The organism is Peribacillus frigoritolerans, from assembly GCF_040250305.1.
GTDB lineage: Bacteria > Bacillota > Bacilli > Bacillales > DSM-1321 > Peribacillus.
On the sequence record NZ_CP158190.1, the window covers coordinates 32,501 to 90,171 of the forward strand.

Here is a 57,671-nt window from a genome sequence, read left to right on the forward strand (position 1 = left end):
CCTATACATCGTTTGAACGATGGGGGGACGCAGAAGGATAGGGTAAGCGCGCTGTTGGATATGCGCGTCCAAGCAGTTAGGCCGGAAACGAGGCAAATCCCGTTTCCATTAAGGCGGAGCTGTGATGGCGAGGGAAATATAGTACCGAAGTTCCTGATTCCACGCTGCCAAGAAAAGCCTCTAGTGAGATGTAAGGTGCCCGTACCGCAAACCGACACAGGTAGGCGAGGAGAGAATCCTAAGGTGTGCGAGAGAACTCTCGTTAAGGAACTCGGCAAAATGACCCCGTAACTTCGGGAGAAGGGGTGCTTTTTAGGGTGAATAGCCCAGAAAAGCCGCAGTGAATAGGCCCAGGCGACTGTTTAGCAAAAACACAGGTCTCTGCGAAGCCGCAAGGCGAAGTATAGGGGCTGACACCTGCCCGGTGCTGGAAGGTTAAGGGGAGAGGTTAGCGCAAGCGAAGCTTTGAACCGAAGCCCCAGTAAACGGCGGCCGTAACTATAACGGTCCTAAGGTAGCGAAATTCCTTGTCGGGTAAGTTCCGACCCGCACGAAAGGTGTAACGATCTGGGCACTGTCTCAACGAGAGACTCGGTGAAATTATAGTACCTGTGAAGATGCAGGTTACCCGCGACAGGACGGAAAGACCCCGTGGAGCTTTACTGCAGCCTGATATTGAATTTTGGTACAGCTTGTACAGGATAGGTAGGAGCCTGAGAAGCCGGAGCGCCAGCTTCGGTGGAGGCGTTGGTGGGATACTACCCTGGCTGTATTGAAATTCTAACCCGCGCCCCTTATCGGGGTGGGAGACAGTGTCAGGTGGGCAGTTTGACTGGGGCGGTCGCCTCCTAAAGAGTAACGGAGGCGCCCAAAGGTTCCCTCAGAATGGTTGGAAATCATTCGTAGAGTGTAAAGGCACAAGGGAGCTTGACTGCGAGACCTACAAGTCGAGCAGGGACGAAAGTCGGGCTTAGTGATCCGGTGGTTCCGCATGGAAGGGCCATCGCTCAACGGATAAAAGCTACCCCGGGGATAACAGGCTTATCTCCCCCAAGAGTCCACATCGACGGGGAGGTTTGGCACCTCGATGTCGGCTCATCGCATCCTGGGGCTGTAGTCGGTCCCAAGGGTTGGGCTGTTCGCCCATTAAAGCGGTACGCGAGCTGGGTTCAGAACGTCGTGAGACAGTTCGGTCCCTATCCGTCGCGGGCGCAGGAAATTTGAGAGGAGCTGTCCTTAGTACGAGAGGACCGGGATGGACGCACCGCTGGTGTACCAGTTGTCTTGCCAAAGGCATAGCTGGGTAGCTACGTGCGGACGGGATAAGTGCTGAAAGCATCTAAGCATGAAGCCCCCCTCAAGATGAGATTTCCCATGGCGCAAGCTAGTAAGATCCCTGAAAGATGATCAGGTTGATAGGTCAGAGGTGGAAGCATGGTGACATGTGGAGCTGACTGATACTAATAGATCGAGGACTTAACCAACGCTTTTTAAAAAATGAAATACCTTCTTATTATCTAGTTTTGAAGGAACAATGTTCCTCATATGTTTGGTGGCGATAGCGAAGAGGTCACACCCGTTCCCATTCCGAACACGGCAGTTAAGCTCTTCAGCGCCGATGGTAGTTGGGGGTTTCCCCCTGTGAGAGTAGGACGCCGCCAAGCCATTTATTAAGATCAGCCATCCGGCTGGTCTTTTTTTGCATAATGCTAAGAAAAATCATTGGATATGAAGGGATTATCGATTATGGAAACTTTTATAAAGACATACACGTAATGAAATTCTTCATCATACATTGTTAAAAGCATCCCCGGTTCTCTTAAACTATTTAAATTAATGTATGCGAACAATGGTTTTTGGGGAGAATGCAGGTATGGAGGTGGAGATGTTGGGGACAACAACAACCAAAACAACGGCAGGGGAAACATGCGCGGTTTGTGAAGAAATAAAAGGGATGGGTATACATCTATATACGACTTTTATTTGCGAGGAATGCGAAAGGGATATGATCGGGACGGATACGAACGACCCCAAATACCAATATTACTTAAAGAAATTAAGAAAAATCACTAATCCTGAAATATTATCATGAAAAAATAGTTTGTGGAAAGTTAAAGAGTCAGAGAAAAAAGAAATGGTGTGTTTCTTTAGTCTCTGATTCTTTTTTTGGTACTTTAGAAGAATGCTTGCCAACACGCTCCAAGCTGCAACCAGACTGTTTGGGGATACATAATCGCCTTCCTATTGTCGCAATATGAGATAAAATTGAACTTATTTGATAAAATGAAAAAAAACTAAGACGTGAGGGAAGAGAAAAATGAATCAATCTCAGACACCGTTGTTCGATGCAATGAGTGCATTTCATAAAAAAAGCCCAATATCCCTGCATGTCCCAGGACATAAAAATGGATGGGTGTTTAGTAAAAAGGGCCAAGCTTTATATAACCCCCTGCTTGGTATTGATGCCACGGAGTTAAGCGGTTTAGATGACCTGCATGCTCCAGAGGGCGCCATTTTAAAGTCCGAGCAACTACTCGCTGATCTATATGGGGTAAAGCGGAGTTATTTTCTCGTTAATGGGTCAACCGTAGGCAACATTGCCATGATTCTTGCTACCTGCCGGGAAGGCGATAAGGTCCTTGTCCAAAGAAACTGCCATAAATCAATTTTACACGGATTGATGTTAGCGAATGTACAACCGATCTTTTTACAACCGGCTTATTATGAGAAATGGGGCATTGCTGGCGGTGTAAGATCAAAATTAATTGAAGAAGCCTTGAGTGTACATCCAGATGTAAAAGCCATCATTGTTACCTATCCTAATTATTATGGTCTTGGTGAAGACTTGACGGAAATGGTAAGACTCGCACATCAAAAGGGGATTCCGGTTCTGGTGGACGAGGCACATGGCGCTCATTTTCAGTTAGGAAGTCCGTTTCCAAAGCCGGCCATTTTGGCAGGGGCAGATGCCGTTGTCCAGTCTGCGCATAAAACACTGCCGGCCATGACAATGGGGTCATTTCTTCATGTGAATTCATCCTTAGTTGATGTCGATCAAGTATCATTCTATTTACAAATGCTTCAGTCGAGCAGTCCATCTTACCCGATTATGGGATCGCTCGACTTGGCCAGGGCCTACTTAGCCGCTTTTACATCAGAAGATAAAAGTTCCCTTATTGAAAAGATATTAGATTTCAGAGGCGAATTAGGTGACCTGGAAACAGTAAGGGTGCTGGAGGCGCCACTAGGCATCGCGGCAGACCCGTTGAAAGTAGTCATTCAATCAACAAATGGTTTAAGCGGGTTTGAGTTACAGCAGCTATGTGAAGCCGAAGGCATTTTTACGGAATTGGCTGATCGTGATAATTTATTACTGATTTTACCCTTATTAAAAATGGGTGCCGAATTTCCTTTTCATGAAATCGTTCAAACTATAAAAAGTGCCACTGAAGGCAGAATTGGTTTAAAGGAAGCGAATCTTGGGGAAAGCTTGCCTGAACGAAGGTCAATGACAGGACTTGAAATGCCATACTCCGTCATGAAGCATAGTAAATCAAAACCTGTCGCATTACACAAAGCAGTGGGTGAGGTATCTGCCGAGATGGTCATTCCTTATCCACCGGGCATCCCTTTGATTATGTCCGGGGAAATGATTACTCCTGAACATATATCCATTTTGAGAAGCCTGCTAGAACTGGGATCAAGGTTTCATGGCGGTTCCTCCCTTTCAAACGGAGAATTGATCGTTTATGAAAGCGGGCAGACTGGTTAAAATGTTATACTACAAACAAAGAACCTTGGAGGTACATCGATGAAACGTGGTATTTTTATAACAATGGAAGGGCCTGAGGGTGCCGGGAAAACAACAATTGCCCAAATGCTTGGCAAGGCTCTGCAACAAGAAGGCTACCAAGTACTATTAACGCGTGAGCCAGGTGGAGTTCCCATTTCGGAGCAAATTAGGGAAGTGATCCTTAATAAAGATAATACAGCCATGGACCCGAGAACAGAGGCTTTATTATACGCAGCAGCAAGGCGTCAGCATTTAGTGGAAGTGGTCATGCCGGAGTTGGAACGAGGGGGAATTGTCCTCTGTGACCGGTTTATAGACAGCTCGTTAGCCTATCAGGGCCATGCAAGGGGTTTGGATATAGAAGAAGTTTACAATATCAATAAATTCGCAATAGGAGATATGATGCCAGATGCCACGCTCTTTTTTGATATCGACCCAGAAGAGGGATTAAGACGTATCCAGTCCAATGGGGAAAGGGAAGTGAACCGGCTGGATCTTGAAGCCCTCGACTTCCATAAAAAAGTTTGTGAGGGGTATCAGTTCATTATAAATAGATGGAAAGACCGTTTCATCATCGTGGATGCAGGCCGGACAATAGATGAAGTACTTGAAGAAACGAAAGCCAGCTTGTTGGATTTTTTAGCGAAAGCGGGAAACTGAATATATAGGTTTCCATATTATTCAACCAATACTATTCCAGGTAAGGACTAGTTGATATAATGGAGTTAGTAAAAATTCAGAGTAACCGGAGGATGATGAAAATGAAAATGATCATTGCTGTCGTACAAGACAAGGATAGTCATCGCCTGCTGAATCAATTAGTGGAAAATAATTTCGGAACGACCAAGCTAGCCAGCACTGGCGGGTTTTTAAAATCAGGTAATACGACTTTCATGATTGGCACAGAGGATGAACGTGTTGACCAAGCCATTCAGATAATCAAACAGAATTGTCAGTCACGATCCCAATTAGTATCACCGGTTTCACCGATGGGCGGGAATGCCGAGTCCTATGTACCTTACCCAGTGGAGATTCAAGTAGGCGGAGCGACCATTTTTGTTCTGCCGGTTGAAAACTTTTTACAATTTTAACGGTTAGTTTCAGGGAGGTTCATTATGAAAATCAACCATGATATCCCTATTAAGCTGGATAAATCGCGTCAGGATGCCAAACAGTTTCAAACTGGAAATGGAAGATTTCAACAAATGGTCCAGACACAGGATCAAAAGATGCAAATCCAAACATTAAACCGTTTGATAGGCGATATTGAAGGGGCGGGTCAGCGTTTAGTAAGGTCACGTACTTTTAGGGAATTGGCAAAATATAAAGCATTGGTGAAACGGTTTGTTAAAGAAGCGGTTGAATATGGACTGGAACTGAAACAATCTACGAGCTGGAACGAATATGGACAAAGCCGGCCGTTGAAAACCGTGGAAACGATAGATGCAAGATTAGTTGAGTTAAGCGAGGAAATTCTTAATAAAGAGAAAAGTTCGCTTGAAATATTGGAAATGATTGGCGAGATTAAAGGTCTGCTGATTAATTTATATACTTAAGTGAGTTGATGGTTTTGGATAAAACATGGCAGGACATGAGTGAAATTCAGCCGCAGGTAATGACGATGCTGCAAAATAGCATAACGAAGAACAGGGTGGCACATGCGTATTTATTTGAAGGGGAAAAAGGGACAGGTAAGCAAGAGATAAGCAATGCCTTTGCCAAAAGCTTACTATGTGAAGCCCCGACAGCAGGTTATGAGCCATGCGAACTTTGTCGGAATTGCAAACGGATTTCAAGTGGGAATCATCCTGATGTCCATTTGATAGAAAGAGACGGTCTCTCAATAAAGAAAGAACAAATCAAGGGGCTGCAGGAAGAATTTTCGAAAAAAAGTGTAGAGGCAGATCGAAAGGTTTATATGATTGCCGATGCGGACAAAATGTCGGTGGGGGCAGCCAACAGTCTATTGAAATTTTTAGAAGAACCTTCGGCTGATACTGTAGCAATATTGATGACCGAACAGCTTCAGAGGATTCTACCGACTATATTATCTAGGTGCCAAGTAATTTCATTCAAACCATTATCTCCGGAGAATGTGAGACGGAAGCTGATAGAACAGGAGTTAGAACCACAGCTGGCTTCGGTCATCGCACACATAACACAGAATGTGGAAGCTGGAATCGAGCTTAGCCATGATGAATGGTTTGTACAAGCTCAAAAAATAGTGGTAAAATTATATGAAGTGTTAAAACTCAATTCCTTGAAGGCATTGCTGTACCTTCAGACGGATTGGTCCACACACTTTAAAGAAAGAGAACAGGTTGACAGAGGTCTTGATTTGTTACTTCTTATATATAAGGATTTATTATACATTCAGTTGGACAAAAAGGACTTCGTTGTATTCCAAAATAAACTGAAGGAATTTGAAACTCACGCTCTTCATCTTTCCCCAAGACGCCTTGCTGAACATATGGGTTGCATTTTGGAAGCAAAAAGGAAGCTGATGTCCAACACGAATCCACAGCTGTTGATGGAACAGCTTGTGCTGAATTTGCAGGAGGGATCATGATTTGTATGATGTTGTAGGTGTCCGTTTTAAAAAGGCGGGCAAAATATACTACTTCGATCCGGGTGAATTCACTATTCCTAAGGACGATTTTGTAATAGTGGAGACTGTCCGCGGTGTTGAATTCGGTAAAGTCGTTACAGCCCGGAAACAAGTAGATGAAAACGATGTTGTCCTGCCATTGAAAAAAGTACTTCGGGTCGCTGATGCAAAAGATAAGCTGATTGTAGACGAGAACAAGGCGGCTGCAGAAGAGGCTTACTCTATATGTTGTCAAAAGGTTGTGGAGCATAAGCTGGATATGAAGCTGGTTGATGTGTCATATACTTTCGACAGAAATAAAGTCGTGTTTTATTTTACAGCGGATGGTCGCGTGGATTTCCGTGATTTAGTCAAAGATTTAGCTGCCATATTCAGAACTCGCATAGAACTGCGCCAAATTGGGGTTAGGGATGAGGCAAAGATGCTTGGTGGCATCGGACCTTGTGGCAGAATGCTTTGTTGCTCCACATTTCTTGGGGATTTTGAACCGGTTTCCATCAAAATGGCGAAGGATCAGAATTTATCATTAAACCCTACAAAAATCTCAGGTTTATGCGGTCGATTGATGTGCTGTCTGAAATATGAAAATGATGAGTATGAAAGTGCGAAGGAAATGCTTCCTGATTTAGGTGAAATGATTAATACGCCTGGTGGCAAAGGCAAGGTAGTGGGGCTTAATATTCTAGAACGCGTACTTCAGATTGAACTAATCGAGCAAGAAAGAGTATTAGAGTATACTCTAGATGAGATTCTAAAAGAGGGAGCCGTTTCTATTCAAGCCACAGATTATTAAGGTGGTGGGAGAGCGTGGATAAGAAAGATATTTTTGAGTCGGTGACCAATATGGAAACCCAGATAGGCCAATTATATAAGCAGCTTGGAGAATTGAAGCAGAACTTAGCTGAAATCCTTGAGGAAAATCAGTCGCTCAAGCTGGAGAACGAGCATTTGCGCCATCGGTTGGGCCTTGTGGAAGTCGAAACTGCTCCTGCTGCAGTAAAGGTCAAACAAAAAGTGAAAAACCGTACTGCAAGTGCGGACAAGGTTATGGATATCGGGGAAGGCTATGATAATTTAGCCCGTATCTATCAAGAAGGCTTTCACATTTGCAATCTGCATTTTGGCAGTTTAAGAAAAGAAGGAGATTGCCTGTTCTGTTTATCTTTTTTAAACAAGAAGTGATAATGGAATAATATAAAAGATGTTCCATCTCTTTTACGTGATAGATAGACCGTTTACAATATATAGTGATTCGGGGTCTGACGCATACTATGAGTCAGGCCCCTTTTTGTACGATAGTAATGTCGAAGCATGGACCTTGAACATGCTTTTTTCCATACATGATTAGGAGGGTAACAGCAATGGTAGAACTTAAAGGAGATGAGCGCCTGGATTATCTATTGGCTGAGAAATTAAGGATCATCCAGAGCCCGTCGGTGTTCTCTTTTTCATTAGATGCCGTTTTATTATCAAGGTTCGTAAATGTCCCGATCCAAAAAGGAAAAATCGTAGATCTTTGCTCAGGGAATGGGGTCATACCTTTGCTGCTGAGTACAAGAACGAAAGGGAAAATTACCGGTGTTGAAATTCAAGAGCGTTTATATGATATGGCCCAGAGGAGCATGGACTATAATGGCGTATCCTCCCAGATCGAGATGATTCATGGGGATATAAAGGAAATTCCTAAACAGATAGGGTATAGCAAATATGATGTCGTTACTTGCAATCCACCCTATTTCCCAACGCCATCCATCGAGGAAATTAACAAAAATGAACATTTTGCAATTGCCCGACATGAACTAATGTGTAATCTTGAGGACGTCATGCGTGTCTCAAGTCAGTTGCTGCGTCAAGGTGGGAAAGCGGCATTCGTTCATAGACCGGGCCGCCTGATGGATATCCTCCATTTCATGAGGATGTACAGAATAGAACCGAAGCGACTGCAATTCGTTTATCCAAAGAGTTCAAAAGAAGCGAATACGATTCTTATTGAAGGGATAAAGGACGGCAACCCTGATTTGAAGATTCTTCCTCCGCTTGTTGTCTATAATGATCAGAATGAGTATAATCCGGAAATCAGAAGGATTTTATATGGAGAGGAATAAGCATTATTTTTATGTTTTAAAATGCAGGGACGGAAGCTATTATGCCGGGTATACAAATAATTTGGACCGTAGGATTGATGCTCATAATCAAGGCAGGGGTGCAAAGTATACACGAGGCCGGACCCCGGTTGAACTGATTTATCATGAAATATTCGAAACACAGACATTGGCCATGCAGGCTGAATATAAATTCAAGCAATTAACAAGAAAACAAAAGCAAAAGTGGATGGCAAAGGAGGATACATGATATGTGGCAGCAAAAGAGTTTTGAAAAAGAAGGATTGGAGCCAGCTCTGTATCTGGTTCCTACACCGATAGGAAATCTTGAGGATATGAGTTTCCGGGCTTTAAGAATCTTGAAGGAAGCGGATGTCATTGCTGCTGAGGACACGCGAAATACGAAGAAATTATGCAACTACTTTGAAATTTCGACACCTATCGTCAGTTACCATGAACATAATAAGGAATATAGCGGGAAGCAGATGCTTGAGAGGCTTCGATCTGGAGAGGTCATTGCATTGGTAAGTGATGCGGGCTTGCCGACGATATCCGATCCGGGGTATGAACTGGTCAAAGAAGCCATTGCCGAACAGTTTAAAGTCATCCCGTTGCCTGGGGCAAATGCTGCATTAACTGCATTGATCGCATCTGGACTGACTCCGCAGCCTTTTTACTTTTATGGCTTTTTACAACGGGGAGCAAAAGAAAAAAAGAAGGAGCTGGAAAAATTAAAAAAAATGGAGTCGACTTGGATCGTTTATGAGTCGCCACATCGCTTGAAAGAAACATTGAAACATATGCATGAAATTTTAGGTGACCGTCGTATAGTATTATGCCGCGAATTGACCAAGAAGTTTGAAGAGTTCATCCGAGGGACTGTGAGTGAAGCATTGACGTGGGCGATGGAATCCGAAATTCGCGGAGAGTTCTGTTTAATAATAGAAGGAGGGCAATGGTCGGAGGAGGAACCTGAAGAAGCTTGGTGGATGGCCCTTGACATCGTCGGTCATGTTAATCATTATATGGAAACCAAGCAGTTCACTTCAAAGGACGCAATCAAGCAGGTCGCAAAAGATCGCAATATGCAAAAACGGGATGTATATCAAGCATATCATATTGATATACAAGAATAATAAACATAAAAAAACTTCCGAAGACCGGAAGTTTTTTTATATCATTTATTTAGAAGCAGTGAAGTTTTGTTGAATTTCTTGAATAAGTAATTCTGCACCTTCACGACTAAGGATCAATTTACCATTAGCAAGTGTAAGGTTGTTATCGGAAACTTCACCTGTAACTTGGCAAGTCATGTTTGGTTTGTATTTTTTCAAGATGATGCGCTCATCATCAACATAGATTTCAAGAGCGTCTTTCTCAGCGATACCCAATGTACGACGAAGTTCGATTGGAATAACCACCCGGCCTAACTCATCAACTTTACGAACAATACCTGTAGATTTCATTTTTTTTTCTCCTCTCAGTTACAATCTAGTACCCTATTTCTATTTTTTTCGCCATTATTCGACAAATTTTTTTATAAATTTATAATACCAGCCATTCCCAAATTCGTCAATGATTTATTTTCATTTTTTTGTAAGAAATAGCATGGCCCATTTGTGTAACAAAAAGGCTTTTAAAGAGAAAAAATCGGTTATGCCTTTAAAAGTAAAGAAATAGCAAGGCTACAAAGAACCCCTCACTTCACCAGATTTCGACAAAGTGTGCATATAAAACATACTTCATTATTATATGATTAAATATAATTTAGTTTCAAAACAAAAGTTCTGAATTAAGGATAATTTTCTGAAAAAGTATGAATATGTGAGTTGTTGCACAAAAAAAGAAATTTAGGTATATTTTGTTGAGGTAAGAGGTAATGCTGTCATAAGGGAAGTTCACGTCCAGATCACTTATTTTTAAATATAATTTTTTTAATTCTATTAACACATGATTAGATTAGTGATTATTGTCGCATATAGCGTTAAAATAGAGATAATAACTTAAATATATTCTTATGGCTTGGGTCAATCCTTTAGCCGGTTTTTCAAAAGATGAGGAGGGAACGTAGTGCAAGATAAATTAAAAACATTCTATATCACGACACCCATATATTATCCGAGTGGTAATTTACATATAGGGCACGCGTATACGACAGTTGCAGGGGATGCCATGGCTCGTTATAAAAGGATGCGTGGTTTCGATGTCATGTACTTAACAGGCACTGATGAACATGGTCAAAAAATCCAGCGTAAAGCGGCTGAGGAAGGAATCACTCCACAGCAATATGTAGATAATATCGTATCAGGGATTAAAGAGCTCTGGGAAAAGCTTGATATTTCATATGATGATTTCATAAGGACCACGGAAGATCGCCATAAAGAGGTTGTTGCCAAGATATTCAAAAGGCTATTGGACCAGGGTGATATATACTTGGACCAATATGAAGGGCTATATTGTACACCTTGCGAATCTTTCTTCACGGAACGTCAGGTGGAAGAAAGCAATGGGAACTGTCCTGATTGCGGCAGGCCTGTTGAGAAGGTGAAAGAGGAATCTTATTTCTTTAAGATGAGTAAATATGCGAATCGGTTACTGAAGTTTTATGAGGAAAACCCGGATTTCATTCAACCGGAATCCCGCAAAAATGAAATGATCAATAACTTCATCAAGCCTGGATTGGAAGATCTGGCCGTTTCACGTACTACTTTCGATTGGGGCATCAAGGTGCCGGGAGATCCAAAGCATGTTATTTATGTCTGGATAGATGCTTTGACCAATTATATAACGGCATTAGGGTACGGAACGGATAATGATTCTAAATACTTGAATTATTGGCCGGCCGATGTACATCTGGTCGGAAAGGAAATCGTGCGTTTCCATACGATCTATTGGCCGATCATGTTAATGGCTCTTGATGTGCCGCTTCCAAAGAAAGTCTTTGCCCACGGATGGCTTCTCATGAAAGATGGTAAAATGTCCAAATCAAAAGGGAATGTAGTGGATCCCGTTACATTGATTGATCGTTATGGTTTGGATTCTTTACGCTATTATTTATTGCGTGAAGTTCCATTTGGTTCTGATGGAGTATTTACACCGGAAGGGTTTGTTGAACGGATTAATTTTGACCTGGCAAATGATTTAGGGAATTTATTAAATCGAACAGTAGCAATGGTCAATAAGTATTTTGATGGTGTAATTCCAAATTACGATGGATCCAATGGTGAATTCGAAAAGGCTTTGCTTGAAATGAATCAAGATACGGTAGGCAAGTATGAGGAAGCAATGGAAAACATGGAATTTTCAGTTGCACTAACATCCATTTGGCAACTCGTGAGCAGAACTAACAAATTCATTGATGAAACCCAGCCATGGACTCTTGCTAAAGATGAATCAAGGAAAGCAGACCTTGCTAGTGTCATGGTTCATTTGGCGGAATCATTACGCAGGACAGCAATCCTTTTGAAACCGTTCTTGACTCAAACACCAGAAAAAATCTTTGCTCAGCTTAGCATCAAAGATGATGTGTTGAAATCCTGGGACAGTTTAGCGGAGTTCGGTCAAATTCCTGCTGAAACAAAAGTTTTGAAGGGAGACCCGATCTTCCCTCGTTTGGATATGGAAGAGGAAGTTTTATATATTAAAGAACAAATGCAGGGTGATGCACCTAAGGCCGAGGAAAAAGTGGAAGTGGCGATTCCCGAGGTTGATGAGATCACTATTGATGACTTTACAAAAGTGGAGCTACGTGTTGCTCAGGTCATGGAAGTTGAACCAGTAAAGAAGGCGGATAAGCTTCTTAAACTTCAGCTAGATTTGGGCTATGAGAAACGGCAAGTCGTTTCGGGCATTGCACAGCATTATAAACCCGAAGATTTAGTGGGCAAAAAAGTGATATGCGTAACGAATTTGAAACCTGTTAAACTTCGTGGCGAGCTCTCGCAAGGAATGATTTTGGCGGGAAGCCAAGATGGTGTACTCTCAGTCGCTACAATAGATTCATCGATCCCAAATGGTTCAAAGGTGAAATAAACCGATGAAAACATAAAGGTGTTTCATATGAAACATTTTTATGTTTTTTTCTTTATGCTTTTGGAAAAAGTACTTTTATACAGGTTTTGTTTTTGGTATTGAATTTATTTGTTGAGCATATAAGGTCCTTTGTAATCTGTTTGTTACCTAAATGTGAAACATAAAACTTTCATTTTTTTATAAAATAGTGCTAGAAAGGAAGAAAAATAATGTTATTTGATACACATGTACATGTTAATGCGGAACAATTCAACGAGGATCTCGAAGACGTAATAGAAAGAGCTAAGGAAGCAGGAGTCAATAATATGGTAGTCGTTGGTTTTGACCGGCCTACTATTATAAGGGCAATGGAATTGATAGAAGCTTATGATTTCATGTATGCCGCAGTCGGCTGGCATCCTGTCGATGCTATAGATATGACAGAAGAGGACTTACAATGGATCGAGGAATTATCCAACCATCCAAAGGTTGTGGCCATTGGTGAGATGGGCCTGGATTATCATTGGGATAAATCACCGAAAGATGTTCAAATGGAGGTGTTCAGGAAGCAAATCCGATTGGCAAAAAAGGTGGGGCTGCCCATTATCATCCATAATCGGGAAGCGACCGCGGATATCGTGAACATACTCAAGGAAGAAGAGGCATCAATGGTTGGAGGCATCATGCATTGCTTTAGCGGAAGTGCGGAAACGGCTTTGGAATGCATCAATATGAATTTTTATATTTCATTGGGTGGCCCTGTGACCTTCAAGAATGCAAAAAAACCAAAGGAAGTGGCAGCGGTCGTACCTTTAGACCGTTTACTGATAGAGACTGATTGTCCATATTTGGCTCCCCATCCTTATAGAGGGAAGCGTAATGAACCTTCGTATGTGAAGCTTGTTGCTGAACAAATTGCAGAAATCAAACAACTTACAATAGAGGAAGTTTCCCAGGCGACAACAGAAAATGCCAAGAAATTATTCGGCATTAACTGACATTTTATTTTACAATATCTCCCGGGGTTCGCTAGCTAAAATCGCATTTTTTTAAAGTTTCTACAAATCTCGCTCCAACTATAGGCTTATTATGTCGAGAAGTCACCCTTTCCTTTTCAATATGGAATATGCATAATAGGTAGTAATTTCCTGAATGAGAAGTGAATGGGTTGACAGCTTGATAACTAAGTCTATATAATCACCGGGAGGAAGGAGGAGTTTTTCATTCTATTAAAAACTATGAAAAACCTTATTCCCAAACCTTTTGGGAAGAAGAGAATGGCAATTGCCATTTGCAGTGCTATTCTTGTTTCTACAGCATTGGGAATACTAATATATCAAGGTACAAAGGATACAGTAACAATCATGTTAGACGGAAAAAAAGAGGTAGTGCGTACACACGCGGCTACTGTAAATGATATGTTGGAAGATTTAGAGATTACCGTTCAAGCCGCAGACTATGTCCATCCATCAAGAGCCACGAAGGTTGATGATGATTTGGAGGTGGTTTGGAAGCCTGCACAAAAAATCGTCATGGTACAGGATGGTAAGACGGAGGAAGTCTGGTCCACTGCCGAAACAGTAGATGAACTTTTAAAAGATCAAGATCTTAGTGTGAAGGAACAGGATAAGATCACCCCTTCAAAAAATACGAAGCTGAAAGCGAATATGGAAGTTGCCATAGACAAAGCCTTTTCACTGAAATTAGTGGTAGGTGGAGACGAAAAGCAGGTATGGTCAACTTCGACTACTGTCGCTGACTTTTTAAAGCAACAAGGAGTAAAACTCAATGATTTGGATAGAGTTGAGCCAGAATTAACCGAAAAAGTTGAAGCTGAGAATACGGTAAACGTAGTTCGAATTGAAAAAGTCACCGATGTAGTGGAAGAACCAGTTGACTTTGCTGTCATAACAAAAAAAGATGACTCTTTATCAAAAGGGAAAGAGAAAATTGTCAAAGAAGGAAAAGACGGACTCATTTCCAAGAAATATGAAGTTGTTAAGGAAAATGGCAAAGAGGTCAAAAGAGAATTACTTTCAGAAAAAGTAGTTAATAAAAAGCAGGATAAAGTTGTAACGGTCGGAACTCGAACGACAGTTGCCCAGGCATCACGCGGAGTAACTAACGTTAGTTCTTCAAGTGGAAAAGAAATATACGTTTCATCAACAGCTTATACTGCCAGTTGTAAGGGCTGTTCCGGTGTCACTTCTACAGGTGTAGATCTTAAGAGTAATCCGGGTGCGAAGATCATTGCTGTCGATCCAAGCGTAATTCCTTTGGGGTCGAAAGTATATGTAGAGGGATACGGCTATGCTGTAGCTGCTGACAAAGGCGGAGCAATAAAGGGAAATAAGATTGATGTCTTCTTTTCCTCAAAAAATGATGCCTATCGTTGGGGTGTAAAGAGAGTAAAGGTTCGCGTATTGGACTAATAAGGTTTCTCTCGCAGGAGATGAATTCGTCTCCTGTTTTTTGCGTTTTATTTTCCACTTGTTGAAAAACCCTATGTAAAACTGTTTTAATAAGATAGACGTCTCACTATTCCATAAGATTTCAATTTATGTGTGTAAACTTTCATAAATGATCTTGACTGGATTCTCTATCCGGAAAAATTTTACGGGGGACCGGTTACGTTTATCCAAGAGCTAATCAAAGCGTTTGCGCTTTTCTGTATGGAGGAAACCATGAAGAAGATTAAAGAGATTATTGTTGTAGAAGGAAAAGATGATACGGTAGCGATAAAAAGGGCTGTTAATGCTGATACAATAGAAACCAACGGTTCTGCGGTGAATGAGTCCTGTATCGAGCAGGTGAGGCTTGCACAAAAGACGCGTGGAGCCATCATTTTCACAGACCCTGATTTTCCTGGTCAAAAAATCAGGAACATCATTTCAGAACAAGTAAAAGGCTGTAAACACGCCTTTTTAACGAAGGAGGAAGCCCTTCCTAAGTCAGGTAGAGGAATTGGTGTGGAACATGCTTCTCCTGAGGCGATTCGTAATGCTTTAAAGGATGCCCAGTTAATGGATGAAGAGGCTTCAGAAGAGATTTCACAGCAGGATTTAATAGATGCAGGTTTAATCGGGGGATCCGGTGCCAAGGAACGAAGGGAAAAACTTGGATCTATTTTAAAAATCGGGTTTACCAATGGTAAACAGTTATATAAGAGACTAAAAATGTTCCAAATATCAACTGATGCTTTTGAGAAAGCGATGGTACAGATAATTCAGGAGGAAAATAATGAATAAGGATATTGCAACCCCTGTCAGAACGAAAGAAATATTAAAGAAATACGGATTCTCCTTTAAAAAGAGCTTAGGACAAAACTTTTTAATCGATACGAATATCTTGAAACGTATTGTCGAACATGCCAATTTGACAGAGGAAAGCGGCGCCATCGAAATTGGGCCGGGAATCGGGGCATTGACGGAACAACTAGCGAAAAGCAGCAAAAAGGTTGCGGCCTTTGAGATTGATCAGCGTCTACTGCCCATCTTATCGGATACACTGTCTCCCTATAACAATGTAAACATCATTCACGGGGATGTTCTCAAGGCTGATGTCAAGAAGGTAATCGAGGAGGAATTCGCTGGCTTCTCGGACCTGATGGTTGTTGCAAATCTGCCATACTATGTCACGACGCCGATCATTTTAAAGCTATTGTCCGAGGACCTGCCCATTAGAGGCATCGTGTGCATGCTGCAAAAGGAAGTGGCTGATCGAATTGCCGCAAAACCTGGGACAAAGGAATATGGTTCTTTATCCATTGCGATTCAATACTATACCGAAGCCGAAACAGTGATGATCGTACCCAAAACGGTATTCATGCCTCAGCCTAATGTTGATTCAGCTGTAATTCGCCTTACCTTGCGCGATAAGCCAATCGTTGAGGTCCTGGATGAGGATTTCTTATTCACTGTGACCCGGGCGAGCTTTGCACAGCGCCGGAAAACGATTTTAAATAACTTAACCAGTCAGCTGCCGGATGGCAAGTCGAAAAAAGAACTCATACTTGCCGCTCTCGAAGCCGCAGAAGTTGATCCTTCCAGACGGGGAGAAACACTGAGCATCAAAGAATTTGGCCGCTTAAGTGATGCCTTATTGCCGAATTTCAAATAAAGATAATGTGAAAGATTAAAGTCGGAATGGGGTCACTCCCAGCTTCCGGCTTTTTTTATTTTGATATCGGCATACCATGATGGGCGTACCCAAAAATGTAATCAATCCCAACCTTTCACCATTCAAGAATGGTTCGCATAACTTAAGAATGAAAATAAACTAGGGCGGGCTGAAAATAAGTCTTCTCATGGGGTGGGGCCATGAATATTCAAATAAACGATATTGTCGGTCGGGTTTCTTATAAATGCGACGTGTTGTTCCGGGTAATCGATATCCGTGATATTGACGGAAGGCGTGAAGCTATTCTTTATGGGGAAGATATCCGACTGATTGCAGATGCACCTTTTCAAGATTTAATGATCATTAATGATAATGAAAGAAATGATCGACAAAGAACGAATGAGATACTTCAAGAACAATCTTACCGCTTATTAACACAAGATCTAGAGTTGCAACAACAAAAAAATGGCTATCAATCGAGTAATGGCTATCGGTATAGCGGTGAATATTTTCAGATACCAGGGAGGGTCCTCCATGTTGATGGGGATGCATCTTACTTAAGGAAATGCATGGAGCTATATCAGAAATTCGGTATTCCGGTCAATGGCATCTATTGCAATGAAAAGGAAATGCCCCAAAGAATAGGGGGTTTGTTGGACCATTATCGGCCGGACATTCTTGTTGTCACCGGTCATGATGCCTATTCAAAATCAAAAGGACCGATGTCCGATATCAATGCCTACCGTCACTCAAAGGATTTTGTACAGACAGTTAGAGAAGCACGAAGGAAGGTTTCCCATTTAGACCAACTGATTATATTTGCCGGGGCTTGCCAATCACATTTTGAATCATTAATCCAAGCGGGTGCAAATTTTGCAAGTTCACCCTCCCGTGTTAATATACATGCTCTTGATCCGGTATATATCGTCGGAAAGATAAGCTTTACACCTTTTTCCGATCATATTCATGTATGGGATGTCCTTCGGAATACATTAACGGGAGAGAAGGGTTTGGGGGGAATTGAGACTAAAGGGGTGTTACGGACCGGGTTGCCGTTCAAGCCATTTCAAGAAGAATGAACGAGCTGCATTTTGAAAGAATGCAGCTTGCTTTTGGTGGGGAAGAATTCGGATATCCTCACAAAAAAACGGGTTTTTTGTTTGGTAATGTCACTAAGTAATGATTTAACTACGAAAATTCGGTTTCATAATTAATGAAATAGTTCGTTTACATAATTTTTCATTTCCCAGGATATAATAAAATTGTTCGCGATTTTGCCGGATTTCAGATAAAAATATATTGACTACATTTTTAAGTGCTGATATAATTTATTATTTTGTTTGCGTATATTTGTAAATTGTGATATACTTAACTTAGTGAGGTGGACCGAAAATGCCAAAAACTCTAGCTGATATTAAAACTGCACTTGATTCAAACCTAGGTAAAAGATTGCTCTTAAAAGCAAACGGTGGAAGAAGAAAGACTGTAGAACGATTTGGAACTTTGGCGGAAACTTATCCGGCTGTTTTTGTAATTGAGCTCGACCAAGATGAAAATGCGTTTGAAAGAGTATCTTACAGCTATGCGGATGTTTTAACGGAAACCGTAGAACTAACATTTTTAAACAAACAACAAGAGATTTAACTTAGACGAGGCAGCGAACAACTATGTTTGCTGCTTTTTGTTTTGTATAAAATATCCTGTGAGTCCCAATAAAGGCTTATAAAGGATGTAATGAAATAGCGTATGATGCAAACACTAGGCATGTGACGGCATGTGAAAGGGGTTGCTTCGCTTGAGCAGGAAAAAAGGGATTATGTCAAATGGTCTTAAAGAGGAATTGGCTAAAGAACTTGGATTTTACGATGTTGTCCAGAAAGAAGGCTGGGGAGGAATCCGGGCGAGGGACGCAGGGAACATGGTAAAACTTGCTATCGAAAAAGCACAACGTCAATTGGTGAACAAGGAGTAAGATAAACACTTAATTGTATCATGCCGTCATGTTGAAAGTAGCCGGACTCTTTATGCAATGTATAGCTCTATTCATTTTTGCTTACATTGTAGTTAAGGAGTCTGGTTTTTTTATGTATCGGTAATTGCTATTTGGATATGTAGCAAGTCTTTTGGGATTCAGGAAGTGGCTGCTCTCCATGTGCCTACATGTGTCTATTCCCCTCTAAAGGCCAATCTTAGCTTCATTACATTGAAATTACGATGAAAAAACCTTTAGAATATAAACAAATATGATAGAATAGGACAAGAACTTTTAAGAACGTTAAAGTAGGTGGACATATTGAAGCTTATGGAAAAAGCCCCGGCTAAAATTAATTTGGCTTTGGATGTGCTTTTCAAACGGCCTGATGGGTATCATGAGGTGGAAATGATCATGACGACAGTCGACCTTGCCGATAGAATTGAACTAAAGGAAATAACGGGAAATCATATCCAAATTCTATCCCATAATCGATTTGTTCCGGATGATCATCGGAATTTAGCTTATCAAGCCGCATTTATTCTAAAGGAACGTTTTGGAATCAATAAAGGTGTTTCTATAACTATAGAGAAAAATATCCCTGTAGCCGCAGGGCTTGCTGGTGGAAGCAGTGATGCCGCAGCTACATTAAGAGGCTTAAATAGACTGTGGAAGCTAGGTCTTTCCATGGATGAACTTGCGGAAATAGGAGCTGAAATTGGCTCTGATGTTTCATTTTGTGTATACGGAGGTACGGCATTGGCCAGAGGGCGCGGGGAAAAAATCACGCATCTTCCTGCACCGCCAAAATGCTGGGTCATCTTGGCCAAACCGACGATCGGCGTTTCGACAGCTGATATATACAAAAGGCTCCAAACTTCAAAAATGGAGCATCCGGATGTACCTGGAATGATTACGGCTATTATGGAAAACAATTATCACGATGTATGCGAGGGGTTGGGCAATGTTCTGGAACAGGTGACATTGCAGTTATACCCAGAGGTTGCGAACATTAAAGATCAAATGAAGACATTTGGAGCAGATTCGGTCTTGATGAGCGGAAGTGGTCCGACCGTTTTTGGTTTGGTGGAACATGATTCGCGCATGCAAAGAATTTATAATGGACTTCGCGGATTTTGTGATCAAGTCTATGCAGTCCGTTTACTGGGTGATCGAAACAATCTTGAATAGAAACGTACATTAGTGGTATAGTTGCTATATAATATTCGGAATTCACAAAGGGGGTGTCTCAATGAAATTTCGTCGCAGCGAGAGGCTAGTCGATATGACCAATTATTTATTAGAACATCCGGGGGAACTTGTTTCGCTGACTTATTTTGCTGAAAGGTATAGTTCGGCAAAATCCTCGATCAGTGAAGATTTGACGATCATCAAAGATACCTTTGAACAACGCGGGATAGGATCTTTGACAACCGTTCCAGGTGCGGCCGGTGGAGTGAAATATATTGTTTCCATCAAGGAAGAGGAAGCCAATGCCTTCATTGACGGATTATGCGATACGATCGCTAGTCCTGAAAGGCTGCTTCCTGGCGGTTATCTATATATGACAGACATATTAGGACATCCGCAAACCGTGAATAAGGTTGGAAGGATAATCGCTTCAATGTATGCCAAGAAAAATGTCTCAGTCATCATGACAATGGCAACCAAAGGGATATCATTAGCATACGCCGTGGCAAATTATTTGAATGTTCCAGTTGTCATTGTAAGAAGGAATAATAAAGTAACGGAAGGTTCTACAGTGAGCATCAATTATGTTTCGGGCTCTTCAAAGAGGATTCAGACTATGGTACTCTCTAAAAGAAGCTTGGTTGAGGGTTCGAATGTATTAATTGTAGACGATTTCATGAAGGCTGGGGGTACCATCAACGGTATGGTCAGTCTATTGGATGAATTCAAGGCAACAGTTGCAGGAATTGCGGTGCTGGTCGAATCCGAACATACGGAGGAGTGCCTTGTCGAGGACTATGTTTCATTAATCAAGTTGACACAGGTGGTCGAAAGAGACAAGAAAATCAATGTCAGCCGAGGCAATTATTTTACGAAAAAGGATTAGGGGGAATCATTTCATGAAAACGATACATACGGATGAAGCACCGGCAGCGATCGGACCATATTCACAAGGCGTGATCGTGGATAAGTTATTTTTCAGTTCAGGACAGATTCCACTTACTGCTTCTGGTGAGATGGTTACAGGGGATGTCAAGGAACAAACACACCAGGTCTTTAAGAATCTCCAAGCTGTATTGAAAGAAGCTGGGGCTTCATTGGAAACTGTCATTAAGGCTACAGTATTCATTAAAAGTATGGAAGATTTCGGTTCGATTAATGAAATATACGGAGAATATTTTTCTGCTCACAAACCTGCTCGCTCTTGTGTAGAGGTTGCTCGGCTTCCGAAAGATGCACTAGTGGAAATAGAAGTGGTAGCGCTCGTTAAATAAACGGGCGTTTTTTTATTTTTTTGAAGGCAATTCGTAATGGGTAATTTTCCTGTAATATATGGGTGATTTTTAAAGTTTTTAAAAACTAGGCTGAATTTTCTAAAAAAATTACAGATAATAGAAGGAGTTCACGTTTTTTTGTTGAATATGTACTTTAAGTTTTAACAACAACAAAAAGGGATGGTGAGCTTAAATGGAAGTAACTGACGTAAGATTACGCCGTGTGAATACGGATGGTCGTATGAGAGCTATCGCATCAATTACACTGGATAATGAATTTGTGGTTCATGATATTCGTGTGATCGACGGAAACAATGGTTTATTTGTAGCAATGCCAAGTAAACGAACTCCAGATGGAGAATTCCGGGATATCGCTCATCCAATCAATTCCTCGACACGCGGGAAAATTCAAGAAGCTGTCTTGACAGAATATCATCGATTGGGAGAACTTGAAACTGAATTAGAGGAAGCTGGAGCAGGTGCTTCTTAAAATAACTTTACTTTTAAACTTTAAATTTATAATTCGTGCATCTAGAGCCTACTTCATAAGTAGTGCTCTTTTTTATTATTCAAAAACGGATAAGTTTAGAACTTTTCCGCTTATCATGCAGACATTTACTTTAATGAATTGTTAAACCTACGTTGTTATCTTCAAAAGTTTAAGTACCCGTCCTTTTTAATTTTTAAACCTTTTTGTCCACCCAGATATTGAAATTCCTGTAAGTGAGATTTAAGGGATACCACTTACTCTAGCCATCTGGCTGAAGATGAAATGTATTGGTAACCTGATTTCGGAATGGGAGTTAACAAAGGGTGAAGTATGCCCAAATGGCTTGTACATAGTGTATGGCGCACCATGGCAGTGTTTTGGGATAATGGGGGTCAACTGGTGTTCTAAAAGGCAGGAGACATTGTTTCTGTATTATGCCGTTAATGAAAATGACATCGAACATGATGTAAAATAATTCTCCAAGGTCCTATAATAACATTTTTAAGGCAGTTTGATATCGAACTTTTTTCACCTGATCGGTTGACAATTATATGTACTTTTAATTGTTACCTTGAAAAGAATCACTATTTGAGATAATATTTTTAGTGGATAAAAAGGTGAAAATGGAGGCCTGTTATGAGTAATCGTTATGCAATAATATTGGCCGCTGGGCAAGGTACTAGGATGAAATCTAAGCTTTATAAGGTTTTGCACCCTGTTTGCGGGAAACCAATGGTACAACATGTTATCGATCAAGTCAATCAACTTCAAATAGAAGATATTGTAACAGTCATCGGCCATGGAGCTGAAAAAGTTCAAGAACAACTTGGTGATTCATGCAAGTATGCCTTACAAGAACAGCAACTAGGTACGGCACATGCTGTAATGCAAGCGGAAAGCGTTTTATCCGTAAAAAATGGTACGACCCTTGTTATTTGCGGTGATACGCCTCTGATTAAAGCGGAAACGATGAAAGAGCTTATAGCATTGCATGAGCAAAGTCAGGCGAAAGCAACAATCTTAACAGCATATGCAGATAACCCTGCTGGCTATGGAAGGGTCCTTCGCGGTGAAGGCGGACTTGTAGAAAAAATCGTCGAGCATAAGGATGCCTCTGATGAAGAAAGATATGTTAAGGAAATAAATACCGGTACATATTGCTTCGACAATCAAGCATTGTTTAACGCGCTGACAAAAGTTTCAAATGAAAATGTCCAGGGAGAATATTACTTACCGGATGTCATTGAAATCTTAAAACAGGAAGGCGAAGTGGTGACGGCCTTCCAATCCAGTGATTTCGAGGAAACATTGGGTGTGAATGACCGTGTGGCTTTATCGCAGGCTGAACAAGTTTTACGGAAACGCATCAATGAAACGCATATGAGGAATGGTGTAACGATCATCGATCCGCTTACTACGTTCATTGAAGCGGATGTACAAATCGGGCAGGATACAGTCATTAACCCTGGGTCATTCATTAAAGGAAAAAGTATTATCGGGCAGGATTGCTTAATTGGCCCGAATACGGAAATCAGTAATTGTGAAATTGGTGATGGAACGGAAGTCCTCCAATCGGTTGTACATGAAAGCAGTATTGGAAGTTTTGTAAAAATCGGTCCATTCGCACATGTTAGACCTCAATCAGATATTAAGGATTCCGTTAAGATCGGTAATTTTGTCGAAATTAAAAAGACCGTTTTTGGCAAAGGAAGCAAAGTATCGCATTTGAGTTATATTGGTGATGCAGAGGTTGGGGAGAATGTTAATATAGGCTGCGGATCTATTACCGTGAATTACGACGGGAAAAATAAATATTTGACGAAGATTGAAGACAATGTTTTCATAGGCTGCAATTCTAATCTAGTTGCACCTGTAACGGTAGGAGAAGGAGCATATGTAGCTGCTGGGTCAACCATCACCCAAGATGTACCGCAGGATGCCCTATCCGTTGCTCGGGCTCGTCAAGTTAACAAAGAAGATTATGTCAAGAATTTGAAATTTAATAAATAACCGACGGAGGTCATCATGTCAAATCAGTATTTAGATCCTAATTTAAAAGTATTCTCTTTAAATTCAAACTTCGATTTAGCTCAGGAAATTGCTGCTGCAATCGGTGTTGAACTTGGAAAATGTAGCGTAACAAGTTTCAGTGACGGTGAAGTTCAGATTAATATTGAAGAAAGTATTCGTGGCTGTGACGTATACGTAATCCAATCAACAAGCCAACCAGTCAATGAAAATTTAATGGAACTTTTAATTATGATCGATGCTCTTAAACGTGCTTCAGCTAAAACGATCAATATTGTAATGCCATATTACGGTTATGCCCGACAAGATCGTAAAGCGCGTGCGCGTGAACCAATTACAGCTAAACTTGTCGCAAATCTTTTAGAAACGGCTGGTGCCCACCGAGTAATCACATTAGATCTTCACGCACCACAAATTCAAGGTTTCTTCGATATTCTGATCGATCACCTTGTTGCTGTTCCGATTTTAGCTGATTTCTTCAAGGAAAAAGATTTAAGTGATATCGTCATCGTTTCCCCAGATCATGGCGGTGTAACACGTGCCCGTAAAATGGCCGATCGCCTAAAAGCGCCGATCGCCATTATCGATAAGCGCCGTCCAAGACCGAACGTGGCTGAAGTCATGAACATCATTGGTAATATTGAAGGGAAGACAGCAATACTGATTGATGACATCATCGATACTGCAGGAACTATTACACTAGCGGCCAATGCCCTTGTGGAGAATGGCGCTAAAGCAGTGTATGCCTGTTGTACACACCCAGTCCTTTCAGGTCCTGCCATCGAAAGGATTCAAAATTCAACGATCAAGGAATTGGTCGTGACTAACTCGATTGCCCTATCTGAAGATAAGAAAATCGATAAAATTGTTGGACTTTCTGTAGCACCATTGATTGCAGAAGCAATTATTCGTGTGCATGAGGAACAATCGGTCAGCACATTATTCGATTGATAACATAATAAACGAAAACACGGCGGGCCATCGGGCTCGCCGTGTTTTTGTTTAAAGTTTCAGAAAACACCCAATTCTTAGTTGACAGATGAGAATAGTAATAATAAAATAGCTATACAAATTCATTTCATTTTCAAATGAAAACTGTAGTACTAACGCAGGTGCATACTGGTTAACGCCGATCGGACTACCGAAGGCTCCTTTTCACTTACCAATAGAACATTAGGCATCATTTTGCCCTATTGTCTTATCGGTGAAGGAAAGGAGCCTTTTATTTTTATATAAATAGTTTAAGAAGGGTGTGCAGAATATGAAGAAAAAACGAAAGATATGGCTGCTGTCCATCTTCAGCATCTTCATGCTGATAGTAAGTGCATGTGGGCAGGAAAAGAACAGTTCCACAAGTGCTGACGCAAAAGAATCAGATAAAACCATCCGAATCGGTTATCAAAAATTCGGGACATTAAATATTTTAAAATCAAAAGGGAATCTGGAAACGCGTTTAAAAGAAGTGGGATATACCGTCGATTGGACTGAATTCCCTGCAGGACCTCAGCTGCTTGAAGCCTTGAATGTCGGCAGCCTTGATTTTGGGCACACAGGGGAGGCGCCGCCGATATTTGCACAGGCAGCCAAGGCTCCGCTTGTCTATATTGCCAATCAACCGGCAAACCCATCAGGAGAGGCCATAGTCGTACAAAATGATTCACCCATTAAAAATGTGAAAGATTTAAAGGGAAAGAAGGTTGGTTTGAATAAAGGTTCCAATGTTCATTATTTATTGGTCAAAGCTTTAGAGGAAGCAGGACTTACTCTTGATGATATTACCCCGGTCTACTTGCCACCGGCAGATGCGAGGGCCGCTTTTGAAGGAAACCAAATTGATGCCTGGGTAATATGGGATCCATTTTTATCAGCGGCGGAATTGGAGCTTGAAACGAAAACGATCCGGGATGGAGAAGGACTGGTTGCGAATCGTGAATTCTTCTTGGCAACTGATTCATTTGCCGGGAACGAAGAGGCTTTGAAGATCATCAAAGAAGAACTGATAAAAGTTGATAAATGGATTGAAGAAAACCCAAGGGAGGTCGCTGAGTTTTTATCTCCGGAAATTGGAATGAGTGTGGAGGCATTGGAAAAAACATTAAATAGAAAAGAATACGGACTTGAGGAGATTTCCAGTACGGTTTTGGATGATCAACAAAAGATTGCCGATACATTTTTTAATCTTAAATTAATTCCAAGCAAGATTAATGTTCTAGATGCATCTGCAGATGTTAAAAAAAATTAAGGGGGAAATAAAATGAAAGTATTTTGGTTTTTGCCATCACATGGGGAAAGTCGCTATTTAGGATCGACAAAGGGAGGGAGAGCGATTACACTTCCTTATTTAAGACAAATTGCACAGGCAGTCGATCATTTAGGTTTTGAAGGGGCTTTGCTTCCAACAGGCCGGTCTTGTGAGGATGCTTGGGTAGTTGGTTCTTCATTGATTTCTGCAACGGAAAGAATGAAATTTTTAGTTGCGATCCGTCCAGGTTTAATGTCGCCAACCTTGGCTGCGCGTATGGCTTCAAGCTTCGACCGGTTGTCGAATGGCCGTCTTTTGATCAATGTTGTAACTGGGGGGGACCCAGTCGAATTGGCAGGTGATGGCGTGTTTCTAAATCATGAGGAACGCTATGAGCAAACAAATGAATTTCTCGATATCTGGAGAAGGGAAATGTCTGGTGAGAGTGTGGACTATGAAGGGGAGCATCTAAAGGTTGAAGGCGGGAATATTCTGTTGTCACCTGTACAAAAACCGTACCCACCGCTCTATTTCGGAGGTTCATCCGAGCCAGCCATCGATATATCGGGAAAGCATATTGATGTCTACTTGACTTGGGGTGAGCCGCCGGTGCAAGTTGCTGAAAAAATTGAAAAGGTACGTAAAAAAGCAGCCGAGTACGGACGTGAAGTCAGATTCGGCATTCGCATGCATGTCATTGTAAGAGAAACGGAAGAAAAAGCTTGGCAGGCAGCGGACGAACTCATTAAATATGTGGATGATGAAATGATTGAAAATTCACAAAAGATTTTTGAGCGATTTGATTCAGTGGGACAGAAGCGGATGTCGCAACTTCATAATGGAAGCAGGGATTCACTCGAAATCAGTCCAAATTTATGGGCGGGTGTAGGTCTAGTGCGCGGTGGTGCCGGTACAGCACTAGTCGGAAGTGCGGAAAATGTTGCCGCCAGAATGAAGGAATATGAAGAAATCGGAATAGAATCCTTTGTTTTATCCGGGTACCCTCACCTGGAAGAAGCGTACCGTGTGGCGGAATTATTATTCCCTTTACTCCCTGTCGAACAGCAGCAAGTTCCTGTTTCGAAAGCGACGAGTCCATTCGGGGAAATACTGGCAAATGACCACTACCCTACAAAAGGAAGTGAAATTGAAGATGAAGTTAAACAAAAAGTTCAATAGGTTCCACCTCATATCATGGCTTGTGCCCATTCTCCTTTTGGTAACTTGGCAGCTGCTGTCTTTGTGGGGGATTCTGTCGGAACGGATATTGCCTGCCCCGACTGAAGTCTTTCAAGCTGGCGTCGCTTTATTGAAAACAGGGGAACTTATAGATTATATCGGCATCAGTGCTCAGCGGGCATTCATCGGCTTTTTAATCGGCGGGGTCATTGGTTTTGTACTAGGGTTGTTAAATGGATTATCATCCATTGCTGAAAGCTTATTCGATACATCGCTTCAGATGTTGCGTAACATTCCGCATTTAGCTTTAATACCACTGGTGATTCTATGGTTTGGTATAGAAGAAGAAGCGAAAATTTTCCTTGTCGCTTTAGGGGTTCTATTTCCTATCTACTTAAATACATTTCATGGAGTGAAATCGGTGGATAAGGATTTAATTGAAGCGGCAAGGGTTTATGGGTTAAGTGGTTTTTCTTTATTCTGGAATGTGATCCTCCCTGCAGCCTTTCCATCCATTTTGGTGGGTATCCGCTTCTCCCTTGGAATCATGTGGGTCACATTAATTGTCGCAGAAACAATATCCGCCAATTCCGGAATAGGATATATGGCAATGAATGCCCGGGAATTCATGAGGATGGATATTGTTGTTCTCAGTATTCTCTTATATGCCTTATTGGGAAAAATATCGGACGTTGCGGCCAAATTAATTGAAAAAAGATGCTTAAAGTGGCATCCATCATACCAATGAGGAGGTCATTAATATGATAAATGGTAATTCGTTGGAGTTGCAGGGTGTAAGAAAGGATTTTGGGGAGTTTGAAGTATTAAAGGGAATGGACCTCACATTTAAAAAAGGGGAATTTGTAGCCATTGTCGGTAAGAGTGGGTGTGGAAAGAGCACCTTGCTTCGTCTTGTGGCAGGACTGGAACAGCCGACGGGCGGGCAGATACTGGTGAATGGAAAGCCATTGAATGGATTAAATAAATCGTCACGTACGATGTTCCAGGATGGAAGGCTGTTTCCTTGGAAAAAAATCCTTGAAAATATTGGTGTAGGCTTAAAAGGGGATTGGAGGCCAAATGCTATGGAATTACTGGAGCAAGTGGGCCTTGCAGATCGAGCAAATGAGTGGCCGTCCGTTTTATCTGGGGGGCAGAAACAAAGGGTGGCATTAGCGAGGGCATTGGTGAACCAGCCTGACATACTCCTCTTGGATGAGCCGTTGGGGGCATTGGATGCTTTGACGAGAATTGGCATGCAAAGGCTGATTGAGGAGCTATGGAGGAAAAGGGACTTTACTGCCTTGCTTGTTACACATGATGTTGAAGAAGCCGTAATGCTTGCCGACCGTGTCATATTAATCGAAGAAGGCAAAGTCGTCATGAATAAGGAAATCAATCTGCCGAGACCGCGGAAAAAGGATAGCATTCAATATTCATCACTAGCAGTCCAAATCCTTAACCGGGTGATGCAAGTTGAGGGGGAAATGGAAAAAAAGGCGATTCACGCTTGAATCAGAGAAAAAAATGAAAAAAGATTTTGCAGAAAATACCTATGTTTACCATATGTTTATCACCTTCTTGCTCCCTTCGGATTTTACCTTTCATGTTTAATGATTCGCCATTTAGGGAAATGTTAAATATAGAGAAACTTGCAATTCATATTCAGGAAGGCGGAGGATGTATGAGTAATATATTAGCTGCGAAAGAACGTACGGATTCAAAACACTCTAATTTAAGGAATTTGAGAGAAAACGGCGAAATCCCTGCGATAGTATATGGCAATAAAAATGACAGTACGGCCATTTCAGTCAATAATATTGAGCTTCAAAAGACAATCAAGGAAATAGGCCGTAATGGAATCATTTCATTGGACTTGGAAGGTAAGAATTATAAAGTCATGCTCTCTGACTATCAAAAGGATCCAATAAAGAACTCCATTTATCATGCAGACTTTTTAATTGTAGATATGTCCGCCCAATTACAGGCACAAGTTCGCATTAACCTTGTCGGTGTTTGTAAAGGCGTGAAAGACGGCGGGGTCCTTCAGCAGTCTCTTCATGAAGTGACGGTTACGGCTAAACCTAATGACATTCCTGACTCCATCGATGTTGACGTTACCGAACTTCAGGTAGGGGATACAATCTACATATCCGATATCCAAACGAATAAACAAGTTACAATCGGCAATGATGGTGAAGAAGTCGTTGCATCTGTTTTGGCTCCTCGCCAGGAAGAGGAAATAAGTACAGGTGAACAGCAAGATGGCGGTATCCCTGAAAATGAAGAAGGCAGGGAAACCAAGGCATCACCAGAGTCATGATGCCGGGATTAAACAAGTGAATCGTGATATAATAGGCGTAGCTCTTAACGAGTTACGTCTTTTCAATCTCTGGATGCATCCATTTAAGCCGGACCATGATTGACTTCTTTAATTAGGGTTTTTCCTAATTAGTTCTCCGGTCGCTTGCAGGCAAGCTTGAAATTAGGGTACTATTTTTCTAAGGTCAATGATCTTGGAAAAACTTCGTCCCAGCGTAACTCCCTAAATAACGGTAATGACGGAGTGTGAATCATGAAAATTATTGTAGGGTTAGGGAACCCAGGTAAACAATATGAAAAAACTCGGCATAACGTCGGATTTGAAGTAATAGATGAGTTATCCAAAAGATGGTCGATCCCACTTGATCAAGCAAAGCATAAGGGGATCTATGGTGTGGGAATGGTGAAGGGAGAAAAAGTTTTATTGCTTAAACCCTTAACCTACATGAATTTGTCAGGGGAATCCATTTCGGCTGTCATGCATTTCTTTAAGGTGGATATCGCGGATGTTGTCATTATATATGATGACCTTGATTTGCCTCCAGGGAAGCTTCGCCTTCGTCAAAAAGGAAGTGCAGGCGGTCATAATGGGATAAAATCTTCAATTGCCCATTTGGGTACACAGGAATTCAATCGAATCAGAATAGGCATTGGCCGCCCGCTTGGCCGTATTCCGGTATCTGACTATGTTTTAGGGCGTTTTTCGCCTGAAGAATGGGATCATGTCGGGGCAACGATCGAAAAAAGCGCAGCTTCTTGTGAAGCCTGGTTGGAAAAACCATTTCTACAGGTCATGAACGAATATAACCAATAAGCAGAGAGTAGATATAAGTAAAGAATAATATCTTCCTGTTTCGCTGAATAAAACCCCTCTACTTTTGTACATACTAACACTATTACTAAAATAGGGGGTTACCAAATGGCTCTCCATTATCGATGCCGACATTGCGGAACTAAGCTGGGCTCAATCGAGGCACACTCACTGAGTACGGAGCAGTTAGGTTTTAATCAACTTACCGATGAAGAGCGACAAGAGATGATCGTTTATGATTCTGAAGGGGATATGCATGTAAGGGCGATATGTGAAGACTGTCATGAATCGCTGCAAAGAAACCCTGATTTATATGAAAACGATTATATTATTCATTAGCGGGAGAGGGCTTTGGACAAAATCCAAAGCATTTTTCCGTTTGTCTGGAATACCAGGGCACAAAAAAATGCCGTTAATAAAAAGGACGCTTGGTTAATTGGCCAAGTTCTAATACAAAGATTTCAAATGGTTTTCGCACGTTAAGAGAGGGGGGAAGAAAATGAATGGATTACAGAACTTGTTCTCCAAACAAGATGATGTTCATTCGTTAATAGCCGGCATTGATGAAGGACTTAAGGAGCAAATCGTCTCTGGTCTGACAGGTTCCTCGAGATCACTATTGCTGGCTTCCGTATATGAAAAGACGAATAGGCCTATTTTATTGGTTACCCATAATTTATTGCAAGCACAAAAATTCCAAGAGGACTTATCCAGTTTCATTCCCGAGGAAGAATTATATATATATCCAGCCAATGAATTGATCGCGGCTGATTTGAGTGTAGCCAGCCCGGAATTAAGGGCTCAACGTGTAGAGGCATTGAACTTTTGGGCGGAAGGAAAGAAAGGGATTGTCATTGCGCCAATTCCAGGGGTGCGTCGTGTGCTTCCTCCAAAGGATATTTGGAAGAGGCATCAGCTAACGTTTAATTTAGGGGAAGATATCGAGCTTGAACCAACGCTTAATAAATTCATTGCCATGGGTTATAACCGGTCTGAAATGGTTGCTTCTCCAGGTGAATTCAGTATCAGGGGCGGCATCATCGATATTTATCCGATCACCGAACCTAATCCAATACGAATTGAATTATTCGATACCGAAATAGATTCAATAAGGACCTTTTCAAGTGAAGATCAGCGATCCATCGAGAAACTCAAGAAGGTGACGATTGGTCCCGTCAGTGAGGCTTTGCTAGAGACGGAGCATATCGAAAGAATCATAACAAGGCTCGAGAGCGGATTAAGTAAAAGCTTGAAGAAACTTAAAGACGAGAAAACCAAGGAACAGCTGGTTCAAACGGTCAGTTATGAACTTGAACAGCTGAAAATGGGGAATATACCCGACAAAATCTTTAAATACTTAAGTTTAGCGTATGAAGATCCAGCTAGTTTAATAGATTATTTACCGGTAAATGGTTTGGTTTTCTTAGATGAAATCAGTAGAATCCAGGAAATCAATGATTCATTGGAAAAGGAAGAGGCTGGGTGGTACACAGACCTTTTAAGTCAGGGACAAATTATCCATGACATAAAATTGGCTCATCCCATGCAGGAATTAATAGTGAAATCCAGCAGGCCGTTTGTATACCTTTCATTGTTTTTACGGCATGTACCGCATACGAATCCTCAGAATATCCTGAATTTTGCCAGTAAACAAATGCAAAATTTCCATGGACAGATGAATGTGTTCAAAGCTGAACTGGAACGGTGGAAAAAAGGGAAATATACAGTCGTCATACTTGGACAGGATGAAGAACGGGTAAAAAAGCTGCATTCGGTTTTAGCCGATTATGATATAGAGGCAGCAGAACTGTTTAATGCGAACAGCATTCTTCCAGGTAAAGTACAGATTTTACGCGGCAGTCTGAATAGCGGTTTTGAATTACCTATGCAAAAGTTCAGTATCATCACGGAAACGGAATTGTTTAATAAAAAGTCAAAGAAATCAGTACGGAGACAGAAACTATCGAATGCGGAGCGAATCAAGAGTTATTCCGAACTGAAGATCGGTGACTATGTCGTTCATGTTAATCATGGTATCGGTAAATACTTGGGTATTGAAACCCTTACGATAAATGGGGTCCATAAAGATTACCTGAATATTCGTTATCAAGCGGATGACAAATTGTATGTTCCTGTCGACCAAATTGATCTTGTCCAAAAATATGTCGGTTCTGAAGGAAAAGAACCGAAGCTCTATAAGCTAGGCGGAACGGAATGGAAACGTGTCAAAAGCAAGGTTCAATCATCTGTTGAGAACATTGCCGATGATTTAATCAAGTTATACGCAGAGAGGGAAGCGGCAAAGGGCTATGCCTTTTCACCTGATGGTGATATGCAGAGAGAATTCGAAACATCATTCGCTTATAACGAAACGGAAGATCAATTACGTTCCATAGTCGAAATCAAAAAGGATATGGAACGGGAACGGCCGATGGATCGTTTATTATGCGGTGATGTTGGATATGGGAAGACAGAGGTGGCCATCCGAGCCGCTTTTAAAGCCATAATGGATGGCAAGCAGGTTGCATTTCTTGTTCCGACCACAATCCTCGCCCAGCAGCATTATGAAACATTAAGGGAGCGTTTTCAAGATTATCCGATTTCGATTGGTCATATGAGCCGTTTCCGGACTAAAAAACAGCAAACCGAAACGATTAAAGGATTGAAGGCCGGCACGGTGGATATCGTGGTTGGCACGCATAGGATTTTATCCAAAGATATCGTGTACCGCGATTTGGGATTGCTTATCATTGATGAAGAACAGCGCTTTGGCGTTACACATAAGGAAAAGATCAAACGGTTAAAAACTAATGTGGATGTACTGACTTTGACTGCGACGCCGATTCCGAGGACACTTCATATGTCCATGTTGGGCGTGAGGGATCTGTCCGTCATCGAAACACCGCCTGAGAACCGGTTCCCGATCCAAACTTATGTCATGGAGTATAATGGCTCATTGGTAACGGAAGCGATAGAACGGGAATTGGCCAGGGGTGGTCAGGTTTATTTCCTTTACAATCGGGTAGAGGATATAGCAAGAAAAGCAGAAGAAATTTCCATGCTGGTGCCCGATGCCCGTGTCACCTTTGCTCATGGGCAAATGACAGAGCAAGAACTGGAAGCCGTCATGTTCGGCTTTTTAGAAGGTGAATATGATGTTTTGGTAAGTACAACCATTATAGAGACGGGTGTCGATATTCCGAATGTCAATACGCTTATCGTGAATGAAGCGGATAGAATGGGACTTTCACAGCTCTATCAGCTGCGTGGGCGTGTAGGACGATCCAATCGGGTGGCATATGCATTCTTCACTTATAGGAAAGATAAAGTGTTGACGGAAGTGGCAGAAAAACGTCTTCAATCCATTAAGGAATTTACAGAATTGGGTTCAGGGTTCAAAATCGCGATGCGTGATTTATCCATCAGGGGAGCCGGAAACATTCTAGGGGCTCAACAACATGGCTTCATTGATTCAGTCGGTTTTGATCTGTATTCACAAATGTTGAAAGAAGCGGTAGATGCGAAACGTAATGACCAGCCAGCCGAAGAAAAGAACACCCTTGAAATCGACGTTGAAGTGGATGCTTATATCCCTGATGCCTACATAATGGATGGACATCAGAAAATAGAAATGTATAAAAGGTTCAGAGGTATTGCTTCGCTAGAAGAAGTGGAAGAATTACAGGATGAAATGATCGATCGTTTCGGAGAGTATCCAGAAGAAGTTTCCTATTTATTCATGATTGCCGAAATGAAGGTATATGCTGAAAAGGCCGGAATTGAAAGCATTAAACAATTAAAGCAGGAAATCAGCATTATCCTTAGGGAAAAGGTCAGCAGCGATGTGGATGGACAAAAGGTGTTCGAGCTGGGATCGAAGTATGGCCGTATGGTCGGCTTCGGCATGGACGGCAATAGAATGAAGCTGGTCCTGCACATAAAAGGCGTAGAACAAAGCAAATGGCTTAATATCTTATTTGAGATGACCAAGGGTTTACAGTATGTAAAAAAAGAGACGCAAGCCACAAAAAACTAAAATTGAATGATAGTCCTCTTGGAGAAATTTTTTTAGGTACCATGGTAAAAAAATGCAACAAAAAGAAAAATTTTTTCAAAGTGCATAGAACTTACCATTAGAAAAATACTAAGTACAATAGCTGGTGATGATTTTGCTACAAAATGAGGATTTATCAAATCAATTAGATGAAAGTGAGGCAACATTAGATGAAAGCAACTGGTATCGTTCGCCGAATTGATGATTTAGGAAGAGTCGTCATCCCGAAAGAAATTCGCAGGACCCTCCGTATCCGTGAAGGAGATCCACTGGAAATATTTGTGGATAGAGATGGAGAAGTCATCCTAAAGAAATACTCCCCTATTAGTGAATTAGGCGATTTTGCTAGGGAATATGCAGAAGCACTTTATGATAGCCTTGGAAACCCAGTTATGATTTGTGACAGGGATACTTACATTGCAGTGGCAGGCGGCTCCAAAAAAGAATACTTAAATAAAAGTGTTAGTGAACTAGTGGAAAAAATCATGGAAGAAAGAAATCCTGTCCTCGAATCTCCGAACGGACAAGTTTCATTCGTTGATTCCAATGATGAAGAGGTCCAATCTTATACTGCAGCTCCGATCATTGCGAGTGGCGACCCGATTGGTGCAGTCTTGATTTTCTCTAAAGATAGTACCATTGGTGAAGTGGAACAGAAATCGGTTGAAACAGCAGCAAGCTTCCTAGCTAGACAAATGGAACAGTAACCTTGGACATGCCATTATATTTTTAAAGGTGGAAAGGGCAGCAATCGCGCTGTCCTTTTTGCAATTTCAAAAAAAGAAGTGGATATGGAAAATAATTAACAGTATGGCTAGAATCGAAAAATAACCATTAGAATTATGCTATAATAACTACCACATATGAGTGAAAAGGGGAAAAAAGAATGGCTGAAAAGCCTAATAAAACATCAAATGAACTTTTTCGAGGTGCACTGATTTTGAGCGCAGCTGCGATTATCGTAAAAGTATTGAGTGCGGCCTATCGCATACCTTATCAGAACATTGCGGGTGACATCGGGTTTTATATCTATCAACAGGTCTACCCCTTTTACGGTGTTGCTTTTACATTATCAACACTCGGCTTTCCGGTAGTCATATCCAAACTTATTGCTGAGCGGGAGTCTTCCAAAAATAACTTTGCTGTCAAGGACATTTTAATGACATCATTCATCGTCTTAAGTTCGATAGGAGTCATGATGTTTGCTGCACTGTTCCTTGGCGCTGATTGGATTGCTGGATGGATGAAGGATCCGCATTTAGCCGGTCTGCTGAGAATCGTTGCCTATTCTTATCTATTAATGCCGATTTCATCTGTTTTAAGAGGCTATTTTCAAGGAATAAACGACATGTTACCGACGGCAAGTTCGCAGGTCGCTGAACAATGCATCCGTGTGTTGACGATACTGGTTCTTTCCACAATATTCGTGTATCAGGACTACTCTGATTATGTTGTCGGCAAGGGGGCGGTCCTCGGTTCGATAACAGGCGGCATAACTGGCCTGGTACTGCTTATTGCTTTCATTATTTTAAGAGAAGAATGGAAGCTCTTTTTACAAATGAGAATCAAACCGGTAAATTTCATCAAAATCTCAAAAGTCCTGATTTTTCAAGGGTTGGCCTTTTGCATAACTGGCTTGATCCTTATCTTGTTTCAGTTTGTCGATTCACTGCACCTATATTCCCTTCTAAGGGAAACGGGGATGGGGGAAAAGGAAGCCAAAGAATGGAAAGGGGTATATGACCGGGGACAGCCTTTGCTTCAGCTAGGCACAGTCGTGGCTAATTCTTTTGCATTGGCGCTTGTACCTGTAATATCCGGATTCGTTCAGAGGAAAAGTGAACATGAATTATTGAATAAAATCAAATTGGCGCTTCGTGTAAGTGCGACGATAGGACTCGCAGCTGCGATCGGGTTGGTGGTGACGATGAAGCCTGTCAATCATATGCTGTTCACGGATGTTAAAGGGACCATTACTTTAGCAATTTTCTCTTTATCGATTTTATTCACATCCATCATAATGGCAGAAGCGGCAGTGATTCAAAGCTTAGGCTATTCGTTCATACCGGTGATCATTACGCTTGTGGGGGTAGTCAGCAAGTGGGCTTTGAACCTTGTCCTGGTGCCCCATTATAAAATCGCGGGAGCAGCCTCGGCAACAGTGCTTGCGTTTATGATCATGACTGTATTATTTTATGTGGTATTGAGAGTACATATTAAAAAGACATTAATTGAAAAGAAGCACGTGTTAATAATCTTGAAGAGTACTGTTTACATGGGTACGGCCGTTGTTTTATTCAATGGCTTATTCGAATTGATGGCCCAAAGCGAGAGCCGGTTGTTAGCTACGATCCAAGCTTTGACCGGTGTAGGGATCGGTGCAGCCGTTTTTGTGATGACTGCCATTCGTGCAGGCTTAATTGGTGAAGAAGAACTTGCACTTATACCTGCAGGTTCAAAGCTTAAACGATTTATAATAACGAATAGGAGTATACGAAATCATGAATGAGATTACGATAATAGGCCTTGGTGCAGGGGATTTAGATCAGCTTCCACTAGGAATTTATAAAAAATTGCTACAAACAGAACAATGCTTTGTCAGAACGATTGATCATCCGGTAATCGGGGATTTGAAAAGGGAAGGAATCAATTTCACGGCGTTTGACGGGATATATGAAAAGCACGACCAATTTGAAGCGGTATATGAAGAAATTGCCGGAACATTATTACAAGAGGCTTCAAACCGTTCCGTTCTATATGCAGTTCCGGGGCATCCTATGGTAGCGGAAAAAACGGTTCAGCTTTTGCTCGAAAAGGGTCCGGCTCTTGGAATAGCCATTAAGCTGGAAGGCGGGCAAAGTTTCCTTGATCCCTTGTTTCAGGCTGTTAAAATCGATCCGATTGAAGGGTTCCAGCTATTGGATGGAACAGATCTTTCACCAGATGATTTGCACATTACCCAGCATATGATAATCGGACAGGTGTATGACGCATTCAGTGCGTCCAATGTGAAGCTGACTTTAATGGAAAAGCTACCGGATGACTACGAGGTATATATCGTTACAGCGGCAGGAAGCAGTCAGGAAAAAGTGACAAAATGCGCTCTGTTCGAACTCGACCGTCAGATGGAGTTAAGTAACTTGACGAGTGTTTATGTCCCGCCTGTTAGTGAAGAAGCTTTACGATACAGGGAGTTTTCTAAGCTGCGTCAGGTCATCGCAGAACTTAGAGGTCCTGACGGATGTCCTTGGGATAAGAAACAAACTCATGAAAGCTTGAAGAAATATCTAATAGAAGAGGCATATGAGCTGATTGATTCCATCGATGAAGAGGACGATGAGGGCATGGTTGGTGAACTTGGGGATGTACTGCTTCAAGTGATGCTTCATTCACAAATCGGTGAAGATGAGGGCATGTTCACGATAGACGATGTGATTGAAGGCATTACGGCGAAAATGATTCGACGCCACCCTCATGTATTCGGAGATGTTGAAGTGAACGGCGAGGAAGATGTATTAGTGAACTGGCAGAAAATCAAAGAGAATGAAAAAGGGAGCGAAACAAAAGCTCTGCAATCCATACTGGATGGGATTGAGAAATCGCTGCCAAACTTACTTCGGGCCGAAGAGTACCAAAAAAGGGCTGCAAAGGTTGGATTTGATTGGGATGAGGTTTCCGAAGCCTGGAAAAAGGTCAGGGAAGAAGTACAGGAATTGGAAGCGGAAATATTAAGCCCGAACAGGGATGTCGAAAGAATAAAATCAGAGCTGGGCGACCTCTTTTTTGCGCTTGTCAACATTTCACGTTATTATGACATACAAGCGGAAGAAGCCGTCTACAAAGCAAACCAGAAATTCCACCGGCGTTTTACATATATAGAAGAGTGCATTCAAAGGGCAGACAAAAAGTTTGAGGATTATACATTGGAAGAACTGGATTCATATTGGGATGAAGCAAAAGCTAAAGGACTTTAATTAAGGGAGAGATTTTAATGTCGATGAGATTGGATAAATTCCTAAAAGTTTCGAGGTTGATCAAGCGCCGCACACTTGCGAAAGAGGTTGCGGATAAAGGGAGAATCACGATTAACGGACAACAGGCCAAAGCAAGTTCGAATGTGAAAGATGGCGATGAATTGACTGTACGATTCGGTCAAAAGCTCGTTACGGTACGTGTCGATAAAATTCAAGAAACGACGAAAAAAGAAGCGGCTGCAGATATGTATACCATCGTTAAGGAAGAAAAGCTAGCGGAGGAGTAAGGACAGGCTTGGTTCTAATTCCGCTCCCACGGACATACACTTGTACAAAATCAGTGGTACTGTGAGGGATGAAAAAATGAGCCAATATAATGATCCGAATGCTGGTTACACAAAGGGAACAACCCAAGAGCATGATGTAACGATGAAAGGCCGCCGTTTACTTGATATTACCGGTGTCAAACAAGTTGAAAGTTTTGATAATGAGGAGTTTCTGCTCGAAACTGTAATGGGATTCTTATCTATCCGGGGCCAAAACTTGCAAATGAAGAATTTAGACGTTGATAAAGGCATCGTCTCCATTAAAGGAAAGATTTTCGACCTTGTTTATTTAGATGAGCAATCAGGGGAGAAAGCTAAAGGCTTCTTTGGCAAATTGTTCAAATGACCTTAACGATTCAATTTTATACGTTGCTTGCGATGATAGGCATGGGCAGTGGCTTTGGAGCTGCCCTGGATACGTATAGCCGGTTCCTGAAACGTTCAGAAAGGAAAAGGTGGATTGTATTCATCCATGACTTCCTTTTCTGGATCATTCAGGGTCTCCTTATTTTTTATGTTTTGTTTTTAGTGAATGAGGGAGAGTTTCGCCTTTATTTATTTTTGGCCTTATTATGCGGTTTTTCAGCTTATCAAGCACTTTTCAAAGGTTTCTATCAACGTTTTTTAGAGTTTTTGATAATACTTGTGATAAAGTTGGCGAGATTTATAACGAATTCGGTTCACATGCTGATATTTGTTCCGATAAAATGGGTAATAGTATCTGTAATAGCCATTATATTCGGGATAGGTAAGTTCGTTTTAGCATTATTAAAATGGGCGGGGAAAATACTTCTCTTTATTTTGAATATTTTCTGGAGGCCATTAAAATGGATTCTGATCTATTTATGGAATTTATTGCCGGTTTTTGTTACGAAAAACGTCGGGAAGTTTTATAATAAAGGAAAAGGGATTTTATTGAAAATAAAGAATTCTATATTTAGAACGCTAAATAGATGGAGAAATAAAAAGAAATGAGGAGCGATAAAAAATGAGTAGCCTGCGTAAAAGGAAAGTGGCAAAAATAGAAAATCCCTACGTCGCTCAACAAGAGAAAAAAGTACAAACCGTAGAAAAAAAGAAGCGTGGTCTAATGCGTAGATTAACTCTTTACTCAGTTTTCGCCGCTGTCTTTTTGATTTTTGCCGTTTCCACCCTCATAACGCAAAATGTTGCACTGGATGAGAAAGTACAACAGAAGGAAGAATTGAAGGGAAAGTTAGCTGAATTGAAAAAAGACGAGACCCTTCTTAAAGAAGAAATCGTAAAGCTTAATGACGACGACTATATAGCGAAAATAGCCAGACGGGATTATTTCTTATCTGAAAAAGGCGAAATCATATTTACCCTTCCAAAAGGGAAGGAAGATAGTGACTAATATTGACACTGTTTTTTTACTTTCGTTATAATATAGAGTGAAGAGATTTTTTAACATTTCTAAGGAGGAACATTTTTTTTATGTCAATCGAAGTAGGCAGCAAGTTACAAGGTAAAGTAACAGGCATAACTAATTTTGGTGCATTTGTAGAGCTACCTCAAGGTTCAACCGGTCTTGTCCATATCAGTGAAGTGGCTGATAACTACGTCAAGGATATCAATGATCATTTAAAAGTGGGCGATACAGTTGAGGTGAAAGTCATCAATGTTAAAGATGGCAAGATTGGCTTGTCCATAAAAAAAGCGATAGACCGTCCTGAAGCTGAGCAAAAACCTGCATACACACCACGTCCGCGCCAAGGAAGAGGGAATGACAGCCGTTCCAAAGACTTCCGCTCGAAAGGTAATGGTTTCCAACCGAAGGAAAACTTTGAGCAAAAAATGGCTAAATTCTTAAAAGATAGCGAAGACCGCTTAACGACCCTTAAACGTAGCACCGAAACGAAACGGGGAGGTCGAGGAGGAAGACGCGGATAAAACTGCTGCTGAAAATAATAGTTTAGCAACTTTTCCTGTGAAATTATTCATAGTGTAGATAAAGGCAAGCTTGCCGGCTTGTCTTCTTTTAATTATCAACAACATAAAAAAAGCGCCTCTGTACACTTAATGAGATAAGTGTGCAGAGGCGCTTTTGTATTTGATGACCCGTACGGGATTCGAACCCGTGTTACCGCCGTGAAAGGGCGGTGTCTTAACCGCTTGACCAACGGGCCATTATTTTCAAGAAAAAAGATAGCGGCAGAGGGGATCGAACCCCCGACCTCACGGGTATGAACCGTACGCTCTAGCCAGCTGAGCTACGCCGCCATAATGGTAAGTGCTACTGAAGCACAAGTTATATCTTACATTCGTGAAGAATAAATGTCAACAAAAAAAATAAAGTTTGTCGGTTTCCATTTCCCGATTATTTATTCGTGTTATTTTCCGCAAAAATAACCTAAAAACTTTGCTTTTCTTCAAAAAAAAAAGAACACCCGTTTCTGTATTGGAAAAAAAGGCACAAAAACCTGTATACAAATGATTGTTCTAGAAGAATTTCGTCGAACGTTTTTCTTATCTGCTTATAAAATTCTGACAAAAAAATAAACAAGCCCTCTATATAATAAAAATCACTAATACGAATGGGGTGTTGAAATGGAAAAAGTAGAAAGACCTATGATGGAACCTCTTGGTGATGTTCAGTTAAAAGAAGCGAAGGCAGGGGCCATCAATTGGATCCAACAACTGCAAATGAAGTCGGAAGACATATTTATAAAAAAAGGTATCTCTTTAGCAATTATTGGTTTTTTATTAGGACGGGCATTAATTCTTTCGCAGCTGGCACCATTTGGACTTCCGTTTTTCGCAGCCGTGTTTCTCATGAGACGTGACAGGGCACCACTTGCTTTATTCGGATTGATTGCAGGTGGGCTGACCGTTCACTACTCTAATAGTTTAGTCATCTTTGCATCGGCGTTCCTGCTCCTGTTATTTCATAAGATCAAGAAGCCCGCCGTGGAAGGACAATTCAAGACGATGTCGATGTACGTCTTCGCTTCACTATTCCTGGTCAACCTGGCAGAGCAATATCTGGTATTCCGAACGATTCAGCTGTACGACTTAATGATGATAGGAGTAGAGGCGGGACTCGCAATGATATTAACTTTAATCTTCATACAGTCCATCCCGCTGCTGACCATTCGGACAAAGTCCCAATCATTAAAGACGGAGGAAATCGTCAGCATCATCATCCTGCTGGCCTCAGTGATGACCGGAACCATCGGCTGGATGATATACGATCTATCACTCGACCATATATTCTCGCGATACTTGGTCCTCCTCTTCGGGCTGGCGGGAGGGGCCGCCATAGGCTCCACTGTAGGTGTAGTTACTGGATTGATATTCAGCCTGGCAAGTATTGCTAGTCTCTATCAAATGAGTCTTCTCGCTTTTTCCGGGCTTCTGGGCGGTTTGTTGAAGGAGGGAAGGAAGATAGGGGTTGCTAGCGGCCTCATGATTGCTACATTACTGATAGGTTTATATGGTGAGGGCACCAGCAATATTATGGTGACACTCTATGAATCAATTATAGCTGTGGCCCTATTTATATTGACACCGTCATCCATAATCAACAAAATAGCGAAACATATACCGGGAACAGTCGAGAATTCTGATGAACAGCAGCAGTATGCCCGAAAAGTGAGAGATGTCACCGCTCAAAGGGTGGAGCAATTCTCTCATGTATTTGAGGCGCTCTCCAATAGCTTTTCCCAAGTGGATGAAAGAGGGAGATTGGAGGAAGATGAGAAAGAATTCGACTACTTCTTAAGTAATGTAACGGAAAAGACGTGCCAGCTTTGTTTTAAAAAGGAACAGTGCTGGTCCAAGAACTTTAATACAACCTATGACGGCATGCAGGAAATTATGCTTCAATTAAGTGAAAATAATGGTCAGCTCCCCCAAAAGACTTCGAAGGAATGGGGGAAATATTGTAGCCGCGGGCCTCAGGTCATTGGGGCGATATCACAGGAGCTTACTTATTTTGAAGCAAACCAAAAATTAAAAAGGCAGGTGAAGGAAAGCCGGAAGCTAGTTGCGGATCAACTGCGGGGCGTTTCGGCAGTAATGGATGATTTTGCGAAAGAAATTCAAAGGGAAAGGAAGAATCATCATGTACATGAAGAATCCATTTTGGAAGCCATCCAGGATTTTGGCCTGCACATAGGGTATGTAGAAATATACAGTCTAGAACAAGGGAATGTTGATATAGAGATGAGTGTCCCATACTGCCAGGGCAGAGGGGAATGTGAAAAATTGATTGCACCTATGCTTTCTGACATTTTAGGGGAAACGATAGTCGTTCATTCAGAAGAGTGTGCAACGTATCCAAACGGGCAATGTGAGGTGATATTTAGGTCAGCAAAAAAATTCACGGTCGAAACGGGTGTGGCTCATGCTGCCAAGGGGGGAGGGCTTGTATCAGGAGATAGTCATACGACCATGGAAATTGGCTGCGGCAAATTCGCAATAGCCATTAGTGATGGGATGGGAAATGGGGAAAGGGCCCATTTTGAAAGTACAGAGACATTGAAGCTGCTTCAAAAATTTTTACAATCGGGAATTGAAGAAAAAATAGCCATTAAATCCGTAAACTCCGTATTATCTCTACGCACTACCGATGAAATATTTTCGACTCTTGATTTGGCAATGATTGATCTTCAGGACGCAAAGGCTAAGTTTTTAAAAATCTGTTCGATACCGAGTTTCATTAAAAGGGGGGATAGGATAATAAAAATTGAATCAAGTAATCTCCCTATGGGAATCATCCAGGATTTCGATGTTGATGTTGTATCAGAAGAGCTCAAGGCAGGGGACATACTAATCATGATGAGCGATGGAGTGTTCGATGGACCCTCACATGTTGAAAATATCGAGTTCTGGCTTAAACGGAAAATCAAGGAAATGGAAACAGACGATCCGCAGGAAATCTCTGATTTAATATTGGAAGAGGTCATCCGAACAAAAGGGATCATAGATGATGACATGACAGTGGTAACATCGAAAATCAAGCATAACACACCGAAATGGGCATCCATTCCCGTTTCTCCAAAACGCAAAAAGGCCCAGTAGGCCGTTTATATATATAATAAATAAAACCAAAAATGAGGTGGTGAAATGGAAGAAGGTTAAAAGGTAAAGAGACTTTTCAATCACTCCGCTCCATGATGTGACTTGATGCGATGTCTTAGCGTATAAATTCCCCCTTTTTAGTCAATTATGGTAACAAATTGATAGGAAGGGAGAGCAAAACATGAAAGCAGGAACATTAAAACAGATTTTGCTTATAACCGACGGATGCTCAAATCATGGTGAGGAGCCGTCTGCCATGGCTGAATTAGCAAGGAAGCAAGGCATAACCATCAATGTCATAGGTGTCATGGAAAATGATGTGATAGATGAAAAGGGTCTTAAGGAGATCGAGAAGATTGCTGGTTCAGGAGGTGGCGTAAGTCAAATAGTCTATGCCCAGCAGTTGTCCCAAACCGTCCAAATGGTGACACAAAAGGCAATGACTCAAACTATACAGGGAGTTATCAATCGCGAACTTCAACAAATACTTGGAGATTCAAAAACGATGGAGGATCTTCCGCCGGATAAACGAGGAGAAGTGATGGAGGTGGTCGATGAGCTTGGGGAAACGAGCAAGCTCGAAGTACTGATTCTTGTTGATACCAGTGCAAGCATGAAACACAAACTGCCTACAGTAAAAGATTCCTTATTAGATCTTTCCCTTAGCATGAATGCAAGAATGGGTGACAGCCGTTTTTCCGTATTCGTATTTCCTGGGAAAAGAAATGATGTTGAAAAGTTGCTGGATTGGACCCCGAACCTTGAAGCCCTGACGGCAACTTTTCCTAAGCTTAGTACAGGGGGACTCACTCCGACAGGTCCAGCCATTCGTGAAGCTTTAACATATTTCAATAAAAAACGTTCATTGAGGGGATTGTTATCACATGATGATGAACAATACTTTGAGGAATCAATGTAAACTCCTGCCTGGCAGTTTGGTCACTGGAAAATGGAATAAAAACCAGTACAAAATAATTAAGGAATTGGGGTGTGGAGCGAACGGGATCGTCTATTTGGTTGAAAGCAAAAATCGTCATTATGCTTTAAAGCTCAGTGATAATGGGACGTCCATTATTTCGGAGATGAATATCCTAAAATCCTTTTCAAAGGTCCAGGGGTCTACCCTTGGACCTTCCTTTTTGGAAGCGGATGATTTCATGAAAACAGGAAAGCAGCTCCCTTTTTATGTCATGGAATATATCCACGGACACGATTTTTTGCGTTTCATCGATAAGAAAGGGTCATCATGGATTGGAGTCTTAATGCTTCAGCTTTTAACCAGCTTGTCTGCCTTGCATACCAATGGCTGGGTGTTCGGCGATTTAAAACCTGAGAATTTGATCGTGACTTCACCAGCCTATAAGGTGAGGTGCGTGGATGTAGGCGGAACTACCTTAATTGGGCGATCTGTTAAAGAATTCACCGAGTTCTTTGACAGGGGTTACTGGGGACTCGGATCAAGAAGGGCAGATCCGCAATATGACTTGTTCGCTGTGGCAATGATTATAATCAACTCGGCCTATCCTGGACGTTTCCACAAGCAAGGGGAGGGGTATAGACAGCTTAACGACTTGATTAAGCAGAAAAAGGAATTACACCCATATAGAAAGATGTTGGATAAAGCACTTCACGGGCAGTATGATTCTGCCCTCCAAATGCGGGAGGATTTGGTCACGGTGCTAAGTAAGCAAAATCACTCGAAGAAAAAGGGTACGACCCAGGCAGCTACCGGCCAGTCACAAACAATTCAACCTGCAACAAGACAAGCAAGAAGGTCCCAAAACCATTCAAAAAAGAAAAGTGGCGGTTTTTTTGAAACTTTTTTGCTGGTTGCCATCATATCGATGCTCTATGTTCTTTACATATATGAACAGTTGTTATGATATAGTTATTAGGTGAATGCCATGGAATAAATGAAACAATTTCATGATTGAATCGTATAAAACTAATGCCTGTTCATAAAGAAGGAAGATTGTATGTTAAAGGAAAAAGTTCTGAGCACCATTTATAGAAACGAATTGATTAAGGAAAACTCGAAGTTGCTAATAGGCGTTTCCGGAGGACCGGATTCATTGGTGCTTCTCCATATCCTTAAGGAAATTCAATCTCTTTTTCATTACGAGATGATCGTTGCAAGTGTTGACCATATGTTTCGTGGTGAAGAATCCTATGAGGATTATAAATATGTCGAGCATATATGTGAACGGTGGGGCATTACATTTGAGGGAAAAAGGATCGATGTTCCTGCCCGGATGAAACAGACGGGGGAAAGTTCACAAATAACGTCAAGAAAGCTGCGTTTTGCTTTTTATGAAGAAATGATGGATAAGCATCAAGCCTCCACTCTTGTCCTGGGGCATCATGGAGATGATCAAATCGAAACGATGCTCATGCGTTTAACAAGAGGGGCGACAGGGAAGGCAAGGGCAGGTATTCCTATAAAGAGACGTTTCCATTCCGGAAATCTGATCAGGCCCTTTCTTGAAATCACGAAAAGCCAAATAATCGAATATGCGGGCCTTCATGATATCGAACCAAGGTTTGATCCGAGCAATGAAACGGGTGTCTATGCAAGAAATCGTTTTAGACATGAAGTCCTTCCGTTTTTAAAGAAAGAAAACGGCAAGGTTCATGAGCATTTTCAACGATTCAGTGAAGAGCTTTATGAAGATGAAGAGTTTTTTTTGAACTTGGTTTCAAGCAAAATGTCCGATGTTTGGATCACACAGGATAAAGATCAAGCGGTTATTCAGATTGATCAGGTTCTCGCGATGCCTAAACCTTTACAAAGAAGGGCGATTCAACTAATATTAAACTATCTTTATTTGGAGAGACCTTCATCGCTTTCGGCATTACATATTGACCAACTTTTAGTTTTGTTTTTGAATCCTCAACCATCTGCAGAATTGCATCTTCCGGAGGGCCTTATTGCGGAAAAATCATATCAAACTTGCACGTTTAGGTTTTTCCGGCAAAAAAGCCATAAATATTCCTTTAAATTACAAATTCCCGGTGAGACTATTCTTCCGAATGGATATAAGATTAAAGCGCACTATATAAAAGAAGAAATTCCGGTGCTTAGAGGAAATCATTCTTTTATACTTCCCGAATCAGCTGTTCAGCTTCCTCTTACAGTCCGAACCAGGAATGAAGGCGAGCGGATGGCCGTCAAGGGATTAGGTGGAACTAAAAAGTTAAAGGATATTTTTATTAATGAAAAGATCCCGATGCTAGAAAGAAATGTGTGGCCGGTCATCATCGATCAAACTGGAACGGTCATTTGGCTGCCTGGTTTAAAGAAATCGAACGTTGAGCCGGATATAATTTCTGATGAAAAATCTTTAATCTACTTAGAATATAAAAAAGCTTAATTCTTCATGGGGGGCAATTAATTACAATGACCATGCAAAACGACATTGAAAAGGTTTTAATAACAGAGGAAGAACTTCAAAAGAAAATCAGGGAATTGGGTGCGCAGCTTGAAGCTGATTACCAAGGTAAGTTCCCGTTGGCCATCGGAGTGCTGAAAGGCGCCATGCCATTTATGTCAGATTTACTGAAACGCGTTGATACACATCTTGAAATGGACTTTATGGATGTTTCAAGCTATGGTAACTCCACTGTATCTTCCGGTGAAGTGAAAATCATCAAGGATCTTGATACATCAGTTGAGGGCCGGGATATTTTAATCATCGAAGATATTATCGACAGCGGTTTGACTCTTAGCTATCTTGCGGAACTTTTCCGTTACCGAAAAGCAAAATCAATTAAAATCGTTACCTTATTGGATAAACCAACAGGCAGGAAAGCGGATATCACTCCGGACTATGCCGGGTTCATCGTACCGGATGCATTTGTTGTCGGATATGGTCTTGATTTTGCGGAAAAGTATCGTAATCTCCCGTATATTGGCATATTGAAGCCTGAAATTTACTCGAATTAATCGTACCTGTTTGAAAGAGAAGACCAGATAAAAACAGCGGTGTTAAATTATTGTAATTCATTAATTTTGTATGATAGTATTTACTATAGTTTGTTTACCCGTGGGAGGAGGTAAGGGATGAATCGGATCTTCCGTAATACCATATTTTATTTACTGATCTTTTTGGTCATCATTGGGATTGTAAGTATTTTTAATAATAACAATGAACCAAACGTAAAATTGACCCAAGATGAATTCTATAAGCATTTGGAGAGTGGGGACGTTACATCACTTACGATGCAGCCCGAAAGCAGTGTATTTGAAATCACAGGAAAGCTCAAAGGTTATGAGGAAAACAAATTCTTTGTGACGTACGTGCCTTTCAGTGAGTATTCGCAAAGCCGGATCAATGACGCTGTAACCAAGCTGGGAAAAGACATCATCAATGTCGAACCTCCAGAAAAGACAAGTGGCTGGGTGACATTTTTCACTTCCATCATTCCATTTGTAATCATTTTTATCCTCTTCTTCTTTTTACTTAACCAAGCTCAAGGCGGCGGTGGTGGCCGCGTCATGAACTTCGGGAAAAGTAAGGCGAAATTGTATAATGATGATAAGAAAAAAGTACGCTTCAATGATGTTGCCGGAGCGGACGAAGAAAAGCAGGAACTTGTCGAGGTCGTTGAATTCTTGAAAGACCCTCGCAAATATGCCGAGCTTGGTGCCCGGATTCCTAAAGGGGTACTTTTAGTTGGGCCTCCTGGTACAGGTAAAACTTTACTTGCACGAGCAGTAGCTGGTGAAGCCGGAACTCCTTTCTTCTCAATCAGTGGTTCTGATTTTGTTGAGATGTTTGTGGGTGTCGGTGCATCCCGTGTTCGTGATTTGTTTGAAAATGCTAAGAAGAATGCACCATGTATCATCTTTATCGATGAAATTGATGCAGTCGGACGTCAACGTGGAGCAGGTCTTGGTGGCGGTCACGATGAACGTGAACAGACATTGAACCAACTCCTGGTGGAGATGGATGGTTTCGGTGGTAATGAAGGAATCATAATCATTGCTGCGACTAACCGTGCTGATGTATTGGATCCGGCATTATTGCGTCCAGGACGTTTTGACCGTCAAATAACGGTAGGCCGCCCTGATGTCAAGGGCCGTGAAGAAGTGCTGAAAGTGCATGCGCGCAATAAACCTTTAGCAGAAACAGTCGATTTGAAAGCGATCGCTCAGCGTACTCCAGGATTTTCTGGTGCCGATCTTGAAAACTTACTGAATGAAGCGGCTCTTGTAGCTGCCCGTCAAGATAAGAAGAAGATCGACATGTCCGATTTGGATGAAGCTTCGGATCGTGTTATCGCTGGACCTGCCAAGAAAAACCGTGTCATTTCCAAAAAGGAAAGAAATATCGTAGCGTGGCATGAAGCAGGCCATACCATTATTGGATTGGTTCTGGATGATGCCGAAGTCGTTCATAAAGTTACGATTGTCCCTCGTGGTCAAGCTGGCGGTTATGCAGTTATGCTGCCGAAAGAAGATCGTTTCTTCATGACGGAACCTGAGCTTAAAGATAAAATCGTAGGACTATTGGGTGGCCGTGTAGCCGAAGAAGTTACATTCGGAGAAGTGAGTACCGGTGCGCATAACGACTTCCAGCGTGCAACGGGCATAGCTCGGAGCATGGTTATGGAATATGGCATGAGTAAGCTTGGGCCGCTTCAATTCGGTAACTCTCAAGGTCAGGTCTTCCTAGGCCGCGATTTCAACAATGATCAAAACTATTCAGATGCAATAGCATATGAAATCGATCTTGAAATTCAACGTATCATCAAGGAAGCATACGAAAGATGTAAGAAGATCCTTACTGAAAATCGTGAAAAACTTGATTTGGTTGCAAAAACCCTGCTTGAAGTGGAAACACTTGATGCTGAACAAATCAAAAGTTTATTCCATAAAGGTAAATTGCCAGAACGTGATTATACGGCACTGAATGGGAACTTAACCACTGATGAGAATGTCAAGGTGAACATCAATAAGAAGAAGGAAGAAAAAGAGGCCCTATTAGATCCGTTGGATAAAAGAGGACCTGAGGACCTTGAAATAACGGAGGAAGGATTGAATACTCCTCCAATCAAAGAAGGTGCACCTCAAGATCAGCCGCTTTCCTTCCCGAACGAAGATGACAATAAAAAGTCTTAAGTGACTAAATTCAAAAGGGTATTTCCGCCTCGGAAATACCCTTTTCTTAACTCTTATGATAAAGTTTTTTGGTTACCATTCGAAAAGTGCGACTAATAGCGTGGGAAATAACAGTGTGTTATGATGTTGGAGAATAATTTACCGGAGTGATGAAACGATGATTTTTGTATTGGATGTTGGGAATACGAATACTGTATTAGGCGTATACGATGAAGATATTTTAAAATATCATTGGCGAATAGAGACTAACCGTCACAAGACAGAAGATGAGTATGGAATGGTCATAAAGTCTTTGCTTCAACATGAAGGTCTTTCGTTTGATCAATTTGATGGAATCATTATTTCTTCGGTAGTTCCGCCGATTATGTTTGCGCTTGAACGTATGTGCAAAAAATACTTTGGAATTAAACCGCTAATAGTTGGACCTGGAATAAAAACTGGATTGAATATTAAATACGAAAATCCCCGTGAGGTGGGAGCCGACCGAATCGTTAATGCGGTTGCAGGCATTCAGGAATATGGAAGCCCTCTCATTATCGTGGATTTTGGTACGGCAACGACATATTGCTACATAAATGAGGATAAACAATACATGGGCGGAGCCATTGCTCCGGGTATAAATATTTCTACTGAAGCACTTTATTCAAAAGCAGCCAAACTTCCAAGAATAGAAATCAGCCGACCGGAAGGGATTATTGGGAAAAATACGGTGTCCGCCATGCAGGCTGGCATTTTGTATGGATATGTTGGACAGGTAGAAGGAATCGTTAATCGAATTAAGGCGCAAAGTAATCTAGAACCAACGGTAATAGCGACAGGCGGACTGGCTACCTTAATTGCTAATGAGTCCACTGTGATTGACGTTGTGGAGCCATTTTTGACCTTGAAGGGGCTGCAGCTGATTTATAAACGTAATCGGGAGCAAGTGAAGAAGTAATACAAAGCTTGAAAGGAGCAAAATAAATGAAGGATTATCTAATAAAGGCGTTAGGCTATGAAGGACAGGTACGGGCATATGCTGTTTCAACAACAGACACCGTAGGAGAAGCGCAGCGACGCCATTATACATGGCCTACTGCTTCTGCTGCCCTAGGACGGGCTATGACGGCAGGCGTTATGATGGGCGGAATGTTAAAAGGTGAAGAAAAGCTGACGATTAAAATCGAGGGCGGTGGACCGATTGGTTCCATCCTGGTCGACAGCAATGCAAAAGGAGAAGTCCGCGGATATGTCACTCACCCGCAAACCCACTTTGATTTGAATGAGCAGGGAAAGCTGGATGTAAGGAGAGCGGTGGGTACCGATGGATTGCTGACTGTTGTCAAAGACATTGGTCTTCGTGATTATTTTTCGGGGCAAGTACCGCTTGTATCGGGAGAGTTAGGTGAAGATTTCACTTATTACTTTGTTACTTCCGAACAGGTGCCATCATCTGTGGGGGTTGGGGTTCTCGTGAATCCGGATAATTCAATCCTTGCAGCGGGTGGATTTATCATTCAGTTGATGCCGGGTACATCCGAAGATACGATTTCCAAAATCGAAAATCGACTAAGCACGATAACTCCTGTTTCCAAGATGATTCAAAGTGGCATGACTCCTGAAGAAATCCTAACCGAAATATTAGGTGAGGGCAATGTGAATATACTAGAAAAAATGGATGTCCAATTCTCCTGTCAATGTTCCAGGGAGAGAATTGCCACCGCATTGATTAGCCTAGGGCAAGCTGAGATCCGGGATATCATTGAGACAGACGGACAAGCGGAGGCGCATTGTCATTTTTGCAATCAGACCTACCAATTCTCGAAGGAAGAACTCGAGGAATTAGAGGAAGAAACAAAAAAATAATTTACGGGGGATAAGGGTTTGCCAAAACAAAAGCTTCGGGCGATTATTGCCGGCCTTGCCTTGTTGAACCTTTTGACTATCATTATCTTTGTCATAAAACCACTAATCATTTCAAAATCCGTCATTGGGGAAGAAACGGCCGCAAAGGTTGGATCCAAGGATATTTCCCGGGAAGCATGGATTAATGAGCTCGAAAAAAGATATGGGGAAGATGTACTTGAGGATATGGTCGATAAAGAGGTAGTGAAACAGGCAGCTGAAAAATACAAAGTGAAGACTTCGGATGAAGAGCTTGATCGGGAACTTAAAATGATGAAAACGATGTATGGGACTGCCGGTCAGAACCTTAATAAAAGTAACGATCAACTGAGGCAGGAAATTCAGTCGAGTCTCCTTCTCGAGAAGCTCCTCACCAAGGACGTTTCGGTTTCCGAAACGGCAATGCGGAGTCATTATGATAATAATAAGGATATCTACAGAATCCCTACTGCTTTCCATGTTTCCCATATCACCACTTCTACAAAAAAGCAGGCAGACCAAGTCATACGTGAACTGGAGAAGGGTGTCTCCTTTGATGTATTGGCAATGGAGAAGTCCCTTGATGAATTCACTGCCAATCAAGGAGGCGACATGGGTTATATATCCCAGGATAACGAGCAAGTCTCCAAGGAATACATAACCGCTGCCGAGAAATTGAAGGTGAAGAAGTGGAGTGATGCAATCCAAACGGAGGATGGCTGGGCCGTTCTCTACCTGCATGAAAGAATAAAGGGCAAGCAGTATGAATATGAAGAAGTTAAAGACAAGATTCACCGCCAAATAGCTCTTGAACAGATTCAGACACCGGTCTCGGGTAAAATTTTCTGGGATGAATTTGATGTAGAATGGTTTTATGGATTGAAGGAAGAAAAGTAGGTCAATGGTTGTGTGAGAAAATTTAGAATATAGTATATAATCATTGACAATGAACTATTAAAACTGGTAACTTTAAAATTATAAAACCAATAAACATACTCGGTATTGAAATGATAAGGGAGTGGAGAAAATGGCACGTATAGCTAATTCTGTAATCGATTTAATTGGACAAACACCTATTGTTAAGTTAAACAAGCTTCAAAATGAAAACAGTGCAGATATTTATTTGAAACTTGAGTATTTTAACCCAGGCAGCAGTGTAAAAGACCGTATCGCCCTTGCGATGATCGAAGCGGCAGAAAAAAATGGTACTCTTAAGCCAGGTGATACGATCATTGAACCTACAAGCGGAAATACGGGAATAGGTTTGGCAATGGTAGCTGCGGCAAAGGGCTATAAATCAATTCTGGTTATGCCGGAGACGATGAGCTTGGAACGCCGTAACTTGCTTCGCGCATATGGGGCAGAATTAGTTCTTACTCCTGGACCTGAAGGAATGAAGGGTGCAATCGCAAAGGCGACTGAGCTTTCTAAAGAAAAAGGTTACTTCATTCCACAGCAATTCGAAAACGAAGCCAACCCTGAAGTACATCGGAACACTACAGGCCCTGAAATCGTTGAAGCCTTTGGAGATGAAGGCTTGGATGCATTCGTTGCCGGAATCGGTACTGGGGGAACCATAACAGGTGCCGGTGAAGTCCTGCGTGAAAAATTCCCTGACATTAAAATTTACGCTGTTGAACCTGCGGATTCTCCAGTATTATCGGGTGGGACTCCAGGACCTCATAAAATCCAAGGAATCGGAGCAGGCTTCATTCCAAGTATATTGAATACAGATCTCTATGACGAAATCATTCAAGTCAATACAGAGGAATCTTTTGATTATGCACGCCGCGCAGCAAAAGAAGAAGGAATCCTTGGCGGAATTTCTTCTGGAGGTGCAATCGCAGCTGCCATTAAAGTGGCTGACAAACTGGGAAAAGGCAAAAAGGTACTTGCCATCATACCGAGTAATGGTGAACGCTACTTAAGTACACCATTATATAACTTTGAGTAAGACAAGACACTAAAAATGAGAAGCGAAGTTCCTATGGGGCTTTGCTTTTCTTTTTGAGCAAAGTATGCAGAAGTATCCCTGATTTTCATGGAGCTTGCACTATACCTATGTAAATGGGTAAACTCGTATATATAGATTTCTTTAGGTGAAGGAGAACGTTGGATGTCATTAGCAGGAGCATCAAAAATAAAATGCGGTTCATTTGATTTGGATTACAGCAAGAAAACCTTAATCATGGGGATTTTGAATGTTACGCCGGATTCCTTTTCGGATGGCGGAAAATATAATCGGATAGATGCTGCTTTGAAGCATGCTGAACGAATGGTCAACGATGGCGCGGATATATTGGATGTAGGTGGTGAGTCGACCCGGCCTAACTATGAGAGGATATCTGATGAAGAGGAAATAGAGAGAGTCGCCCCAATTATTGAAGCCATATCGCGTAATATTGAGATTCCGATATCGGTCGATACGTATAAATCAAGAGTTGCAGAAGAGGCGGTAAAGGCAGGAGCCCATATATTAAATGATATTTGGGGAGGTAAAGCCGATACCTTGATGTCAAGGGTTGCTGCGGAATATAAGGTGCCGATTATCTTGATGCATAACAGGGGTAATATGGAATATGGACATTTTGTCCGGGATGTACTTCAAGATTTATTCGAAAGCATCATGTTGGTGAAGGATGCAGGTGTCAAGGATGAAAACATCATTCTCGATCCAGGAATTGGCTTTGCGAAAGATTTAAAGTTAAATTTAGAAATGATGAGGAATCTTGATAAGCTGGTATCGTTAGGTTATCCAGTTCTGTTAGCCACATCAAGAAAGTCCATGATTGGCCATGTTCTGGACCTGCCGCCTAGTGAGCGGATGGAAGGCACTGCCGCTACAATTTGCCATGGAATTCAACAAGGCTGTCAGATGGTTCGCGTACATGATGTGAAGGAAATGGCACGGACTGCAAAGATGATGGATGCTCTATTAGGAAAAGGTGAATGAAATGGATAAGATATATGTGAATAAGATGGAGTTTTACGGTTATCATGGAGTTTTTCCGGAGGAAACGAAGCTTGGTCAGCGGTTTAAAGTGGATTTAATCGTCCAGACTGATTTAGCCAAGGCAGGGAAGAGTGACAACCTTGAAGACTCAATCAACTATGGCGAGTTATATGAAGTGTGTAAAAGTGTTGTTGAGGGAGAACCTTTTAAGTTAGTGGAAGCTGTCGCTGAAAAAATCGCTTCTGAACTGCTTAATAAATATTCTTCCATCGAGACATGCACCGTCAAGGTTTATAAACCAGATCCTCCAATAGCAGGTCACTATGAGTCTGTTGCTATAGAGATTGTAAGGGGACGCTGATTGTGATAAATATTGCTTACCTTTCAATAGGGTCGAACTTAGGGGATCGCCTTGAAACATTCCGAAGAGCTTTCCAATTATTGTCTGATAATCCGCATATCAAGATGATGGCCTGCTCTTCTTTATATGAAACAGACCCGATAGGATATGAAGACCAGGACTGTTTTTTAAATGCTGTTCTTAAAGTGGAAACCGATTTAGAACCTGAAAACTTACTTCACGCTTGTATGAAAATCGAACAAGATTTAGGAAGAAAAAGGGAAATTAGGTGGGGTCCCCGTACTATAGACCTTGACATTTTGTTATATAATCAAGAAAATATTAAGACAGAGATTCTTTCAGTCCCGCACCCTCGTATGCACGAGAGGGCTTTTGTTATCGTGCCTTTAATGGAAGTGGACCCTGATATATCACTTCCGCAAATGGATGCACCTTTGAGCGACCTGCTTGAACAGATTTCGGATAAAGAAGGAGTTCGATTATGGAAGGTGAAAAATGGGGAAGGCGTATTCGCGCTTTTCGAAAGTTAAAGGGTTATACCCAGGAAGGGTTTGCGAGGGAAATTGGTGTTTCCGTTTCCTTGCTGGGAGAAGTCGAACGGGGGAACCGCAACCCTTCAGAGGCATTTTTACTGGAAGTGGCGGAAATTCTTCATGTTTCCATTGAGGAGCTTCAGCCACCTGACGATAAATGAAAGAATGTTATAGGAGGTCAACGTGTTAAAAATAGGCGATATAGAAATGAAGAATCCGGTAGTGTTGGCACCGATGGCGGGAGTCTGCAACTCGGCATTCCGCTTGACCGTCAAGGAATTTGGTGCTGGTCTTGTTTGTGCGGAGATGGTCAGTGATAAGGGAATCGTTTTACAAAATGCTAGAACGATGAATATGCTTTATATAGATGAAAGAGAAAAGCCGTTAAGCTTGCAAATCTTTGGCGGTGAAAAGAAATCTTTGGTCGAAGCTGCACAATTTGTAGATAAAAATACAAATGCTGATATCATTGATATCAACATGGGCTGCCCTGTTCCTAAAATCACTAAATGTGATGCGGGTGCGAAGTGGCTTCTCGATCCAAACAAAATTTATGAGATGGTTTCAGCCGTGGTTGATGCCGTTGATAAGCCGGTAACGGTGAAAATGCGCATAGGCTGGGATGATGAGCATGTTTTTGCGATTCAAAATGCCCAGGCTGTTGAACGCGCAGGCGGTAAAGCTGTTTCCATGCATGGCAGGACACGAGTTCAAATGTATGAAGGAAAAGCTAACTGGGACATCATCCGTGAAGTGAAGAGGTCGATTAATATTCCCCTTATCGGTAACGGTGATGTGGAAACTCCACAGGATGCGGAAAGAATGCTGAAGGAAACTGGTGTTGATGGAGTCATGATCGGCCGTGCAGCCCTAGGTAACCCATGGATGATCTACCGGACTGTAAAATATCTAGAAACCGGTCAACTGATGGATGAACCTTCAGTTCGTGAAAAGATGGACGTTTGCGTGCTTCATATGGATCGTCTGATTGCGTTGAAAAATGAAAATGTCGCTGTTCGTGAAATGCGTAAGCATGCTTCTTGGTATTTAAAGGGTGTTAAAGGGAATGCTCAAGCTCGCAAAGGAATTAATTATTGTGAAACAAGGGAAGATGTTGTAAAGCTTCTTTATGGACTTGTTGATGATATTGAAGCGAAGCAACAAAATATCCAAATGGTCTGATGTTTGACATTACCTTCCTATTTTCCTATAATACGCTTATCTTAACTGCCAGTAATCCTGGCAGTTTTTATATGTACATAAGCAATGTTTTAAGATAAAAAGCTGTTGAATTTCTTTACTTTATGTAAGAATAAATATGTATGCAAAAGAATTTCTGATTAATTATATAAGGCATTTATTAATAAAGATGGAGATGATTTTCGTGAGTCATGAAGAATTGAATGACCAACTGCAGGTAAGGCGCGATAAAATGCAGGCCATGATTGATAATGGACAAGACCCTTTCGGGAGCAGGTTCGAGCGCACACATAACACTCAGGAGATAATCAGTGCTTATGGTGAATTAGAAAAGGAAGATCTTGAAGAAAAAGAAATTGAAGTTACGATCGCTGGCCGTGTCATGACGAAGCGCGGAAAAGGGAAAGCGGGATTTGCCCATATCCAGGATATTAGCGGCCAAATCCAAATCTACGTTCGTCTGGATAACATAGGGGAAGATTCTTACCAAATTTTCAACCAAACGGATCTTGGCGATATCGTAGGGGTAACTGGCGTTATCTTCAAAACAAAAGTCGGGGAACTTTCCATTAAAGCTAAAGAGTATGTGTTCCTTGCTAAGGCGCTTCGCCCGTTACCTGATAAATTTCATGGCTTAAAGGACGTTGAAGAGCGTTATCGTAAACGTTATGTCGATTTAATTACAAATGAGGAAAGTAAAAATACGTTGATCATGCGCAGTCGTATTGTACAAGCCATGAGACGTTATTTGGACGATCATGGATACCTTGAAGTGGAGACGCCGCTATTGCACTCTGTTGCTGGTGGAGCTGCTGCACGTCCTTTCCTTACTCACCATAATGCTTTGGATATGCCTTTGAATTTAAGGATCGCCATTGAACTGCATCTAAAACGCTTAATTGTTGGCGGATTGGAGAAAGTTTATGAAATTGGCCGGGTTTTCAGAAATGAAGGAGTGTCCACAAGGCACAATCCTGAATTCACTTTGATCGAATTGTACGAAGCTTATGCGGATTACCAAGATATCATGAGTTTAACGGAAAACCTGATTGCCCATATAGCTCAAGAAGTTCTTGGGACGACTACCATCCAGTATGGGGA

The 57,671-nt window shown here is 41.6% G+C and carries 58 protein-coding genes, 2 tRNA genes and 2 rRNA genes (2 of these 62 running past the window's edge); 59 read left to right on the top strand and 3 right to left on the bottom strand.

Features of this window, described 5'->3' with window-relative positions:
* From ABOA58_RS00160 to rsmI, 13 genes are all read left to right on the top strand, one after another.
* Nucleotides 1–1,484 (top strand): 23S ribosomal RNA (locus tag ABOA58_RS00160) (it extends 1,449 nt beyond the left edge of the window).
* A 64-nt stretch (nucleotides 1,485–1,548) separates the two neighbouring features.
* A 5S ribosomal RNA gene (gene rrf / locus ABOA58_RS00165) occupies nucleotides 1,549–1,664 on the top strand.
* A gap of 209 nt (nucleotides 1,665–1,873) precedes the next feature.
* Nucleotides 1,874–2,092 (top strand): sigma factor G inhibitor Gin, encoded by a 219-nt coding sequence (locus ABOA58_RS00170; RefSeq protein WP_101225890.1) that lies wholly within the window; start codon nucleotides 1,874–1,876, stop codon nucleotides 2,090–2,092.
* A 225-nt stretch (nucleotides 2,093–2,317) separates the two neighbouring features.
* The gene (locus ABOA58_RS00175) at nucleotides 2,318–3,772 is read left to right on the top strand and encodes an aminotransferase class I/II-fold pyridoxal phosphate-dependent enzyme (protein ID WP_350300830.1); all 1,455 of its coding nucleotides are present in this window, start codon (nucleotides 2,318–2,320) and stop codon (nucleotides 3,770–3,772) included.
* A gap of 39 nt (nucleotides 3,773–3,811) precedes the next feature.
* On the top strand, nucleotides 3,812–4,453 hold the full coding sequence (gene tmk, locus ABOA58_RS00180; protein WP_350300831.1) for a dTMP kinase: 642 nt from the start codon (nucleotides 3,812–3,814) through the stop codon (nucleotides 4,451–4,453).
* 101 nt (nucleotides 4,454–4,554) lie between these two features.
* A complete protein-coding gene (locus ABOA58_RS00185; protein ID WP_034316369.1) occupies nucleotides 4,555–4,884 on the top strand; it encodes a cyclic-di-AMP receptor in 330 nt (109 codons plus the stop codon).
* A gap of 24 nt (nucleotides 4,885–4,908) precedes the next feature.
* Nucleotides 4,909–5,349: a YaaR family protein gene (locus ABOA58_RS00190; protein WP_350300832.1), complete on the top strand. Its 441-nt coding sequence runs from the start codon at nucleotides 4,909–4,911 to the stop codon at nucleotides 5,347–5,349.
* 14 nt (nucleotides 5,350–5,363) lie between these two features.
* Nucleotides 5,364–6,362, top strand: coding sequence for a DNA polymerase III subunit delta' (gene holB / locus ABOA58_RS00195; RefSeq protein WP_350300833.1), 999 nt, complete (start codon nucleotides 5,364–5,366; stop codon nucleotides 6,360–6,362).
* Between the two features lies 1 nt (nucleotide 6,363).
* On the top strand, nucleotides 6,364–7,194 hold the full coding sequence (locus tag ABOA58_RS00200) for a PSP1 domain-containing protein (RefSeq protein ID WP_241594416.1): 831 nt from the start codon (nucleotides 6,364–6,366) through the stop codon (nucleotides 7,192–7,194).
* Between the two features lie 50 nt (nucleotides 7,195–7,244).
* Nucleotides 7,245–7,583 carry a DNA replication initiation control protein YabA gene (gene yabA / locus ABOA58_RS00205; protein WP_269467095.1) on the top strand — a complete coding sequence of 113 codons (339 nt, stop codon included), beginning with the start codon at nucleotides 7,245–7,247 and terminating at the stop codon, nucleotides 7,581–7,583.
* 179 nt (nucleotides 7,584–7,762) lie between these two features.
* Nucleotides 7,763–8,506 (top strand): tRNA1(Val) (adenine(37)-N6)-methyltransferase, encoded by a 744-nt coding sequence (locus ABOA58_RS00210; RefSeq protein WP_350300834.1) that lies wholly within the window; start codon nucleotides 7,763–7,765, stop codon nucleotides 8,504–8,506.
* A complete protein-coding gene (locus ABOA58_RS00215) occupies nucleotides 8,493–8,753 on the top strand; it encodes a GIY-YIG nuclease family protein (protein WP_101225897.1) in 261 nt (86 codons plus the stop codon). The genes ABOA58_RS00210 and ABOA58_RS00215 overlap by 14 nt, the downstream gene beginning before the upstream one ends.
* A gap of 1 nt (nucleotide 8,754) precedes the next feature.
* Nucleotides 8,755–9,639 (top strand): 16S rRNA (cytidine(1402)-2'-O)-methyltransferase, encoded by an 885-nt coding sequence (rsmI, locus tag ABOA58_RS00220; RefSeq protein ID WP_350300835.1) that lies wholly within the window; start codon nucleotides 8,755–8,757, stop codon nucleotides 9,637–9,639.
* Nucleotides 9,640–9,684: 45 nt separating this feature from the next.
* Here the strand turns inward: rsmI and ABOA58_RS00225 are convergent, their stop codons facing one another.
* Nucleotides 9,685–9,969, bottom strand: a complete 285-nt coding sequence (locus ABOA58_RS00225; RefSeq protein WP_048689982.1) for an AbrB/MazE/SpoVT family DNA-binding domain-containing protein — start codon at nucleotides 9,967–9,969, stop codon at nucleotides 9,685–9,687.
* A 604-nt stretch (nucleotides 9,970–10,573) separates the two neighbouring features.
* On the opposite strand from ABOA58_RS00225, the gene metG reads away from it, so the two are divergent.
* The 30 genes from metG to ABOA58_RS00375 all read left to right on the top strand — a co-directional run bounded on the left by metG (nucleotide 10,574) and on the right by ABOA58_RS00375 (nucleotide 40,407).
* Nucleotides 10,574–12,535 carry a methionine--tRNA ligase gene (gene metG / locus ABOA58_RS00230; RefSeq protein WP_350300836.1) on the top strand — a complete coding sequence of 654 codons (1,962 nt, stop codon included), beginning with the start codon at nucleotides 10,574–10,576 and terminating at the stop codon, nucleotides 12,533–12,535.
* A 209-nt stretch (nucleotides 12,536–12,744) separates the two neighbouring features.
* Nucleotides 12,745–13,512: a TatD family hydrolase gene (locus tag ABOA58_RS00235; protein WP_350300837.1), complete on the top strand. Its 768-nt coding sequence runs from the start codon at nucleotides 12,745–12,747 to the stop codon at nucleotides 13,510–13,512.
* 279 nt (nucleotides 13,513–13,791) lie between these two features.
* Nucleotides 13,792–14,946, top strand: a complete 1,155-nt coding sequence (locus ABOA58_RS00240) for a ubiquitin-like domain-containing protein (protein WP_350300838.1) — start codon at nucleotides 13,792–13,794, stop codon at nucleotides 14,944–14,946.
* A gap of 252 nt (nucleotides 14,947–15,198) precedes the next feature.
* Complete coding sequence (gene rnmV / locus ABOA58_RS00245) at nucleotides 15,199–15,762, top strand: ribonuclease M5 (RefSeq protein ID WP_137019647.1); 564 nt, start codon at nucleotides 15,199–15,201, stop codon at nucleotides 15,760–15,762.
* Nucleotides 15,755–16,633 (top strand): 16S rRNA (adenine(1518)-N(6)/adenine(1519)-N(6))-dimethyltransferase RsmA, encoded by an 879-nt coding sequence (gene rsmA / locus ABOA58_RS00250; protein ID WP_350300839.1) that lies wholly within the window; start codon nucleotides 15,755–15,757, stop codon nucleotides 16,631–16,633. Before rnmV ends, rsmA begins: the two co-directional genes overlap by 8 nt.
* Before the next feature lie 200 nt (nucleotides 16,634–16,833).
* Nucleotides 16,834–17,712, top strand: coding sequence for a sporulation peptidase YabG (gene yabG, locus ABOA58_RS00255; protein WP_350300840.1), 879 nt, complete (start codon nucleotides 16,834–16,836; stop codon nucleotides 17,710–17,712).
* Nucleotides 17,713–18,025: 313 nt separating this feature from the next.
* Nucleotides 18,026–18,277, top strand: a complete 252-nt coding sequence (gene veg, locus ABOA58_RS00260; RefSeq protein ID WP_061440325.1) for a biofilm formation stimulator Veg — start codon at nucleotides 18,026–18,028, stop codon at nucleotides 18,275–18,277.
* Nucleotides 18,278–18,428: 151 nt separating this feature from the next.
* Nucleotides 18,429–18,605 carry a small, acid-soluble spore protein, alpha/beta type gene (locus ABOA58_RS00265; RefSeq protein WP_101225905.1) on the top strand — a complete coding sequence of 59 codons (177 nt, stop codon included), beginning with the start codon at nucleotides 18,429–18,431 and terminating at the stop codon, nucleotides 18,603–18,605.
* A gap of 321 nt (nucleotides 18,606–18,926) precedes the next feature.
* Nucleotides 18,927–19,796 carry a 4-(cytidine 5'-diphospho)-2-C-methyl-D-erythritol kinase gene (gene ispE / locus ABOA58_RS00270; protein WP_350300841.1) on the top strand — a complete coding sequence of 290 codons (870 nt, stop codon included), beginning with the start codon at nucleotides 18,927–18,929 and terminating at the stop codon, nucleotides 19,794–19,796.
* 61 nt (nucleotides 19,797–19,857) lie between these two features.
* Nucleotides 19,858–20,682, top strand: coding sequence for a pur operon repressor (purR, locus tag ABOA58_RS00275; protein WP_350300842.1), 825 nt, complete (start codon nucleotides 19,858–19,860; stop codon nucleotides 20,680–20,682).
* Between the two features lie 13 nt (nucleotides 20,683–20,695).
* Entirely contained in the window at nucleotides 20,696–21,070 is a 375-nt protein-coding gene (locus tag ABOA58_RS00280; protein ID WP_350300843.1) for a RidA family protein, read from the top strand.
* 193 nt (nucleotides 21,071–21,263) lie between these two features.
* A complete protein-coding gene (gene spoVG, locus ABOA58_RS00285; protein ID WP_034316332.1) occupies nucleotides 21,264–21,560 on the top strand; it encodes a septation regulator SpoVG in 297 nt (98 codons plus the stop codon).
* Nucleotides 21,561–22,196: 636 nt separating this feature from the next.
* Nucleotides 22,197–23,570: a bifunctional UDP-N-acetylglucosamine diphosphorylase/glucosamine-1-phosphate N-acetyltransferase GlmU gene (gene glmU, locus ABOA58_RS00290; RefSeq protein WP_350300844.1), complete on the top strand. Its 1,374-nt coding sequence runs from the start codon at nucleotides 22,197–22,199 to the stop codon at nucleotides 23,568–23,570.
* Between the two features lie 15 nt (nucleotides 23,571–23,585).
* Nucleotides 23,586–24,539, top strand: a complete 954-nt coding sequence (locus ABOA58_RS00295) for a ribose-phosphate diphosphokinase (protein WP_061440331.1) — start codon at nucleotides 23,586–23,588, stop codon at nucleotides 24,537–24,539.
* Nucleotides 24,540–24,849: 310 nt separating this feature from the next.
* On the top strand, nucleotides 24,850–25,830 hold the full coding sequence (locus ABOA58_RS00300) for a sulfonate ABC transporter substrate-binding protein (protein WP_350300845.1): 981 nt from the start codon (nucleotides 24,850–24,852) through the stop codon (nucleotides 25,828–25,830).
* A 12-nt stretch (nucleotides 25,831–25,842) separates the two neighbouring features.
* Nucleotides 25,843–27,009, top strand: a complete 1,167-nt coding sequence (gene ssuD / locus ABOA58_RS00305; RefSeq protein WP_350300846.1) for an FMNH2-dependent alkanesulfonate monooxygenase — start codon at nucleotides 25,843–25,845, stop codon at nucleotides 27,007–27,009.
* Complete coding sequence (gene ssuC, locus ABOA58_RS00310) at nucleotides 26,984–27,757, top strand: aliphatic sulfonate ABC transporter permease SsuC (RefSeq protein WP_350300847.1); 774 nt, start codon at nucleotides 26,984–26,986, stop codon at nucleotides 27,755–27,757. Before ssuD ends, ssuC begins: the two co-directional genes overlap by 26 nt.
* Before the next feature lie 13 nt (nucleotides 27,758–27,770).
* Nucleotides 27,771–28,523: an ATP-binding cassette domain-containing protein gene (locus ABOA58_RS00315; RefSeq protein WP_350300848.1), complete on the top strand. Its 753-nt coding sequence runs from the start codon at nucleotides 27,771–27,773 to the stop codon at nucleotides 28,521–28,523.
* A 170-nt stretch (nucleotides 28,524–28,693) separates the two neighbouring features.
* Nucleotides 28,694–29,332 (top strand): 50S ribosomal protein L25/general stress protein Ctc, encoded by a 639-nt coding sequence (locus tag ABOA58_RS00320; RefSeq protein WP_350300849.1) that lies wholly within the window; start codon nucleotides 28,694–28,696, stop codon nucleotides 29,330–29,332.
* Nucleotides 29,333–29,584: 252 nt separating this feature from the next.
* Nucleotides 29,585–30,145, top strand: a complete 561-nt coding sequence (pth, locus tag ABOA58_RS00325) for an aminoacyl-tRNA hydrolase (RefSeq protein WP_350300850.1) — start codon at nucleotides 29,585–29,587, stop codon at nucleotides 30,143–30,145.
* Nucleotides 30,146–30,250: 105 nt separating this feature from the next.
* Nucleotides 30,251–30,481: an anti-sigma-F factor Fin family protein gene (locus ABOA58_RS00330; protein WP_034316319.1), complete on the top strand. Its 231-nt coding sequence runs from the start codon at nucleotides 30,251–30,253 to the stop codon at nucleotides 30,479–30,481.
* 160 nt (nucleotides 30,482–30,641) lie between these two features.
* The gene (gene mfd / locus ABOA58_RS00335) at nucleotides 30,642–34,178 is read left to right on the top strand and encodes a transcription-repair coupling factor (protein ID WP_350300851.1); all 3,537 of its coding nucleotides are present in this window, start codon (nucleotides 30,642–30,644) and stop codon (nucleotides 34,176–34,178) included.
* 188 nt (nucleotides 34,179–34,366) lie between these two features.
* The gene (gene spoVT / locus ABOA58_RS00340) at nucleotides 34,367–34,903 is read left to right on the top strand and encodes a stage V sporulation protein T (protein ID WP_063574550.1); all 537 of its coding nucleotides are present in this window, start codon (nucleotides 34,367–34,369) and stop codon (nucleotides 34,901–34,903) included.
* Nucleotides 34,904–35,082: 179 nt separating this feature from the next.
* The gene (locus tag ABOA58_RS00345) at nucleotides 35,083–36,705 is read left to right on the top strand and encodes a putative polysaccharide biosynthesis protein (protein ID WP_350300852.1); all 1,623 of its coding nucleotides are present in this window, start codon (nucleotides 35,083–35,085) and stop codon (nucleotides 36,703–36,705) included.
* On the top strand, nucleotides 36,698–38,170 hold the full coding sequence (gene mazG / locus ABOA58_RS00350; protein ID WP_350300853.1) for a nucleoside triphosphate pyrophosphohydrolase: 1,473 nt from the start codon (nucleotides 36,698–36,700) through the stop codon (nucleotides 38,168–38,170). The genes ABOA58_RS00345 and mazG overlap by 8 nt, the downstream gene beginning before the upstream one ends.
* Nucleotides 38,171–38,193: 23 nt before the next feature.
* A complete protein-coding gene (locus tag ABOA58_RS00355; protein WP_034316386.1) occupies nucleotides 38,194–38,457 on the top strand; it encodes an RNA-binding S4 domain-containing protein in 264 nt (87 codons plus the stop codon).
* Nucleotides 38,458–38,533: 76 nt separating this feature from the next.
* Complete coding sequence (gene yabP / locus ABOA58_RS00360; protein ID WP_101225917.1) at nucleotides 38,534–38,842, top strand: sporulation protein YabP; 309 nt, start codon at nucleotides 38,534–38,536, stop codon at nucleotides 38,840–38,842.
* The gene (gene yabQ / locus ABOA58_RS00365) at nucleotides 38,839–39,471 is read left to right on the top strand and encodes a spore cortex biosynthesis protein YabQ (protein WP_350300854.1); all 633 of its coding nucleotides are present in this window, start codon (nucleotides 38,839–38,841) and stop codon (nucleotides 39,469–39,471) included. Before yabP ends, yabQ begins: the two co-directional genes overlap by 4 nt.
* A gap of 13 nt (nucleotides 39,472–39,484) precedes the next feature.
* On the top strand, nucleotides 39,485–39,871 hold the full coding sequence (locus ABOA58_RS00370; protein ID WP_101225919.1) for an FtsB family cell division protein: 387 nt from the start codon (nucleotides 39,485–39,487) through the stop codon (nucleotides 39,869–39,871).
* Between the two features lie 80 nt (nucleotides 39,872–39,951).
* Nucleotides 39,952–40,407, top strand: a complete 456-nt coding sequence (locus ABOA58_RS00375; RefSeq protein ID WP_101225920.1) for a S1 domain-containing RNA-binding protein — start codon at nucleotides 39,952–39,954, stop codon at nucleotides 40,405–40,407.
* A 164-nt stretch (nucleotides 40,408–40,571) separates the two neighbouring features.
* On the opposite strand, the gene ABOA58_RS00380 is transcribed toward ABOA58_RS00375, so the two are convergent.
* Together ABOA58_RS00380 and ABOA58_RS00385 are read right to left on the bottom strand one after the other, a co-directional pair.
* Nucleotides 40,572–40,643, bottom strand: a tRNA-Glu gene (locus ABOA58_RS00380).
* Nucleotides 40,644–40,663: 20 nt separating this feature from the next.
* Nucleotides 40,664–40,737, bottom strand: a tRNA-Met gene (locus ABOA58_RS00385).
* 327 nt (nucleotides 40,738–41,064) lie between these two features.
* On the opposite strand from ABOA58_RS00385, the gene spoIIE reads away from it, so the two are divergent.
* The 16 genes from spoIIE to lysS form a co-directional block, all read left to right on the top strand.
* The gene (spoIIE, locus tag ABOA58_RS00390) at nucleotides 41,065–43,539 is read left to right on the top strand and encodes a stage II sporulation protein E (RefSeq protein WP_350300855.1); all 2,475 of its coding nucleotides are present in this window, start codon (nucleotides 41,065–41,067) and stop codon (nucleotides 43,537–43,539) included.
* A gap of 181 nt (nucleotides 43,540–43,720) precedes the next feature.
* Complete coding sequence (locus tag ABOA58_RS00395; protein WP_137018537.1) at nucleotides 43,721–44,458, top strand: VWA domain-containing protein; 738 nt, start codon at nucleotides 43,721–43,723, stop codon at nucleotides 44,456–44,458.
* Complete coding sequence (locus ABOA58_RS00400; protein ID WP_350300856.1) at nucleotides 44,424–45,422, top strand: protein kinase domain-containing protein; 999 nt, start codon at nucleotides 44,424–44,426, stop codon at nucleotides 45,420–45,422. Before ABOA58_RS00395 ends, ABOA58_RS00400 begins: the two co-directional genes overlap by 35 nt.
* A gap of 93 nt (nucleotides 45,423–45,515) precedes the next feature.
* Nucleotides 45,516–46,910 carry a tRNA lysidine(34) synthetase TilS gene (gene tilS, locus ABOA58_RS00405; RefSeq protein ID WP_350300857.1) on the top strand — a complete coding sequence of 465 codons (1,395 nt, stop codon included), beginning with the start codon at nucleotides 45,516–45,518 and terminating at the stop codon, nucleotides 46,908–46,910.
* A gap of 32 nt (nucleotides 46,911–46,942) precedes the next feature.
* Nucleotides 46,943–47,482, top strand: coding sequence for a hypoxanthine phosphoribosyltransferase (hpt, locus tag ABOA58_RS00410; protein ID WP_137018539.1), 540 nt, complete (start codon nucleotides 46,943–46,945; stop codon nucleotides 47,480–47,482).
* A 117-nt stretch (nucleotides 47,483–47,599) separates the two neighbouring features.
* Nucleotides 47,600–49,660, top strand: a complete 2,061-nt coding sequence (gene ftsH, locus ABOA58_RS00415; protein ID WP_350300858.1) for an ATP-dependent zinc metalloprotease FtsH — start codon at nucleotides 47,600–47,602, stop codon at nucleotides 49,658–49,660.
* A gap of 157 nt (nucleotides 49,661–49,817) precedes the next feature.
* On the top strand, nucleotides 49,818–50,597 hold the full coding sequence (locus ABOA58_RS00420; protein ID WP_063235928.1) for a type III pantothenate kinase: 780 nt from the start codon (nucleotides 49,818–49,820) through the stop codon (nucleotides 50,595–50,597).
* A 26-nt stretch (nucleotides 50,598–50,623) separates the two neighbouring features.
* The gene (gene hslO, locus ABOA58_RS00425; protein WP_350300859.1) at nucleotides 50,624–51,505 is read left to right on the top strand and encodes an Hsp33 family molecular chaperone HslO; all 882 of its coding nucleotides are present in this window, start codon (nucleotides 50,624–50,626) and stop codon (nucleotides 51,503–51,505) included.
* An 18-nt stretch (nucleotides 51,506–51,523) separates the two neighbouring features.
* Nucleotides 51,524–52,420 carry a peptidyl-prolyl cis-trans isomerase gene (locus ABOA58_RS00430; protein WP_350300860.1) on the top strand — a complete coding sequence of 299 codons (897 nt, stop codon included), beginning with the start codon at nucleotides 51,524–51,526 and terminating at the stop codon, nucleotides 52,418–52,420.
* A gap of 130 nt (nucleotides 52,421–52,550) precedes the next feature.
* Nucleotides 52,551–53,477 (top strand): cysteine synthase A, encoded by a 927-nt coding sequence (gene cysK, locus ABOA58_RS00435; RefSeq protein ID WP_133353006.1) that lies wholly within the window; start codon nucleotides 52,551–52,553, stop codon nucleotides 53,475–53,477.
* A 162-nt stretch (nucleotides 53,478–53,639) separates the two neighbouring features.
* Nucleotides 53,640–54,476, top strand: a complete 837-nt coding sequence (folP, locus tag ABOA58_RS00440; RefSeq protein WP_350300861.1) for a dihydropteroate synthase — start codon at nucleotides 53,640–53,642, stop codon at nucleotides 54,474–54,476.
* A gap of 1 nt (nucleotide 54,477) precedes the next feature.
* Complete coding sequence (gene folB / locus ABOA58_RS00445) at nucleotides 54,478–54,837, top strand: dihydroneopterin aldolase (RefSeq protein ID WP_133353008.1); 360 nt, start codon at nucleotides 54,478–54,480, stop codon at nucleotides 54,835–54,837.
* A gap of 2 nt (nucleotides 54,838–54,839) precedes the next feature.
* Nucleotides 54,840–55,367, top strand: coding sequence for a 2-amino-4-hydroxy-6-hydroxymethyldihydropteridine diphosphokinase (folK, locus tag ABOA58_RS00450; RefSeq protein ID WP_350300862.1), 528 nt, complete (start codon nucleotides 54,840–54,842; stop codon nucleotides 55,365–55,367).
* Nucleotides 55,319–55,531 (top strand): helix-turn-helix domain-containing protein, encoded by a 213-nt coding sequence (locus ABOA58_RS00455; protein WP_101225931.1) that lies wholly within the window; start codon nucleotides 55,319–55,321, stop codon nucleotides 55,529–55,531. Before folK ends, ABOA58_RS00455 begins: the two co-directional genes overlap by 49 nt.
* A 22-nt stretch (nucleotides 55,532–55,553) precedes the next feature.
* The gene (gene dusB, locus ABOA58_RS00460) at nucleotides 55,554–56,552 is read left to right on the top strand and encodes a tRNA dihydrouridine synthase DusB (protein ID WP_350300863.1); all 999 of its coding nucleotides are present in this window, start codon (nucleotides 55,554–55,556) and stop codon (nucleotides 56,550–56,552) included.
* Between the two features lie 187 nt (nucleotides 56,553–56,739).
* A protein-coding gene (gene lysS, locus ABOA58_RS00465) for a lysine--tRNA ligase (protein ID WP_350302757.1) crosses the window boundary here: on the top strand, nucleotides 56,740–57,671 show its 5' portion. 568 nt of this gene lie beyond the right edge of the window; only the first 932 of its 1,500 coding nucleotides appear in the window; the start codon lies at nucleotides 56,740–56,742; its stop codon lies beyond the right edge, outside the window.

Bases quoted from the DNA above. Each gene is read 5' to 3' on its own strand.
- ABOA58_RS00420 (WP_063235928.1), top strand. From the start codon at position 49,818: ATGATTTTTGTATTGGATGTTGGGAATACGAATACTGTATTAGGCGTA.
- spoVG (WP_034316332.1), top strand. From the start codon at position 21,264: ATGGAAGTAACTGACGTAAGATTACGCCGTGTGAATACGGATGGTCGT.
- ABOA58_RS00190 (WP_350300832.1), top strand. From the start codon at position 4,909: ATGAAAATCAACCATGATATCCCTATTAAGCTGGATAAATCGCGTCAG.
- ABOA58_RS00400 (WP_350300856.1), top strand. From the start codon at position 44,424: ATGATGATGAACAATACTTTGAGGAATCAATGTAAACTCCTGCCTGGC.
- glmU (WP_350300844.1), top strand. From the start codon at position 22,197: ATGAGTAATCGTTATGCAATAATATTGGCCGCTGGGCAAGGTACTAGG.
- rnmV (WP_137019647.1), top strand. From the start codon at position 15,199: ATGAAGAAGATTAAAGAGATTATTGTTGTAGAAGGAAAAGATGATACG.
- ABOA58_RS00210 (WP_350300834.1), top strand. From the start codon at position 7,763: ATGGTAGAACTTAAAGGAGATGAGCGCCTGGATTATCTATTGGCTGAG.
- yabA (WP_269467095.1), top strand. From the start codon at position 7,245: ATGGAAACCCAGATAGGCCAATTATATAAGCAGCTTGGAGAATTGAAG.
- ABOA58_RS00300 (WP_350300845.1), top strand. From the start codon at position 24,850: ATGAAGAAAAAACGAAAGATATGGCTGCTGTCCATCTTCAGCATCTTC.
- ssuC (WP_350300847.1), top strand. From the start codon at position 26,984: ATGAAGTTAAACAAAAAGTTCAATAGGTTCCACCTCATATCATGGCTT.
- yabG (WP_350300840.1), top strand. From the start codon at position 16,834: ATGAATATTCAAATAAACGATATTGTCGGTCGGGTTTCTTATAAATGC.
- hslO (WP_350300859.1), top strand. From the start codon at position 50,624: ATGAAGGATTATCTAATAAAGGCGTTAGGCTATGAAGGACAGGTACGG.
- ABOA58_RS00375 (WP_101225920.1), top strand. From the start codon at position 39,952: ATGTCAATCGAAGTAGGCAGCAAGTTACAAGGTAAAGTAACAGGCATA.
- tmk (WP_350300831.1), top strand. From the start codon at position 3,812: ATGAAACGTGGTATTTTTATAACAATGGAAGGGCCTGAGGGTGCCGGG.
- ssuD (WP_350300846.1), top strand. From the start codon at position 25,843: ATGAAAGTATTTTGGTTTTTGCCATCACATGGGGAAAGTCGCTATTTA.
- purR (WP_350300842.1), top strand. From the start codon at position 19,858: ATGAAATTTCGTCGCAGCGAGAGGCTAGTCGATATGACCAATTATTTA.
- ABOA58_RS00240 (WP_350300838.1), top strand. From the start codon at position 13,792: ATGGCAATTGCCATTTGCAGTGCTATTCTTGTTTCTACAGCATTGGGA.
- cysK (WP_133353006.1), top strand. From the start codon at position 52,551: ATGGCACGTATAGCTAATTCTGTAATCGATTTAATTGGACAAACACCT.
- ABOA58_RS00215 (WP_101225897.1), top strand. From the start codon at position 8,493: ATGGAGAGGAATAAGCATTATTTTTATGTTTTAAAATGCAGGGACGGA.
- ABOA58_RS00355 (WP_034316386.1), top strand. From the start codon at position 38,194: ATGAGATTGGATAAATTCCTAAAAGTTTCGAGGTTGATCAAGCGCCGC.
- ABOA58_RS00345 (WP_350300852.1), top strand. From the start codon at position 35,083: ATGGCTGAAAAGCCTAATAAAACATCAAATGAACTTTTTCGAGGTGCA.
- mazG (WP_350300853.1), top strand. From the start codon at position 36,698: ATGAATGAGATTACGATAATAGGCCTTGGTGCAGGGGATTTAGATCAG.
- folP (WP_350300861.1), top strand. From the start codon at position 53,640: ATGTCATTAGCAGGAGCATCAAAAATAAAATGCGGTTCATTTGATTTG.
- ABOA58_RS00320 (WP_350300849.1), top strand. From the start codon at position 28,694: ATGAGTAATATATTAGCTGCGAAAGAACGTACGGATTCAAAACACTCT.
- ABOA58_RS00295 (WP_061440331.1), top strand. From the start codon at position 23,586: ATGTCAAATCAGTATTTAGATCCTAATTTAAAAGTATTCTCTTTAAAT.
- ABOA58_RS00280 (WP_350300843.1), top strand. From the start codon at position 20,696: ATGAAAACGATACATACGGATGAAGCACCGGCAGCGATCGGACCATAT.
- tilS (WP_350300857.1), top strand. From the start codon at position 45,516: ATGTTAAAGGAAAAAGTTCTGAGCACCATTTATAGAAACGAATTGATT.
- rsmI (WP_350300835.1), top strand. From the start codon at position 8,755: ATGTGGCAGCAAAAGAGTTTTGAAAAAGAAGGATTGGAGCCAGCTCTG.
- ABOA58_RS00315 (WP_350300848.1), top strand. From the start codon at position 27,771: ATGATAAATGGTAATTCGTTGGAGTTGCAGGGTGTAAGAAAGGATTTT.
- ABOA58_RS00330 (WP_034316319.1), top strand. From the start codon at position 30,251: ATGGCTCTCCATTATCGATGCCGACATTGCGGAACTAAGCTGGGCTCA.
- ABOA58_RS00185 (WP_034316369.1), top strand. From the start codon at position 4,555: ATGAAAATGATCATTGCTGTCGTACAAGACAAGGATAGTCATCGCCTG.
- ABOA58_RS00235 (WP_350300837.1), top strand. From the start codon at position 12,745: ATGTTATTTGATACACATGTACATGTTAATGCGGAACAATTCAACGAG.
- ABOA58_RS00395 (WP_137018537.1), top strand. From the start codon at position 43,721: ATGAAAGCAGGAACATTAAAACAGATTTTGCTTATAACCGACGGATGC.
- mfd (WP_350300851.1), top strand. From the start codon at position 30,642: ATGAATGGATTACAGAACTTGTTCTCCAAACAAGATGATGTTCATTCG.
- veg (WP_061440325.1), top strand. From the start codon at position 18,026: ATGCCAAAAACTCTAGCTGATATTAAAACTGCACTTGATTCAAACCTA.
- spoVT (WP_063574550.1), top strand. From the start codon at position 34,367: ATGAAAGCAACTGGTATCGTTCGCCGAATTGATGATTTAGGAAGAGTC.
- yabP (WP_101225917.1), top strand. From the start codon at position 38,534: ATGAGCCAATATAATGATCCGAATGCTGGTTACACAAAGGGAACAACC.
- folB (WP_133353008.1), top strand. From the start codon at position 54,478: ATGGATAAGATATATGTGAATAAGATGGAGTTTTACGGTTATCATGGA.
- pth (WP_350300850.1), top strand. From the start codon at position 29,585: ATGAAAATTATTGTAGGGTTAGGGAACCCAGGTAAACAATATGAAAAA.
- spoIIE (WP_350300855.1), top strand. From the start codon at position 41,065: ATGGAAAAAGTAGAAAGACCTATGATGGAACCTCTTGGTGATGTTCAG.
- ABOA58_RS00175 (WP_350300830.1), top strand. From the start codon at position 2,318: ATGAATCAATCTCAGACACCGTTGTTCGATGCAATGAGTGCATTTCAT.
- hpt (WP_137018539.1), top strand. From the start codon at position 46,943: ATGCAAAACGACATTGAAAAGGTTTTAATAACAGAGGAAGAACTTCAA.
- ftsH (WP_350300858.1), top strand. From the start codon at position 47,600: ATGAATCGGATCTTCCGTAATACCATATTTTATTTACTGATCTTTTTG.
- ABOA58_RS00455 (WP_101225931.1), top strand. From the start codon at position 55,319: ATGGAAGGTGAAAAATGGGGAAGGCGTATTCGCGCTTTTCGAAAGTTA.
- yabQ (WP_350300854.1), top strand. From the start codon at position 38,839: ATGACCTTAACGATTCAATTTTATACGTTGCTTGCGATGATAGGCATG.
- rsmA (WP_350300839.1), top strand. From the start codon at position 15,755: ATGAATAAGGATATTGCAACCCCTGTCAGAACGAAAGAAATATTAAAG.
- ABOA58_RS00170 (WP_101225890.1), top strand. From the start codon at position 1,874: ATGGAGGTGGAGATGTTGGGGACAACAACAACCAAAACAACGGCAGGG.
- ABOA58_RS00225 (WP_048689982.1), bottom strand. From the start codon at position 9,969: ATGAAATCTACAGGTATTGTTCGTAAAGTTGATGAGTTAGGCCGGGTG.
- ABOA58_RS00370 (WP_101225919.1), top strand. From the start codon at position 39,485: ATGAGTAGCCTGCGTAAAAGGAAAGTGGCAAAAATAGAAAATCCCTAC.